Origin of the sequence: Photobacterium sp. Ph5 (assembly GCF_022129445.1) — a bacterium.
Lineage (GTDB): Bacteria > Pseudomonadota > Gammaproteobacteria > Enterobacterales > Vibrionaceae > Photobacterium.
Window position 1 is genome coordinate 1 of record NZ_JADQAQ010000035.1, and the last position, 48,948, is coordinate 48,948.

50 protein-coding genes are annotated in these 48,948 nt (G+C 43.2%); 11 read left to right on the forward strand and 39 right to left on the reverse strand.

All coding sequences use genetic code 11. The features are described from left to right. From rpoB to fkpA, 16 genes are all read right to left on the reverse strand, one after another. Window positions 1-3,829: DNA-directed RNA polymerase subunit beta (gene rpoB, locus I3259_RS13700; RefSeq protein WP_238030130.1), on the reverse strand; the 3,829-nt coding region annotated here is incomplete at its 3' end. Window positions 3,830-4,056: 227 nt separating this feature from the next. Further along, window positions 4,057-4,422 (reverse strand): 50S ribosomal protein L7/L12, encoded by a 366-nt coding sequence (rplL, locus tag I3259_RS13705; protein ID WP_105061414.1) that lies wholly within the window; start codon window positions 4,420-4,422, stop codon window positions 4,057-4,059. A gap of 59 nt (window positions 4,423-4,481) precedes the next feature. Next, entirely contained in the window at window positions 4,482-4,976 is a 495-nt protein-coding gene (gene rplJ, locus I3259_RS13710; RefSeq protein WP_006647706.1) for a 50S ribosomal protein L10, read from the reverse strand. Between the two features lie 232 nt (window positions 4,977-5,208). Next, complete coding sequence (gene rplA / locus I3259_RS13715; RefSeq protein ID WP_238030131.1) at window positions 5,209-5,913, reverse strand: 50S ribosomal protein L1; 705 nt, start codon at window positions 5,911-5,913, stop codon at window positions 5,209-5,211. A gap of 4 nt (window positions 5,914-5,917) precedes the next feature. After that, the gene (gene rplK / locus I3259_RS13720) at window positions 5,918-6,346 is read right to left on the reverse strand and encodes a 50S ribosomal protein L11 (RefSeq protein ID WP_005372708.1); all 429 of its coding nucleotides are present in this window, start codon (window positions 6,344-6,346) and stop codon (window positions 5,918-5,920) included. Between the two features lie 125 nt (window positions 6,347-6,471). Next, complete coding sequence (nusG, locus tag I3259_RS13725) at window positions 6,472-7,017, reverse strand: transcription termination/antitermination protein NusG (protein ID WP_045084741.1); 546 nt, start codon at window positions 7,015-7,017, stop codon at window positions 6,472-6,474. An 11-nt stretch (window positions 7,018-7,028) separates the two neighbouring features. Then, window positions 7,029-7,406: a preprotein translocase subunit SecE gene (gene secE / locus I3259_RS13730; RefSeq protein ID WP_238030132.1), complete on the reverse strand. Its 378-nt coding sequence runs from the start codon at window positions 7,404-7,406 to the stop codon at window positions 7,029-7,031. 241 nt (window positions 7,407-7,647) lie between these two features. Continuing rightward, on the reverse strand, window positions 7,648-8,832 hold the full coding sequence (gene tuf, locus I3259_RS13735; protein WP_238030133.1) for an elongation factor Tu: 1,185 nt from the start codon (window positions 8,830-8,832) through the stop codon (window positions 7,648-7,650). Window positions 8,833-8,932: 100 nt separating this feature from the next. Continuing rightward, window positions 8,933-11,038: an elongation factor G gene (gene fusA, locus I3259_RS13740; protein WP_238030134.1), complete on the reverse strand. Its 2,106-nt coding sequence runs from the start codon at window positions 11,036-11,038 to the stop codon at window positions 8,933-8,935. 89 nt (window positions 11,039-11,127) lie between these two features. After that, complete coding sequence (gene rpsG, locus I3259_RS13745; protein WP_005371760.1) at window positions 11,128-11,598, reverse strand: 30S ribosomal protein S7; 471 nt, start codon at window positions 11,596-11,598, stop codon at window positions 11,128-11,130. A gap of 95 nt (window positions 11,599-11,693) precedes the next feature. After that, entirely contained in the window at window positions 11,694-12,068 is a 375-nt protein-coding gene (gene rpsL / locus I3259_RS13750) for a 30S ribosomal protein S12 (protein WP_004399892.1), read from the reverse strand. A gap of 176 nt (window positions 12,069-12,244) precedes the next feature. After that, window positions 12,245-12,538, reverse strand: coding sequence for a sulfurtransferase complex subunit TusB (tusB, locus tag I3259_RS13755; protein WP_238030135.1), 294 nt, complete (start codon window positions 12,536-12,538; stop codon window positions 12,245-12,247). 7 nt (window positions 12,539-12,545) lie between these two features. Beyond that, on the reverse strand, window positions 12,546-12,902 hold the full coding sequence (tusC, locus tag I3259_RS13760; protein WP_238030136.1) for a sulfurtransferase complex subunit TusC: 357 nt from the start codon (window positions 12,900-12,902) through the stop codon (window positions 12,546-12,548). Between the two features lie 10 nt (window positions 12,903-12,912). Continuing rightward, a complete protein-coding gene (gene tusD / locus I3259_RS13765; RefSeq protein WP_238030137.1) occupies window positions 12,913-13,305 on the reverse strand; it encodes a sulfurtransferase complex subunit TusD in 393 nt (130 codons plus the stop codon). Continuing rightward, window positions 13,302-14,024: a transcriptional regulator gene (locus tag I3259_RS13770; RefSeq protein ID WP_005371773.1), complete on the reverse strand. Its 723-nt coding sequence runs from the start codon at window positions 14,022-14,024 to the stop codon at window positions 13,302-13,304. Before I3259_RS13770 ends, tusD begins: the two co-directional genes overlap by 4 nt. Before the next feature lie 184 nt (window positions 14,025-14,208). Beyond that, window positions 14,209-15,063, reverse strand: a complete 855-nt coding sequence (fkpA, locus tag I3259_RS13775) for an FKBP-type peptidyl-prolyl cis-trans isomerase (RefSeq protein WP_238030138.1) — start codon at window positions 15,061-15,063, stop codon at window positions 14,209-14,211. Window positions 15,064-15,254: 191 nt separating this feature from the next. Here fkpA and I3259_RS13780 point away from each other — a divergent pair, with 191 nt between their 5' ends. Both I3259_RS13780 and I3259_RS13785 read left to right on the forward strand, forming a co-directional pair. Continuing rightward, window positions 15,255-16,232: a hypothetical protein gene (locus tag I3259_RS13780; RefSeq protein ID WP_238030139.1), complete on the forward strand. Its 978-nt coding sequence runs from the start codon at window positions 15,255-15,257 to the stop codon at window positions 16,230-16,232. A gap of 8 nt (window positions 16,233-16,240) precedes the next feature. Continuing rightward, complete coding sequence (locus I3259_RS13785; RefSeq protein WP_005371779.1) at window positions 16,241-16,462, forward strand: SlyX family protein; 222 nt, start codon at window positions 16,241-16,243, stop codon at window positions 16,460-16,462. Window positions 16,463-16,535: 73 nt separating this feature from the next. On the opposite strand, the gene slyD is transcribed toward I3259_RS13785, so the two are convergent. From slyD to kefG, 4 genes are all read right to left on the reverse strand, one after another. After that, on the reverse strand, window positions 16,536-17,099 hold the full coding sequence (gene slyD / locus I3259_RS13790; RefSeq protein ID WP_238030140.1) for a peptidylprolyl isomerase: 564 nt from the start codon (window positions 17,097-17,099) through the stop codon (window positions 16,536-16,538). An 83-nt stretch (window positions 17,100-17,182) separates the two neighbouring features. Then, window positions 17,183-17,392 (reverse strand): YheV family putative zinc ribbon protein, encoded by a 210-nt coding sequence (locus I3259_RS13795; RefSeq protein ID WP_005371784.1) that lies wholly within the window; start codon window positions 17,390-17,392, stop codon window positions 17,183-17,185. 35 nt (window positions 17,393-17,427) lie between these two features. Then, the gene (gene kefB / locus I3259_RS13800; protein WP_238030141.1) at window positions 17,428-19,233 is read right to left on the reverse strand and encodes a glutathione-regulated potassium-efflux system protein KefB; all 1,806 of its coding nucleotides are present in this window, start codon (window positions 19,231-19,233) and stop codon (window positions 17,428-17,430) included. Then, the gene (kefG, locus tag I3259_RS13805; protein ID WP_238030142.1) at window positions 19,223-19,813 is read right to left on the reverse strand and encodes a glutathione-regulated potassium-efflux system ancillary protein KefG; all 591 of its coding nucleotides are present in this window, start codon (window positions 19,811-19,813) and stop codon (window positions 19,223-19,225) included. Before kefG ends, kefB begins: the two co-directional genes overlap by 11 nt. 228 nt (window positions 19,814-20,041) lie before the next feature. On the opposite strand from kefG, the gene I3259_RS13810 reads away from it, so the two are divergent. Next, the gene (locus tag I3259_RS13810) at window positions 20,042-21,964 is read left to right on the forward strand and encodes an ABC transporter ATP-binding protein (RefSeq protein ID WP_238030143.1); all 1,923 of its coding nucleotides are present in this window, start codon (window positions 20,042-20,044) and stop codon (window positions 21,962-21,964) included. Window positions 21,965-22,041: 77 nt separating this feature from the next. Here I3259_RS13810 and I3259_RS13815 read toward each other — a convergent pair whose 3' ends face one another. Then, window positions 22,042-22,641 (reverse strand): LysE family translocator, encoded by a 600-nt coding sequence (locus I3259_RS13815; protein ID WP_052955914.1) that lies wholly within the window; start codon window positions 22,639-22,641, stop codon window positions 22,042-22,044. 178 nt (window positions 22,642-22,819) lie between these two features. Here I3259_RS13815 and I3259_RS13820 point away from each other — a divergent pair, with 178 nt between their 5' ends. The 4 genes from I3259_RS13820 (at window position 22,820) to I3259_RS13835 (ending at window position 26,534) form a co-directional block, all read left to right on the forward strand. Beyond that, complete coding sequence (locus I3259_RS13820; RefSeq protein WP_238030144.1) at window positions 22,820-24,223, forward strand: PLP-dependent aminotransferase family protein; 1,404 nt, start codon at window positions 22,820-22,822, stop codon at window positions 24,221-24,223. A 12-nt stretch (window positions 24,224-24,235) separates the two neighbouring features. Then, complete coding sequence (locus tag I3259_RS13825; RefSeq protein WP_238030145.1) at window positions 24,236-25,207, forward strand: hydrolase; 972 nt, start codon at window positions 24,236-24,238, stop codon at window positions 25,205-25,207. A 60-nt stretch (window positions 25,208-25,267) separates the two neighbouring features. Beyond that, window positions 25,268-25,483 (forward strand): YheU family protein, encoded by a 216-nt coding sequence (locus I3259_RS13830; protein ID WP_005371799.1) that lies wholly within the window; start codon window positions 25,268-25,270, stop codon window positions 25,481-25,483. 181 nt (window positions 25,484-25,664) lie between these two features. Then, window positions 25,665-26,534, forward strand: coding sequence for a phosphoribulokinase (locus I3259_RS13835; RefSeq protein ID WP_238030146.1), 870 nt, complete (start codon window positions 25,665-25,667; stop codon window positions 26,532-26,534). 77 nt (window positions 26,535-26,611) lie between these two features. Here the strand turns inward: I3259_RS13835 and I3259_RS13840 are convergent, their stop codons facing one another. Next, window positions 26,612-27,016 (reverse strand): OsmC family protein, encoded by a 405-nt coding sequence (locus I3259_RS13840; RefSeq protein ID WP_238030147.1) that lies wholly within the window; start codon window positions 27,014-27,016, stop codon window positions 26,612-26,614. 391 nt (window positions 27,017-27,407) lie between these two features. Here I3259_RS13840 and crp point away from each other — a divergent pair, with 391 nt between their 5' ends. Continuing rightward, window positions 27,408-28,040: a cAMP-activated global transcriptional regulator CRP gene (gene crp / locus I3259_RS13845; protein ID WP_005371802.1), complete on the forward strand. Its 633-nt coding sequence runs from the start codon at window positions 27,408-27,410 to the stop codon at window positions 28,038-28,040. A 189-nt stretch (window positions 28,041-28,229) separates the two neighbouring features. After that, window positions 28,230-28,412 carry a hypothetical protein gene (locus I3259_RS13850; protein WP_238030148.1) on the forward strand — a complete coding sequence of 61 codons (183 nt, stop codon included), beginning with the start codon at window positions 28,230-28,232 and terminating at the stop codon, window positions 28,410-28,412. A gap of 56 nt (window positions 28,413-28,468) precedes the next feature. Here the strand turns inward: I3259_RS13850 and I3259_RS13855 are convergent, their stop codons facing one another. From I3259_RS13855 to rpe, 8 genes are all read right to left on the reverse strand, one after another. After that, on the reverse strand, window positions 28,469-29,257 hold the full coding sequence (locus I3259_RS13855; protein ID WP_238030149.1) for a DUF1338 domain-containing protein: 789 nt from the start codon (window positions 29,255-29,257) through the stop codon (window positions 28,469-28,471). A 44-nt stretch (window positions 29,258-29,301) separates the two neighbouring features. Next, the gene (gene astD / locus I3259_RS13860; protein WP_238030150.1) at window positions 29,302-30,759 is read right to left on the reverse strand and encodes a succinylglutamate-semialdehyde dehydrogenase; all 1,458 of its coding nucleotides are present in this window, start codon (window positions 30,757-30,759) and stop codon (window positions 29,302-29,304) included. Between the two features lie 28 nt (window positions 30,760-30,787). Then, window positions 30,788-31,804, reverse strand: coding sequence for an arginine N-succinyltransferase (gene astA, locus I3259_RS13865; protein ID WP_005371808.1), 1,017 nt, complete (start codon window positions 31,802-31,804; stop codon window positions 30,788-30,790). A gap of 121 nt (window positions 31,805-31,925) precedes the next feature. Beyond that, a complete protein-coding gene (locus tag I3259_RS13870; protein ID WP_238030151.1) occupies window positions 31,926-33,146 on the reverse strand; it encodes an aspartate aminotransferase family protein in 1,221 nt (406 codons plus the stop codon). 327 nt (window positions 33,147-33,473) lie between these two features. Beyond that, complete coding sequence (locus I3259_RS13875) at window positions 33,474-34,049, reverse strand: aminodeoxychorismate/anthranilate synthase component II (RefSeq protein WP_238030152.1); 576 nt, start codon at window positions 34,047-34,049, stop codon at window positions 33,474-33,476. Between the two features lie 114 nt (window positions 34,050-34,163). Continuing rightward, window positions 34,164-35,186, reverse strand: a complete 1,023-nt coding sequence (trpS, locus tag I3259_RS13880; RefSeq protein ID WP_107247110.1) for a tryptophan--tRNA ligase — start codon at window positions 35,184-35,186, stop codon at window positions 34,164-34,166. Between the two features lie 91 nt (window positions 35,187-35,277). Then, the gene (locus I3259_RS13885) at window positions 35,278-35,970 is read right to left on the reverse strand and encodes a phosphoglycolate phosphatase (RefSeq protein WP_238030153.1); all 693 of its coding nucleotides are present in this window, start codon (window positions 35,968-35,970) and stop codon (window positions 35,278-35,280) included. Continuing rightward, window positions 35,964-36,638: a ribulose-phosphate 3-epimerase gene (rpe, locus tag I3259_RS13890; RefSeq protein ID WP_238030154.1), complete on the reverse strand. Its 675-nt coding sequence runs from the start codon at window positions 36,636-36,638 to the stop codon at window positions 35,964-35,966. The genes I3259_RS13885 and rpe overlap by 7 nt, the downstream gene beginning before the upstream one ends. 223 nt (window positions 36,639-36,861) lie before the next feature. On the opposite strand from rpe, the gene I3259_RS13895 reads away from it, so the two are divergent. After that, the gene (locus I3259_RS13895; RefSeq protein WP_238030155.1) at window positions 36,862-37,023 is read left to right on the forward strand and encodes a DUF2970 domain-containing protein; all 162 of its coding nucleotides are present in this window, start codon (window positions 36,862-36,864) and stop codon (window positions 37,021-37,023) included. Here the strand turns inward: I3259_RS13895 and dam are convergent, their stop codons facing one another. From dam to pilM, 9 genes are all read right to left on the reverse strand, one after another. After that, window positions 37,024-37,881: an adenine-specific DNA-methyltransferase gene (dam, locus tag I3259_RS13900; protein WP_238030156.1), complete on the reverse strand. Its 858-nt coding sequence runs from the start codon at window positions 37,879-37,881 to the stop codon at window positions 37,024-37,026. A 114-nt stretch (window positions 37,882-37,995) separates the two neighbouring features. After that, window positions 37,996-39,621 carry an AAA family ATPase gene (locus I3259_RS13905; protein ID WP_238030157.1) on the reverse strand — a complete coding sequence of 542 codons (1,626 nt, stop codon included), beginning with the start codon at window positions 39,619-39,621 and terminating at the stop codon, window positions 37,996-37,998. A 13-nt stretch (window positions 39,622-39,634) separates the two neighbouring features. Continuing rightward, window positions 39,635-40,714: a 3-dehydroquinate synthase gene (gene aroB / locus I3259_RS13910; protein ID WP_238030158.1), complete on the reverse strand. Its 1,080-nt coding sequence runs from the start codon at window positions 40,712-40,714 to the stop codon at window positions 39,635-39,637. Between the two features lie 23 nt (window positions 40,715-40,737). Further along, entirely contained in the window at window positions 40,738-41,256 is a 519-nt protein-coding gene (gene aroK / locus I3259_RS13915; protein WP_105061105.1) for a shikimate kinase AroK, read from the reverse strand. Window positions 41,257-41,642: 386 nt separating this feature from the next. Then, on the reverse strand, window positions 41,643-43,370 hold the full coding sequence (locus I3259_RS13920; protein ID WP_238030159.1) for a type IV pilus secretin PilQ family protein: 1,728 nt from the start codon (window positions 43,368-43,370) through the stop codon (window positions 41,643-41,645). A 13-nt stretch (window positions 43,371-43,383) separates the two neighbouring features. Continuing rightward, entirely contained in the window at window positions 43,384-43,899 is a 516-nt protein-coding gene (locus tag I3259_RS13925; protein ID WP_238030160.1) for a pilus assembly protein PilP, read from the reverse strand. A 3-nt stretch (window positions 43,900-43,902) separates the two neighbouring features. After that, window positions 43,903-44,517, reverse strand: coding sequence for a type 4a pilus biogenesis protein PilO (gene pilO / locus I3259_RS13930; RefSeq protein ID WP_238030161.1), 615 nt, complete (start codon window positions 44,515-44,517; stop codon window positions 43,903-43,905). Between the two features lies 1 nt (window position 44,518). Continuing rightward, window positions 44,519-45,124, reverse strand: a complete 606-nt coding sequence (locus I3259_RS13935; RefSeq protein ID WP_238030162.1) for a PilN domain-containing protein — start codon at window positions 45,122-45,124, stop codon at window positions 44,519-44,521. Continuing rightward, on the reverse strand, window positions 45,121-46,104 hold the full coding sequence (gene pilM / locus I3259_RS13940) for a type IV pilus assembly protein PilM (RefSeq protein ID WP_238030163.1): 984 nt from the start codon (window positions 46,102-46,104) through the stop codon (window positions 45,121-45,123). Before pilM ends, I3259_RS13935 begins: the two co-directional genes overlap by 4 nt. A 148-nt stretch (window positions 46,105-46,252) precedes the next feature. Here pilM and I3259_RS13945 point away from each other — a divergent pair, with 148 nt between their 5' ends. Beyond that, window positions 46,253-48,853 (forward strand): PBP1A family penicillin-binding protein, encoded by a 2,601-nt coding sequence (locus I3259_RS13945; RefSeq protein WP_238030164.1) that lies wholly within the window; start codon window positions 46,253-46,255, stop codon window positions 48,851-48,853. Window positions 48,854-48,948 lie beyond the last annotated feature (95 nt).

A 48,948-nucleotide genomic window follows, 5' to 3' on the forward strand; every position in this document is an offset into this window, starting at 1 on the left:
GCGCCCACACTTCCATCTCACCGAAACGCTGACCACCGAACTGAGCTTTACCACCCAGCGGCTGCTGAGTAACAAGGCTGTAAGAACCGGTAGAACGGGCGTGCATCTTGTCATCAACCAAGTGGTTCAGTTTAAGCATGTACATGTAACCAACAGTTACAGGACGCTCAAATGCATCACCAGTACGGCCATCAAACAACTTCAGCTGACCTGATTCAGGTAGATCACCCAGTTTTAGCAACTCTTTAATTGAAGACTCAGGTGCGCCGTCAAATACAGGTGTTGCAATAGGTAGACCTTTACGAAGGTTTTGTACAAGAGTACGCACTTCCTGATCAGTAAGAGCTTCGATATCAACTTTCTGGCGAGTATCACCTAGATTGTAAACACGTTGTAGGAAGTTACGGAACTTATGTAACTCCTGCTGTTCTTTCAGCATATCGTTAAGTTTGTCACCGATACCTTTCGCCGCAAGACCTAAGTGAGTCTCAAGGATCTGACCGATGTTCATACGAGACGGTACACCCAGTGGGTTCAGAACGATATCAACCGTTTGACCTTTCTCATCGTAAGGCATGTCTTCAACAGGGTTAATCTTAGAGATAACACCCTTGTTACCGTGACGACCCGCCATCTTATCACCCGGTTGGATGCGACGACGTACAGCTAGGTATACTTTAACAATCTTAAGTACGCCAGGTGCTAGGTCATCACCTTGAGTGATCTTACGACGCTTAGTTTCAAACTTCTTATCGAACTCAGCTTTCAGTTCATCATACTGCTCTGCAAGCTGTTCCAACTGGTTTTGTAAAGCTTCGTCATCAAGCGTAACAGCGAATAGTGCATCGCGGTTCATTGAAGCAATCTTGTCTTCGCCGTAACCTGCTGATAGTAGAAGCGTACGAACACGAGCAAGAAGACCACCCTCAAGGATCTGGAATTCTTCTGTGATGTCTTTCTTCGCTTCTTTCAGCTGCATCTCTTCAATTTCAAGAGCACGCTTGTCTTTCTCAACGCCATCACGAGTAAATACTTGTACGTCAATGATCGTACCAGTAACACTACCAGGAACACGTAGAGATGAATCTTTAACATCAGATGCTTTCTCACCGAAGATAGCTCGTAGAAGCTTCTCTTCTGGTGTTAGTTGTGTTTCACCCTTAGGTGTCACTTTACCAACTAGGATGTCACCACCCTTCACTTCAGCACCGATGTAAACGATACCTGACTCGTCCAACTTAGAAAGCGCAGCTTCACCCACGTTAGGGATATCAGCAGTGATTTCTTCAGAACCCAGCTTCGTATCACGCGCCACACAAGAAAGCTCTTGAATGTGGATTGTTGTGAAACGATCTTCCTGAACTACACGCTCAGAAACTAAGATGGAATCCTCAAAGTTGTAACCGTTCCAAGGCATGAACGCGATACGCATGTTTTGACCAAGCGCTAGCTCACCAAGGTCTGTTGAAGGACCATCAGCAAGAACATCACCGCGTGATACTGGCTCACCAGGTAACACGGTTGGACGCTGGTTAATACATGTGTTCTGGTTAGAACGCGTGTACTTAGTTAGGTTGTAGATATCGATACCTGCTTCACCAGGGATCAACTCGTCGTCGTTAACTTTGATAACGATACGAGATGCATCTACAGACTGAACTGTACCACCACGTTTAGCTACAGCTGTAACACCAGAATCAACACCGATTTGACGCTCAATACCAGTACCTACTAGCGGCTTATCAGCACGGATAGTTGGAACTGCCTGACGTTGCATGTTCGCACCCATTAGGGCACGGTTAGCATCATCGTGTTCTAGGAATGGGATCAGAGATGCCGCCACAGATACAACCTGGTTGGTTGCAACGTCCATGTATTGAACATGGTCACGTGGGTGCAGACCTGAGTCACCTTTCTGACGAGCAGTGATCAATTCGTCAGCAAATGAACCGTCTTCGTTAAGCGCGGCGTTAGCCTGTGCAATAACGTATAGACCTTCTTCGATTGCTGATAGGTATTCGATATCGTCTGTAACTTTTCCGTCTACCACTTTACGGTAAGGTGTTTCCAAGAAACCGTAAGGGTTACAACGCGCAAAAACAGATAGCGAGTTGATTAGACCGATGTTTGGACCTTCAGGCGTTTCGATAGGACATAGACGACCGTAGTGCGTCGCGTGTACGTCTCGAACCTCAAAGCCAGCACGTTCACGAGTCAGACCACCTGGACCAAGCGCCGAGATACGACGTTTGTGAGTAACTTCTGACAGTGGGTTGTTTTGGTCCATAAACTGAGACAACTGAGAAGAGCCGAAGAACTCTTTCACTGCCGCAGAAATAGGTTTAGCGTTAATTAGGTCTTGAGGCATGATTGCATCAAGATCGCCTAAGCTTAGACGCTCTTTAACAGCACGCTCAACACGTACTAGACCAACGCGGAATTGGTTTTCAGCCATTTCGCCAACAGAACGAATACGACGGTTACCAAGGTGGTCGATATCATCAACCTCACCTTTACCGTTACGGATATCGATCAGTTTACGCATAACATCAATGATGTCTGCGTGGTCTAAGATACCAGGACCTGTAGTCTCTTCACGAAGTAGAGAACTGTTGAACTTCATACGACCAACAGCAGATAGATCGTAACGATCTTCTGAGAAGAACAAGCTTTCAAAAAGTTGCTCAGCTGCTTCACGTGTTGGTGGCTCGCCAGGGCGCATCATACGGTAGATTTCTACCAATGCACTTAGACGGTCAGTTGTATTGTCGATACGTAGGGTATCTGACATGTAAGGACCGTGGTCTAAATCGTTCGTAAATAGAACTTCAATAGACTTGTGACCCGCCTGAGATAGAAGTGCTAATGCTTCCAGGCTTAATTCCTGGTTAGCCGCTACAATCAGTTCACCGGTTTCTTCGTTGATGTAATCACGTGATGCGATCTTACCAACGATGTACTCAACTGGTACTTCGATGTGATCAATGCCGTCTTTGCCTAATTGGCGAATATGACGAGCAGTAATACGACGACCTTGCTCTACGTAAACAGTACCGTTTGCTTCGATATCAAAGCTCGCAGTTTCGCCACGTAGACGATCCGGTACCAACTCCATAACAAGAGACTTACCTTGAACTTCGAAATTAATCTTATCGAAGAACATGTCAAGGATCTGTTCTGTTGTGTAGTTAAGTGCACGAAGGATGATAGACGCAGGTAATTTACGACGACGGTCGATACGAACGAATACACTGTCCTTAGGATCGAACTCGAAATCCAACCATGAACCACGGTAAGGGATTACGCGAGCGTTATATAACACTTTACCTGAGGAGTGGGTCTTACCCTTATCGCTGTCGAAGAAGACACCCGGGCTACGGTGTAGCTGGGATACGATAACCCTCTCGGTACCGTTAATAACGAATGTACCGTTATCTGTCATGAGCGGAATTTCGCCCATGTAAACTTCTTGTTCTTTAATGTCTTTTACAGTGCCAGCCGGCGCGTCTTTATCGTACATGACAAGACGTAGCTTCACACGTAGTGGAGCAGAATAAGTTACGCCACGAATCTGACATTCTTTAACATCGAAGACCGGCTCACCGAGACGATAGCTAACGTATTGCAGCTCGGAATTGCCATTGTAGCTCTGGATTGGAAAAACAGAGCGAAAGGCAGCTTCTAGACCGTAATGCCCTTCTGGATCCTGCTCGATAAATTTTTGGAAAGAATCAAGCTGGATCGACAGCAAGTATGGTGCATCCAACACTTGCGGACGCTTACCAAAATCCTTACGGATACGCTTTTTCTCGGTATAAGAGTAAACCATAGGTTCCTCAGATCGCTGATAAGTGATCCAAACTACCCCAAAACACACGGGGGTAGTGACTAAACGTTGTTTATGTGTAGGAACAACCCAATGAAATCAGGGTTGTTTTTTTGCTAGACAGTGGATACAAAACAAGGTGAAAATTACCACTGCCCTACAGCGCAAAAAGGCCGGTGGCAATTTGCCACCAGCCAATAGCCATAAAAGGCTATGAAATCAAATAATTATTACTTGATTTCAACAGAAGCACCAGCTTCTTCTAGTTGAGCTTTAAGAGCTTCAGCTTCAGCTTTCTCAACGCCTTCTTTTAGAGGTGCTGGAGCGCCGTCAACTACTGCTTTAGCTTCTTTAAGGCCAAGACCAGTTGCGCCACGTACTGCTTTGATTACAGCAACTTTGTTAGCGCCACAAGCTGTTAGGATTACGTCGAATTCAGTTTGCTCTTCAGCTGCGTCTGCAGCTGCGCCGCCTGCTACAACTGCAGCTGCAGCAGTAACACCGAATTTCTCTTCCATAGCTTCGATAAGCTCAACAACTTGCATTACAGACATTTCTGCAACTGCGTCTAGGATTTGCTCGTTAGTGATAGACATAACAATTCTCTTTATAAGTCAACAATAAGTTTAAATAGTAATCAGATAAAGTGCAGCAATTAAGCAGCAGCTTCTTCTTTCTGATCACGTACTGCAGCGATAGTACGTACAAGTTTACCAGCAGACGCTTCTTTCATGCACATCATTAGGCGTGCGATAGCTTCGTCGTAAGTTGGTAGAGTTGCTAGTACTTCAACGTTTGCAACAGCGCCTTCAAATGCAGCTGCTTTGATCTCGAATTCTTTGTTCTCTTTAGCGAAGTCTTTGAAAAGACGCGCTGCAGCACCTGGGTGCTCATTAGAGAAACCGATTAGAGAAGGACCAACGAAAACGTCTTTTAGACATTCGAAGTCAGTACCTTCTACTGCACGGCGTGCTAGTGTGTTACGAACAACTTTTACGTATACGCCAGCTTCACGAGCTTGCTTACGTAAAGTAGTCATCGCACCCACAGTAACACCGCGAGAGTCAGCAACAACAGCAGAAAGTGCACCGTTGGCAGCTTCGTTGACTTCAGCAACAATTGCTTTTTTGTCTTGAAGATTTAATGCCATTGGATTTGCTCCTGGATTGTTTTACACCACTCACTGCTCAAATAGCAGGAGAGTCTTACGGCGCAGATCCAAGAAAGACATACATCAATCATGTTCTGGCACCGTCTACGTAGGTAAATTAAGTTTCGAAAAACACCTACGGTCTTTGACGGAGGCTAACTGTAAGCAGTCAGCCCCAGCCACGAATTCGGAAGCGACAAATTATACACTAACTTATCGCTTCTGCAAATTATTACGCTACGTTTGCGTTCAGAGAGTTCTGATCTAACGCTACGCCTGCACCCATAGTAGTAGAGATGCTTACTTTCTTAATGAAAGTACCTTTCGCTGAAGATGGCTTAGCACGCTTCAACGCAACTAGAAGAGCTTCTAAGTTCTCTTGTAGTTGAGCGGCATCAAAGTTCACTTTACCGATAGTAGTGTGAATGATACCGTTTTTGTCGTTACGGTAACGAACCTGACCCGCTTTAGCATTCTTAACTGCTTCAGCAACGTTAGGAGTTACAGTACCAACTTTAGGGTTTGGCATAAGACCACGTGGACCAAGAATAGTACCAAGTTGACCTACAACGCGCATTGCATCTGGAGATGCGATAACTACGTCGAAGTTCATCTCGCCTTTCTTAACTAGGTCAGCAAGATCTTCCATACCTACAAGCTCTGCGCCAGCTTCTTTAGCAGCTTCAGCGTTTGCGCCTTGAGTAAATACAGCAACACGGATATCACGACCAGTACCGTTTGGTAGTACAGTTGCACCACGAACGTTTTGATCTGATTTACGTGCATCAATGCCTAGGTTAACAGCAACGTCAACACTTTCATTGAATTTAGCAGTAGCTAGTTCTTTTAGAAGAGCAACAGCTTCGTTGATTTCGTACTCACGAGTAGAGTCAACTTTGTCACGGATAACGCGCATGCGCTTAGTCAGTTTAGCCATCTTATTAACCCTCTACCACTAGGCCCATTGAGCGAGCAGTACCAGCAATTGAACGCTTCATAGCTTCAATATCAGCACCAGTCATGTCTGCAGCTTTAGTCTCAGCGATCTCTTGGATCTGAGCGTCAGTTACAGTACCTACTTTCTCAGTGTTCGGACGACCAGAACCAGACTTAAGGCCAGCTGCTTTAAGCAGAAGAACTGCTGCAGGTGGAGTCTTAGTTACGAACGTGAATGAACGGTCACTGTAAACAGTGATAACAACTGGAGTTGGAAGACCTTTCTCTACAGAGTCAGTCTTAGCGTTAAACGCCTTACAGAATTCCATGATGTTAACACCATGTTGACCAAGAGCTGGACCAACTGGTGGACTAGGGTTCGCCATACCAGCTGCAACTTGCAGCTTGATGTAAGCTTCTACTTTTTTAGCCATTGCTATATACCTAAATTTGGGTTCAAACGTCTATTTTTAAACAAACAGACTCCCCGTCTAACGAAAGGGCGCGAAATTATAGCCTAATTCCACGCCCCTGACAATATATCTTGAACAGAATTTGATCAGTTCTTTTCGATTTGACCAAATTCAAGTTCTACTGGTGTTGCACGACCAAAGATCGATACAGAAACCTTAACACGGCTCTTATCGTAATCTACTGATTCAATTGTACCATTGAAGTCAGCAAATGGACCATCAGTCACACGAACAACTTCACCAGGTTCAAATACTGTTTTATGAACAGGAGACTCACTAGCTTGCTGTAGACGGTTTAGGATCGCATCCGCTTCTTTATCAGAAATAGGTGCTGGACGATCTGACGTACCGCCAATGAAGCCCATAACACGTGGAATACTGCGTACTAAGTGCCATGTTTCGTCGTTCATCACCATTTGTACAAGTACATAACCTGGGAAGAACTTACGCTCACTCTTACGGCGTTGACCTGCACGTACTTCAACTACTTCTTCAGTAGGAACAAGAACTTCATCAAAGTGTTCTTCCATACCGTGCATTTTGATATGTTCGCGTAGTGATTGTGCAACTCGGCCTTCAAAACCTGAAAAAGCCTGTACTACATACCATCGTTTTTTTGGAGCTTCGCTCATGAATTCTTACCTCACACGCCGGTAACTAGGCGCACTAAACGGACCATAATGCCGTCGATACCCCAAAGGGCTAACGCCATCACTACAGTGACTGCTAGAACGATAAAGGTTGTCTGCGTAGCTTCCTGACGAGTAGGCCATACCACCTTGCGGACTTCCATGCGCGACTCACTTGCAAAACGAATCGCGGCTTTACCTTTTGCTGTAAATGCAGCGGTGATCCCAGCAATAGCTACTAAAGCGATCACTGCAGATGTACGCAGCACAACAGAAACATCACTGTACAGGTAATTACCAACCACAGCAGCAGCTAGCAAAGCAAAAACTACGACCCATTTCAGGCCATCCATTTTGCTTTCGCTTTCTTGGTTTTCGGCATTCGCATTCATACAACCAACCTGTAACTAGTCTTAATTTAGACGAAAATAACCCCGCTATAGCGAGGCCATAGATGAAGAAAAAGGGGTAAGCCTTTAATAACATTCACAAAAAACTTCATCTCACGAAATTTTATCTCTACCACCTGAACAAAAAATATGCATTTTTATATTAAAGTGTAGAAAAAGGGCATCAAATGATGCCCTTTTTTGTGCGCTGTCGTCAAATTAAATTCAACGAAATCGTCGTAACTTAAGCAACGATAGTTGCAACAACACCAGCACCAACTGTACGGCCACCTTCACGGATAGCAAAACGTAGACCTTCATCCATCGCGATAGGTGCGATTAGAGTAACAGTCATAGAGATGTTATCACCAGGCATTACCATTTCTACGCCTTCTGGTAGCTCGATAGTACCAGTTACGTCAGTTGTACGGAAGTAGAACTGTGGACGGTAACCTTTGAAGAAAGGAGTGTGACGACCACCTTCATCTTTAGAAAGAACATAGATTTCTGAAGTGAAAGTTGTGTGTGGAGTGATTGAACCTGGCTTAGCAAGTACTTGACCACGTTGAACTTCGTCACGCTTAGTACCACGTAGAAGAACACCAACGTTCTCACCAGCACGGCCTTCGTCAAGAAGCTTACGGAACATCTCAACACCAGTACAAGTAGTTGTAATAGTGTCTACGATACCAACGATAGCAACTTCGTCACCAACTTTGATGATACCTTGCTCAACACGACCAGTTACAACAGTACCACGGCCTTGGATTGAGAATACATCTTCGATTGGAAGAATGAATGGTAGATCGATTGCACGCTCTGGCTCTGGGATGTAAGAATCTAGAGCTTCTGCTAGTTCAACAATCTTGTCTTCCCACTCTTTCTCGCCGTTTAGAGCGCCTAGAGCAGAACCCATGATTACTGGGCAATCATCACCTGGGAAGTCGTACTCAGAAAGAAGTTCACGAACTTCCATCTCAACTAGCTCAAGTAGTTCTTCATCATCAACCATGTCACACTTGTTCATGAATACGATGATGTAAGGGATACCAACCTGGCGACCAAGTAGGATGTGCTCACGTGTTTGTGGCATTGGGCCGTCAGTTGCAGCAACAACTAGGATACCGCCGTCCATTTGAGCAGCACCAGTGATCATGTTTTTAACGTAATCGGCGTGTCCAGGACAGTCAACGTGTGCGTAGTGACGAGTTGGAGTATCGTACTCTACGTGAGAAGTAGAGATTGTGATACCACGCTCGCGCTCTTCTGGAGCGTTATCGATAGATGCGAAGTCTTTAGCAACACCACCGTACACTTTTGCAAGTGTAGTACAGATAGCAGCAGTTAGAGTTGTTTTACCGTGGTCAACGTGACCGATTGTACCAACGTTTACGTGCGGTTTTACGCGTTCAAATTTTTCTTTAGACACAATTGTGTTCCTTCCTAGTTAAGATACGCCCCCTACTAGGTCGGGGACGGCTCTGAAGTTTGTATTTTATGCGTCAATAGCCATTGACGCAATAATGAAATTAATTTCGTTCTGCAATAATTTTGTCAGTAACATTCTTTGGCATTTCAGCGTACTCGCTAAATTCCATAGAATAAGACGCACGGCCTTGTGTTGCTGAGCGTAAATCAGTTGCATAGCCAAACATTGCAGATAATGGAACTTGTGCACGAATAATTTTAATACCCGCGTTGCCTTCGTCCATACCTTCGATCATGCCGCGACGGCGATTAAGATCGCCAACAACATCACCCATCCAATCTTCTGGCGTGGTAATTTCAACTTTCATCATCGGCTCAAGTAAAACAGGGGTTGCTTGTAGCGCACCTTGCCTTAATGCCATTGAACCTGCGATTTTAAATGCTATATCGTTAGAATCAGTTTCATGGAACGAACCGTCGAACAAGGTTGCTTTAACGTCAACCATTGGGTAACCCGCAAGCACACCACTTTTCATTTGTTCTTCGATACCAGTTGCAGCTGCCGTGATATACTCTTTCGGCACACTACCGTTCACGATTTCATCTACGAATACGAAACCTTCACCAGGCTCTGTTGGTTCTAATCGTAAGCAAACATGACCATATTGGTTACGCCCACCCGTTTCACCCGCTTGGCGAATGAACTTGCCTTCAACTTCAGTTGTACCACGAATACTTTCACGGTAAGCAACTTGTGGATTACCCACATTACAGTCAACGCTAAATTCACGTTTCATACGATCAACAATGATATCAAGGTGAAGTTCACCCATACCAGAGATTAAGGTCTGGCCTGATTCATTATCAATTTCTACTCGGAAAGATGGATCTTCCATCGCTAATTTTTCTAGCGCGATTGCCATCTTATCCTGATCGACTGTTGAACGAGGCTCAACAACGATCTGAATTACTGGTTCAGGGAAATCCATGCGCTCAAGAATCACTTTATGATTTTGATCACACAGGGTGTCACCTGTTGTCGCAAATTTAAGGCCAATAGCGGCAGCGATATCGCCAGCACGCACTTCTTTGACCTCTTCACGCTTATTCGCATGCATTTGAACAATGCGACCTAAACGTTCACGTTTCTCTTTAATGCTGTTAAAGACAGTATCACCTGAATTTACAACACCAGAATAAACACGCATGAAAGTTAACGTACCTACAAACGGGTCTGTTGCAATTTTGAACGCTAGCGCTGCAAAAGGTTCGTTGTCATCTGAATGACGTTCAACAGGATTACCGTTTTCATCTTCACCAGTAATTGCTTTTACTTCTGTTGGTGAAGGAAGGAAATCAACAACCGCATCAAGTACTGCCTGAACACCTTTGTTCTTGAATGCAGAACCACAAGTCGCGAGTACGATTTCGTTGTTGAGTGTACGTTGACGAAGACCAGCTTTAATTTCAGCTTCAGTCAGTTCGCCTTCTTCAAGGTATTTATCCATTAGCTCGTCATTCGCTTCAGCGGCAGACTCAATTAAATTCATGCGCCATTCTTCTGCTTCTTCTAATAAATCAGCAGGAATGTCTTCATAGGTAAAACTAGTCCCTTGATCAGCTTCTGACCAGTTAATGGCCTTCATTTTGATCAGGTCAATGACACCTTTAAATTCATCTTCAGCACCAATATTCAATTGAATAGGCACTGGGTTTGCGCCAAGACGGGTTTTGATTTGCTCGATAACGCGTAGGAAATCGGCACCAGTACGGTCCATCTTGTTAACGAAAACCATGCGTGGTACTTCGTATCTATCAGCTTGACGCCATACAGTCTCAGACTGAGGCTCTACACCTGAAGAACCACAGAACACAACAACAGCACCATCTAATACACGTAGTGAACGCTCAACTTCAATGGTGAAGTCAACGTGTCCAGGAGTATCAATGATGTTGATTCGGTGCTCGTCGAACTGCTTGTCCATACCGCGCCAAAAGGTGGTTGTTGCAGCAGAGGTGATCGTGATACCACGTTCTTGCTCCTGCTCCATCCAATCCATAGTAGCAGCGCCGTCGTGTACTTCACCAATCTTGTGAGATAGACCTGTATAAAACAGGATGCGCTCGGTCGTTGTTGTTTTACCGGCGTCAACGTGAGCACAGATACCGATATTACGGTAGCGCTCGATAGGCGTTTTGCGTGCCACAGTTGTATCCTCTTACTAAGGTGAACCTTAGAATATGGTTTAGGCACAGCAGGATAACCTGCTGTGCCCAAGCGGTATTACCAGCTATATTACCAGCGGTAATGTGCGAACGCTTTGTTCGCATCTGCCATACGGTGAACGTCTTCACGTTTCTTAACAGCAGAACCTTTGTTGTCAGCCGCATCAAGCATTTCGCCTGCTAGACGCTGAGCCATAGATTTTTCACCACGCTTACGCGCAGCTTCAACTAACCAACGCATAGCTAGTGCATTACGACGTACTGGACGTACTTCTACAGGCACCTGGTAAGTTGAACCACCCACACGGCGAGATTTAACTTCTACCGCTGGACGTACATTTTCAAGAGCTTTTTCAAATACAGCTAGGTGTTCTTCACCAGAACGCTCAGCCATAGTTTCTAGTGCAGAGTAAACGATCTTTTCTGCAGTAGATTTTTTACCGTCAACCATTAGGATGTTAACGAATTTTGCCAGCAATTCTGATTTGAATTTAGGATCTGGAAGGATCTTACGCTGACCGATTACGCGACGACGTGGCATGGATTATCTCCGTTGTCTTCTTCAGGTTATCCAAAACTTTTCAGTTTCTTCAAAATTAAATAATTTTAGTGTTTGGCCTTACTTAACGGAATCCATTAAGACTTAGGACGCTTCACACCGTACTTAGAACGACCTTGTTTACGGTCATTAACGCCTGCACAGTCAAGTGCACCACGAACAGTGTGGTAACGAACACCCGGTAAGTCTTTAACACGACCACCGCGGATAAGAACAACTGAGTGCTCCTGAAGGTTGTGACCTTCACCGCCGATGTATGATGTTACTTCGAAACCGTTTGTTAGACGAACACGACATACTTTACGTAATGCTGAGTTCGGTTTTTTAGGTGTAGTAGTGTAAACACGAGTACATACACCACGTTTCTGTGGGCACGCTTCTAGTGCTGGCACGTTGCTTTTTACAACTTGCTTAGCACGTGGCTTACGTACCAACTGGTTAATAGTTGCCATTAAATAGCTCCTGAATATTACTTTCGTAAGGTGAAAAATCTGCCTCCCAACAACAGGAGGACGCGAAATTTTAGGCATCGCACCCAAAGGTGTCAAGATCTAACCAACGATCAATCAAATGATCATTTCTTAAACAATCCGTTTTTTATCACTTTTAAGGCTTATATCATACCTATTTAAGCCCATTTCATATGCTGTTCATGCTTAACCGTTAACGAAACAAAACCTTTATAATCAATAACATTAAGACATTCATCACACTTACCTTGCAAGCCACGTGCAATGAGATCGGCTTCAAGTAAATAAATTTTTACGCCAACATTTTTTATTACATTTAAATAATTATTTTTTGCCAGTCCGGCAATCACTGCATCTTCTAACAGCAATATTTCGTCACCTTCGGTAACATAAGCTAAACATTGCGTTAAAGATTGGCTTTGATAAGGTGAGCGAGTAACGGTATGAAGCATTACGACCTCAAAATGTAAGAAGTTGTCGGCATTGATGCATTTTTTCTATCAACTGTGTTTGGTCACAGACAATGGCATCAATGATCAAATCATCAGTTGTTAGTCCGCGAGCATGTAATGATTCTGCATTCACGTAAATATTTTCAACATCATAAAGTTCAAGCATTTTAAATGTCGCAATATAATCTCGACTTAAAATAGCTTGTGGCTGTTGCTGTTTTAATAATTGAAATACGCCATCATCAATAAAATACAGTGCTAACGCTTCAGTATAAGCTGAACTTGCCAATACAGCATCTAGCCCTTCTCGCCCACTGTTATTGCCATGTGGTGAAGTTCTAAAGATAAAACCCAGTGAATTCATATCAATACCACTAAAATTGTATTACGCGATCTGCAATTAACATGACTTCTGCAAGACCACCGAGTCCTGCTTGTTCAAAGCTATCAGCAAGATTGGCAGCAGGTAGTTGGTTTTGCTCTGCTTCTTGTTCACTGACAATACCGCGACGCAATGCGGCTGCCACACAGGTTTGTAATTCAACATTATGCATTTTAGCTAATGCTTGCCATGCAGCCACAAGATCAAATTCATCGGATGCTGGTGCCGTTAATGCAGAGCCATTTAACACGCCATCTTGATAAAAGAACACGCGTTGTAATACATGCCCTTCTTCAATTAATGCACTTGCAAATTGATAAGCTGAACGCGATGTTTGGTTTCCGTATGCAGGCCCATTAACCACGAGAGCGTAAGTTAAACTCACTTCTCACCATCCTCGGTTTTTCGCTGGCGGATATACAGATACACAGTGTGTTTAGAGATATTCAAACGATCTGCGACACGATTAATCGCATCTTTAATATCGAAAATACCTTTATCGAACAGTTCCATCACGATTTGGCGATTTTTGGCGTTATTTGATACGTTCTTATCGGCATTAATTTCTTCGATAGTACGTTCCACCGTTTGATCAACGAGTTCATCAACATCGCTGGCAAAGTTAACCGTTGATGCCGCTTGTTTTGCTTCATCGGTAGGCATAAACGACTGCAGAATTTGAGAGAAAGGGGCATCTAAATTGACGTTTATACACAGCAAGCCAATGATATTATTTTCACCGTTACGAATTGCAATCGTGATTGACTTCATTAAGTCACCACCTTTTGCACGAGTGAAATAAGCACGAGAAAAATTACGCTCTGAACCTTCAATATCGCGTAGCATACGCAATGCAAGATCAGTAATTGGCGAGCCAACTTTACGCCCAGTATTTTCTCCGTTAGCGATCTTAATCGCTGATGTATTAAGATCGGCTAATGAATGGAGTACGATTTCACAAAAAGGACCAATCAATGCAGCTAAGCCATCAACAACAGCTTCGTAAGAACGAAGAATAATATAATCATGCTCAGAGAAGATTCGGCTATCGACGATATCACTGTCGACCATCACCTCTGAACCAAAGTTATCAGTTGAAACCACTATTCAATCTTCCATGTTGCAATCAATACTATTAATACGATTTATGCATTCAACTTAAGTATTAAATAGAATCAATAAAATTTAAAATATTGCTAGTAAGTTTATCAGATAATTAAAAAGAAAAGACCCGACATAAGTCGGGTCTTGATATTTCTCAATATATTTATTGGCAAATATTGCTCAATTATTGTGTTTTTGTCTCTGTAGCTGCTGGTTTTTCAGCTGGTGCCGCTGCAGGTTTTGCCGTTTTATCCCCTTTAATGCCTAGTAGCTCAACTTGGAATACCAATGTTGAGTTAGCAGGAATGCTTGGGTTAGCTTGTGCGCCATAAGCAAGTTGTGGCGGAATAACAAACTCAAACTTTGAGCCAACAGGCATTAGCTGAACGCCTTCAGTCCAACCAGGGATCACTTGGTTTAGTGGGAACGTAGCTGGTTGATTACGCTGGTAAGAACTGTCGAATACTGTACCGTCAGTTAGCATGCCTTTGTAATGAACTTCAACAGTATCTGTTGCTGTTGGTTTTGGACCAGTACCTTCTTTTTCAATTTTGTACATTAGGCCGGTTTTTGTTGTTACAACACCAGATTCTTTCGAGAAATTAGTACGGAATTCTTCACCCGCTTTTACGTTCTTCTCAGCTTCTGCTTTAGCTTTTTCTTCAACGATTTTCGCAACACGTTGGTCAAGCTCTTGAAGCGCTTGTTGTGTCTGCTCTTGCGTTAAACGACTCTTACCCGCAAATACATCTTCAACACCTTGAAGTACGTCTTGACGATTTAGATCTAGACCTAGCTCTTTTTGCTGATCAAGGTTAGCTGATAGATATTGCGCCAGTGATGCACCAATTGCATAAGCTGATTTTTGATCTTCAGTTTTAAATTCAACTTTGGCATCAGTTGCTGGAGTCTTAGCAGCAACCTGCTCTACTTTCGCAGGCTCTGCAGGCTTATTGGTGTCTGCTTTATTATCATCCTGACAACCAACAGCGAGGAAAATTGTTGCTGCCAATACAGACATCTTTAGAACAGGTTTCATGTATTTCTCCATCAGTCAGTGAGGCAATGCCTCATTTTTTAACTGTACTTTTTAGTATGAGTATGAAAATAAAGTTATAACAATATACTACTAGCATTTGATTAAGTAACTGTAAAAAACAAGTCAACTCAGTTATTTAATCAGACTAATTTACTCTACTAGTTACCCTATGCAAGCGGAACCAGAGCTTAATGTATAAAACTTTTTTTTCATTTAGTTTATTTTTATCCACTTTGACCTTGAGTGGTTGTTTCTTTTCTGGCTCAGAAGTCCAACGCTGGCAGTTAGCCCCACAAGGTGCAACCAGTTTTAGCCTTAGCCGAGATGGCCGTTTTGCAATAGTTAGTGCAATCGAACAAGGTATCGCGCTATGGGACTTACAGCAAAACAAAAAGTTAGCTGATTTTGGTTCTCAAGATCAACATCACAGTACGGTGATAAGTAGCTATATTTCTGACAATAAACGTTTTGCTATCACAGCAACAGCACAAAATTTTGCTATCTGGGATCTTGGCTGGTCTCAAGCCCAAGGTTTATGGTCTATAGATGACGCTACCATTAGAGATGTCGCTATTGCCAATAATGGCGACGACATCTTATTAGCACTAAGTAATGGTAAGGCCTTGTTTATCAATATTAGCACAGGAAGAAGACTTGAGTTTTTAGCTCATAAAGAGAAAGTTAATAGTGTCACCTTATCTCCTAATGGTCGTTACGCACTATCTGGCGGCAATGATCATAATGGCTATTTGTGGGATACCCGAACGGGACAAATCTTGTATCATTTCCCTCATAAAAGTCGTATTACTCGAGTCGCACTGCAGCGAGATGGTAAGTTTGCCCTGACTGCCGATGGTACAAATGAAGTCTTTGTTTGGGATTTAACCAACGGAAATAAAGTATCAGAGCTAGATATTAACCTTCGTCAACAAACCCTTTCCAGTGCGCGTTTTTCTGACAATGGTTCACTGATAGCAACCGGCACTCCCTCACGCAGAGTGGAGTTATGGCGCACATCGGATGGGGAAAATATGGGGAGTTGGAAGGCGGAACGTCAGCAAGAGACTCGACCCGCTACAGCAGTGGTGTATGATGTCGCTATTAGCCCAACAGGTAACGTCATCTCTGGATCATCATCTGGATTTGCCCAAGCCTGGTCAACAGATTGAAAACGACCATGACTGAGATTGAACAATTACAACACCGTATTGATGAACTTGAAATGAAACAAGCCTTTCAAGAGCAAACTATTGATGATCTTAATGATGCCCTTACTAAGCAACAGTTCATGATTGACCGCATGGAAGTTCAGATGAGATTTTTAGTGGGTAAGGTAAAAGGTATGCAAGCACCGAATATGGCCAGCGAGTCGGAAGAAACTCCGCCCCCACACTATTAATCGCGTTTGACTAAAAAAGAAAAACAAAAAAGGAAGCCGGAGCTTCCTTTTCTATTGATATCATCAAATGATATTAGTGAGAGCAGCAACCGCCTTTCTCTTCGCCACCGCAGCAACCTTCGTCACCGTGGTCGTGATCGCCACAGCCGCCTTCGCCGCCACAACAACCACCGCCTTGGTGTAAGTGACCGTGTGCGATTTCTTCTTCAGTCGCTGCACGTACTGCAACAACTTCAACATCAAAACCTAGAGTTTGACCAGCAAGCATGTGGTTACCATCAACAACTACGTGATCGCCATCTACTTCAGTTACTTCTACAGGGATTGGACCTTGATCAGTATCTGCTAGGAAACGCATACCAACAGTAATTTCATCAACACCTTGGAATACGTTTGCAGGAACACGTTGAACCATTTCGTCCATGTGCTCGCCGTAAGCATCAGCAGGAGCAACAGTTACTTCGAACTTGTCGCCAGCTACATGACCTTCAAGCGCTGCTTCAAGGCCAGGAATTAGATTGTTATGACCGTGAAGGTAATCAAGTGGAGCTTCAACTGTTGATTGATCTACAACTACACCATCTTCAGTTTTCACTTGGTAAGCTAGGCTTACTACTGTGTCTTTAGCGACTTTCATGTTTACTCCAAAATTTGAGCTTGGGGTGATAAGTTTTGCGCGACATCATACAGGATAATATAGCAATGATGCTAATACCGTATTTAGTCAGGTTTAAAAACACCTATTACTTGTTGTTTGGTCGTTGACGAAAGTTGTTCACTTTCTTGTACCGATTGCGGCACTCGTGTATCTGAATGATCACAAGCCACACACTCGACATATTCAACATCATCTTGCTGCCACCAGCGTAAAGTATCGATGGTTTGACAACTTGGGCATGCCGCCCCTGCGATAAATCGTTTTTTTATCATCCTGCTATTTCCTTGACCATTACACAAGCACTAGCTTAATCCCAACCATGGTGGCGTTCTTCCTCGCCTCGCATTTCACGATCGAAAATTTCTTCTAACTCTTTACGGGCTTCTTTTTGCCTTGACGCTAAATTGACTTCTTCACTATGCTGCGGCAATAGGTCCCGTAAGGCTTGTGTATCTATTTTACGAAAATGTGCCTCGGCACGTTTCGCTTTATACGGATGCATACCTAAAGATATGAGGGCTTGGCGACCTAAATCAAGAGCACCAGCAAAAGTTTCACGAGAGAAACATTCAACACCTTGGCTTAGTAATTGATGAGCTTCTACACGGCTTCTCGCACGCGCTAATATTTTTAAGTGTGGGAAATGCTGCTGACAAATAGCCACTACTTCCATGACCTCTGTCGGTGCATCGGTACAAATAATAATGGCTTCCGCATTATCCGCCCCTGCTGCACGTAGCAAATCTAACTGAGTAGCATCACCGTAAAAAACTTTATAACCGAACTTGCGTAAAAATTGGATTTGGCTCGGATCTCGTTCAAGGACGGTTACTTTAATCTTATTAGCAAACAGTAATCGTCCTATAACTTGTCCAAAGCGTCCAAACCCCGTAATGATGACACGAGGCGCACGATCAACGACATCAGACTCTGGCTCAGGTTGTTCATCAGCTTTGAAACTTCGCACAAACCAGCGATTTTGCAGGGTCAACACTAGCGGTGTTGTCATCATTGATAGGCTCACAACCACCAGCAAGAAAGCTAATAATTGCGCATCTAATAAACCTTCAGCACGAGCGGCAGTAAACAGGACAAACGCAAACTCACCACCCTGACTTAAAATTGCCGCCATCTGACTACGTGACTTTTCTCTTACGCCAAATATCCGAGCTAAAAGATATAACACGACGCCTTTTACTGCGATTAACGCTAATACCGCAGCTAAAATCTGTAATGGATATTGCCACAGCAACCCAATATTTACCGCCATACCCACTGAGATAAAAAACAGCCCCAGTAATAAACCTTTAAACGGCTCTATCGCAATTTCTAGTTCATGGCGATATTCGCTCTCAGCTAATAGCACCCCAGCTAAGAATGCCCCTAACGCCATGGATAATCCAAGCGCCTGCATAATCAATGCAATACCAAGAACTAACAGCAATGCCGCAACATTAAACAGTTCTCTAACGCCACTCATCACCACATAACGAAACAGTGGGCGAAGTAAAAAATGTCCGCCAACAAGTAATACGGCAATACCACCTAACATCCATAATGCATCATTCCAACTTCCCCCTTCACCTCCCGCAAGTGCGGGGAGTAAGGCAAGCATTGGGATCACCGCAATATCTTGAAATAGCAATACTGCAAAACCCGATTTGCCAGTATCACTTCCTGATAATTGCTGCTCTTCTATTACGCGTAGTGCAATTGCCGTAGAAGATAACGCCAATCCCATCCCTATGACTGCTGCATCACGCCATGTCAGTGATGGTAAAAAGCCATTGAGGGTCATCACTACTACGGCAATGACTCCACTGGTGATCACAACTTGCCCGCCACCTAACCCTAAAATAGGTTTTCGCATTTGCCACAGTTTTTTCGGATTAAGCTCTAAACCAATCAGAAACAATAACAACACAACGCCGAATTCAGAGAAATGGAGAATGGCATCAACATCAGAGATCAACCCTAACCCCCAAGGGCCAATTGCAATACCAGCAATCAAATAACCTAACACTGAACCTAAGCCAAGCTTTTGCGCCAAAGGCACAGCAATGATGGCAGCAGCTAAAAAGACCACACTAAGAACAAGAAAATCATTGGTCATTGTTGGCCTCCTTACTCGTTAAGCTAATTCGAGGCTCAATGATCAAAGGGTTCGCTAACCATGATTGGTATGCGCGTGCATGTTGGTTTAATTCATCCACCGTGACGCGTCTTGCCCAGTGCAAGATAAGTGGTGGTAACCAATGCATTTGGCAAAGATCTGCACAAATCTCAAATGGCTTTAAAATGGTATCAATACCATAACGATTATAACCATCAGGACTATAAGCTTCTGCCCCACCGCCAGTTGTGATCACCGAGCGCCAATATTTACCCACAGTTTCGTTGCCATCACCGTGAGCAAAGCCTTTACTTAACACTCTATCAAACCACTCTTTCAACAATGATGGACAGGAATACATATAAAGCGGATGCTGGAAAATAATGATGTCGTGACTCGCAATCAGTTCATGCTCTGCAACAACATCAATGAAGAAATCAGGGTACGTAGCATATAAATCATGCACCGTAACGTGACCTAATAGTTCAATACCTTGCAACATTGCGCGATTAGCAACGGACTCATCAGGGTCAGGATGAGCAAAAATAATGAGAATTGATGGTAAGTTTTGTCGTGTCATAACATCCTTTGACAGTCGTTCATATTCATTATGTGCAACAATAAGTACTTGCTCAGTATTATTCCATCATACCTAATTGTTAACAAACATGATCTTTTGTTTATCATTTATTCAGCAAAACACAACCTCACCGGTAGAGAGATGTTAGCCACTCTGCGCTGTTTGAGTTAGACTTCCGCTCATAAGTCCAGTTTATTTAGTGGAGCGGGCAAGACCCCGGCAATATTGATGATTATCTTTTCAGATATCCAACTTCTACGTGGTGGCAAAGTATTACTTGAAAACGCCACTTCAACGATCCACCCGGGCGACAAAGTCGGTCTTGTCGGTAAAAACGGTTGTGGTAAATCGACCCTGTTCGCTTTACTGAAAAATGAGCTCAGCTTGGATGCTGGCAACTGTCAATTTCCAAGCAACTGGGAAATGGCGTGGGTTGCTCAGGAGACACCAGCATTAGAGCGCGCTGCTATTGAATATGTGATTGATGGCGACCGTGAATACCGTGAACTTGAGCGCCAACTGCTGGCTGCAGAGCAAGCTGATGATGGCACTAAAGTCGCAGAGCTTCACGGTAAAATGGATACCATTGGAGGCTATAGCATCAATGCGCGCGCGGCAGAATTGCTTGATGGTCTAGGCTTTTCACAACATCAAATGCAATGGAACCTGACCCAATTTTCGGGTGGTTGGCGTATGCGTCTTAACCTTGCTCAAGCACTATTATGTCGCTCTGATCTGCTACTACTCGATGAGCCAACTAACCACTTAGATTTAGATGCCGTAATGTGGCTGGAAAAATGGCTTCAAAGCTACCGTGGTACCTTGGTGTTAATTTCCCATGACCGCGACTTCTTAGATCCCGTGGTTAACCGCATTATCCATATTGAAAATCAAACCATGCACAGTTACACCGGTAACTATTCATCGTTTGAAGTACAACGCGCCGAAAAACTGGTGTTACAACAAGCGATGTACCAGAAACAACAAAAGCAAATGACGCACATGCAGTCATACATTGAACGTTTCCGTTACAAGGCCAGTAAAGCACGCCAAGCGCAAAGTCGTATAAAAGCCCTCGAGCGGATGGAAAAAGTGTTACCGGCTCAGTTTGATAACCCATTCAGTTTTGAATTCCGCGAGCCAAGTGCTCTACCAAACCCAATCTTAATGATGGATCAAGTTGCCGCTGGATATGACGACCTACTGATTTTAGAAAAGATTCGCCTGAATCTTGTTCCTGGTAGTCGCATTGGCCTACTTGGTCGAAATGGTGCCGGTAAATCTACCCTGATCAAAATGCTTGCTGGTGAACTACCAGAAAAAGCCGGTGATATGGCGTATTCACAAGGGGTTAAAATTGGTTACTTTGCCCAGCACCAATTAGAAACCTTGTACCTTGATGATACCCCTGTTCAGCATATGGCACGTATTGCGCCACAAGCAACCGAGCAACAACTCCGTGATTATTTAGGTAGCTTTGGTTTTATTGGTGATAAAGCGCTTGAAAAAGTCGGTCCGTTTTCTGGCGGTGAGAAAGCCCGTTTAGTACTGGCTCTTATTGTCTGGCAACGCCCTAACCTATTGCTGCTCGATGAGCCAACCAACCACCTTGATTTAGATATGCGCCAAGCACTGACGTTGGCACTGCAATCTTATGAAGGTGCAATGGTTATTGTCAGTCACGACCGTTACTTACTGCGTGCAACAACCGATGACTTATATCTAGTGCATGATCGCCAAGTCGTACCGTTTGATGGTGATTTAAATGATTATCACAAATGGCTTACCGAGCAACAGCGTAATGAGCGCCGTGATCAACAAGCAACAAAACCTGAAACCAACAAAGATAACAGCGCGGCATCGCGTAAAGAGCAAAAACGTCTAGAGGCAGAGTTCCGTAAACAAACAGCCCCTATTCGTAAAGAAATCACCAAGCTTGAAAAGCAAATGGACAAGCTCAATACCATTATCACCGATGCGGAAACCGCATTAAGCGATAGCAGTATTTATGAGGCGGAGAACAAAGTCCGTATGAATGAGCAATTAAAACTGCAAGGTGATGCAAAATCTGATTTGGAAGATGTTGAAGTGGCTTGGATGGAGTTACAAGAGCAATTAGAAGAAATGGAATCTCAATTTAACGCTGAATAATATCGCCTAACACCTATAACGCCAACGAGCACTTCGTTGGCGTTATTATTTTTAGTTATATAGAAAAACCTCAATCACTACCAAATCATCACCACGCACGCAGCCGTTAGCGCTCCCATCGTCTGATTAAACCTCATCGTACGACGTTCTGATGTTAGCCAATGGCGTATCACCACCCCAGTTGCAGTCCATAGCGAAACGCAAGCAAACCCCACCACGAAAAACACCGTCACAATTATCGATATCGATAACCAATAGTGCTCCCCGCTAACGGCGAAGGTGCTTACTGCCGTTGCTGACATCATCCATGCTTTAGGATTAACGTATTGAAACAGAGCAGCAGAGAATACACTCATCGGTTTCGCCTTCACTTTTTGCTCCGTTTTACTCATGCTACCAGCGGTGGCTATTTTCCATGCTAAATACAATAAGTACGCACACCCAACAACTTTTAATCCCTCGTGAACCATAGGATAACGTTCAAAAATAATGCCGAGCCCTGCCGCCAGTAAACTGATCATGCTCGCCATACCCACACTGATCCCCGTAATATGCGGAACACTACGCCAATAACCAAAGTTCGCTCCAGAGGCGGTCACCATCATATTGTTAGGCCCCGGCGTACCTGTCATTAATATGGCAAATAAAATAACTGAGATGATTGTTGATCCTTCCACACACTTTCCTTAATAAACGATAGAAATAAAACTATCCAGATCATCTCCCACGAAATTGCATCGATACAATTTTAGTTATTTCGCGACAACATAAAAAATCTCTGGCAATACGGTTGTTTTGTGCGCACAATTTAACCTAACAAGGGAAGTTATTAAGATCAAAGGATTTATTGTCACCATGACAATCGAGAAAAAGTTATTAAATATCCAACTTATCGCTAAAGCTAAAGAACCACTTTATCGTCAAATTGCAGATGGAATTGCACGAGCTATCGAGCAAGGTGACATCGCAATTGGGGAGAAACTCCCCACACACCGCGCACTTGCCGATCAATTACAGGTTACCGTCGGTACAGTGACACGTGCTTATGCAGAAGTAGAACGACGTCATCTTGTCGAAGCGCGTATTGGGGCTGGGACGTATGTCTGTGATAACAATAAAAACCATAACTGGATCTATCAATTAGAAGAGTTACAGGCTGAAGAGTGTAATTTCGGCTATAACATTCCTCCGCGATTTGATCGCAGTGAGATGATAAGCCAAGCCATGGCAAAAATTAGTGCCAATCCCTCACAATTAAATAACATGATGCTATATCAGCCACCGCAAGGGATCGATAATCATCGCCATATCGTTTGCCAATGGTTAAATCAAAAAGGCATTGATGTTTCATCAGAGCAGATGTACTTCACCTCTGGCGCGCAACATGCTGCGGAATTATTACTGAATATTTTCTGTCGAGCTGGTGATACCGTGTTAGTTGAACAATTTTGCTACCCCGGCTTTCTAACCCTTGCTCGTCAACATGGTATTACCCTAAAAAGTGTTGAGATGGATGAAAATGGAGTGATCCCTGCAAGTCTCTCATCGGCCTGTGAGCTCTACCAACCACGGTTAATATATTTAACACCAACCCAGCAAAACCCAACCTCGGTAACAATGCCGCTCTCTCGTCGTGAAGAAGTGATTAACGTATGTCGTGAACATAATGTGTTAATTGCGGAAGATGACGTCAACGGATTACTGCCGCCCTCACCGCCACCACCTTTAATAAACCTTGCACCTGAACATGTAATCCACATCGGAGGGTTATCAAAATGCCTCGCACCAGGACTTCGCTTAGGTTACATCCAAGTACCGAAACAGTGGCAGCAACACCTAAGCGCGGCATTGTATAACCACAGCTTAATGATCAGCCCACTGCTCTCTGCTATCGCTTGTGAATTAATAGTTCATGGTGATGCCGATCGGGTGTTAACGACCGTTCGTACTGAAATACAACAACGGCAATTATTGGTACAGCAATACCTTGGTGAGTTTGCCATTACAACCCAGACTTATAGTTTTCATGTTTGGCTGCAATTACCAGAAGACTGGCGCTTAAGTGATTTTATGGCGGCAACAACAGCTCGTGGGGTCATAGTTAAATCAGCAGAATTATTTACTCCCAGAGGTAATCATATTCAACCAGCAGTACGACTCGCCATTAGCTCACCACTAAATCAACAGCAATTGATCTTTGGCTTAAAAACCATTGCCGAGTTATTACGCCACCCCCCTTTATCCCATTTTTCGCTGTAACAGAGGATATTCATGTCTCAATTTACGCCAGCATCAGGATTACAAAATCCACATATTCAAACCTTATTACCGCGATTTGTTCGTCGCCAGCCACTATTTACGCCAGTGACGCAGCGACTGACCACGCCTGATGATGACTTTCTTGATCTCGCTTGGACAGAATCTCCTACAGACGATAGAAAACCATTAATGATCCTATTTCATGGTTTAGAAGGTAGCTTCCATAGTCCGTATGCCAATGGACTATTGTATGCCGCAAAACAACAAGGTTGGCTTGGGGTAATGATGCATTTTAGAGGCTGCAGTGATGAGCTAAATCGTCAACCAAGAGGCTATCACTCAGGTGAAGTCAATGATGCACGCTTTTTCATTACATGGTTACGTGAGCAATTTCCCCAACGGCCGTTTATTGCAGTTGGGGTATCTCTAGGTGGTAATATGCTGATTAACTACCTTGCAAAATATGGTGATGACAGTGATCTTGTTGCCGCTCAAGCGGTGTCTCCCCCATTAAATTTAGCCTCATGTTCGGCACGTATTCAACAAGGTTTCTCTAAGATCTATCAGCAATATCTACTCAGTTCGATGAAACGCACAATGGCAAAACGAATAATACTTCATCAAGACAAAATGCCCATCACCCACCAGCAATTAGATGCAATAAATACGGTATGGCAATTTGATCAGCACATTACCGCCCCTCTCCATGGTTTTATTGATGCTGACGATTATTATCAACGTTGTAGTGGCCTTCAACAGCTCAACTTGATCAGCACACCACTGCGAATTATCCATGCCAAAGACGATCCGTTCATGACCGAATCGGTGATCCCTTCACAACCATTGCCGAGTAATATCGACTACAACTTATATGAAAAAGGCGGTCATGTTGGGTTCGTTAGTGGTTCTATTTTTAAACCGACGTTTTGGCTCGAACACAGCGTTCCAACATGGTTTAAAACCAAACTCACCACTCCTCAATAGGGCTAGTGATATTTTTATCATATACTGCGCGTATCAGTAACGCAGTCGACGAGACATAAAATGATCATTCCTTGGCAAGATATCGCCCCAGAAACACTGACTAACCTGATTGAACAATTTGTGCTACGTGAAGGCACTGATTACGGTGAAGTTGAAATGAGCTTAGAAAACAAAGTGAATTATGTGATGCAGCAACTGAAATCCGGTGATGCTGTGATTGTATTTTCTGAATTACATGAATCTGTCGACATAAAATTACGCAACCAATTGCAATAACCTTTATTAATGTGAGTCGTGATCCGAGAGTTACGACTCAAAACTTGCCTCCGCTAGCAGTTTCACTTTTCAATCCCGACATCCTTGTTAACTTGTAGTAGCATTATTGTCCGATCAGGTAATGTTGTTATTACCAACTTCCTCATTTATCTTTCGATAATCAACAACGACAAGGTTAGTCATGTCTGCAAAACATCCTATTATTGCAGTTACTGGTTCATCAGGAGCAGGAACCACTACGACTTCTGAAGCATTCCGAAAGATGTTCAATATGATGAACATTAACGCGGCGTGGCTAGAAGGCGATAGCTTCCATCGCTATACCCGTCCTGAAATGGACACAGAGATCCGCAAAGCTAAAGAACAAGGTCGACATATCAGCTATTTTGGCTCAGAAGCCAATGACTTTGCCCAATTAGAGCAATTTTTCAAACAATATGGTGAAGATGGCACAGGTCGCTTTCGCCGTTATCTACACACGTTTGACGAAGCTGTGCCCTACAACCAAATGCCCGGAACCTTTACCCCGTGGCAACAATTAGCAGAAAACACCGATTTACTCTTTTATGAAGGTTTACATGGTGGGGTTGTTGATGGCGAAATCCATGTCGCACAACATGTTGATCTTCTAATTGGCATGGTACCCATTGTTAACTTGGAGTGGATCCAAAAAATTGTTCGAGACACCCGAGATCGAGGACATTCTCGCGAAGCGGTGATGGAGTCTATCGTTCGATCCATGGACGATTATTTAAATTATTTAACGCCACAGTTTTCACGTACGCATATCAACTTTCAACGTGTACCTACCGTTGACACCTCAAACCCAGTGAGTGCTAAAGGGATCCCAAGCTTGGATGAAAGCTTTGTCGTGATCCGTTTTCGCGGCTTGAAAAACGTCGATTTTCCGTATTTGTTGTCTATGATCCAAGGCTCATTCATGTCTCGCCATAACACACTTGTTGTCCCTGGTGGAAAAATGAGTTTTGCGATGGAATTAATCATGCGTCCACTGATCGAACAACTGATTAATACAGGTAAAATTAGCTAATATCGTCACGGTACGCCCCACTACATAACAAAGAAGGTTGGCATTCTTACCAACCTTCTTTTTATCTTAATAAGTCATTATGCAGTGATCATTTCATAAGAATGAGTTAAATGAACCTTTTCACCTATCATCAAACATACAGAGCAATATTTATCTAAAGAATCAGCAATGGTACTCGCAACTAACTTTTCATCTAAGTCAAAACCCGAAACGATAAAATGCAAATTGGCTTCAGTAAATAAACGGGGAGCTTGCTCTCGACGCTCTGCCGATATTTGAACTTCACAACCGACAATATTTTGCGCTTGTGATTGTAAACCACTAACTACATCAACAGAGCTACATCCCCCCGCCGCCATTAACACTAATTCCATCGGGCTAGGCGCTTTATCGCCCCCATTGCCATCCATCACTACACTATGACCTGAGCTCGATTGACCTAAAAAAGTCATATCTTCTACCCATTTTACTCGGGACTGCATCGTTTAATCCTTATTCAAACGCCCAATAGTTATCTCTAGTTTTATTGATAACATCATTAATGTAAATCTTATTTAATCCATTTAGAGTCATACAAATAGCCGTCTGTTTATCCGCACTAAATGTGTAACTACAACCTTAATTTTTAGGGGAGATCCTAACTATCTCATCACGTTGTGATCCTGTGCACAGTTATCCATATGAAATGAACGAATCTACTAGATCAATATCAAGAAAAAGGCGTAGAAAAAGGATACACTCTAACTTATTCAAGTTAGCTTGCAGCCCAGCGGCTGAATGGATACCCTGTCAGTAGGCAGTTTTTTTTCTCATGATAAATCTTAGAAAAGAGACCAATGCTGTTGGGCAACAAATGCAGAGGAAGTTAGTAATATGGTTCCAGGTAAACCGCAAACAGATCCAACTTTAGAGTGGTTTCTTTCCCATTGTCATATTCACAAGTACCCATCGAAAAGTACGCTGATCCACGCAGGTGAAAAAGCAGAAACGTTGTACTACATTGTGAAGGGTTCTGTTGCTGTACTAATCAAGGATGAAGAAGGTAAGGAAATGATCCTTTCTTACCTAAACCAAGGTGACTTTATTGGTGAGCTTGGCTTATTCGAAGAAGATCAAGAGCGTACTGCTTGGGTTCGCGCGAAGAGTCCTTGTGAAGTAGCAGAAATTTCATTTAAAAAATTCCGTCAGCTTATTCAGGTAAACCCTGATATTCTGATGCGTCTATCTGCTCAAATGGCAAGTCGTCTACAAGTGACAAGCCAGAAAGTAGGTGACTTGGCATTCTTAGATGTTACAGGTCGTATCGCACAGACATTGCTAAATCTAGCTAAACAGCCAGATGCAATGACGCACCCTGATGGCATGCAGATTAAGATCACACGTCAAGAAATCGGTCAAATCGTTGGCTGTTCTCGTGAGACGGTAGGTCGTATTCTGAAGATGCTTGAAGAGCAGAACCTAATCTCTGCTCATGGTAAGACGATTGTTGTTTACGGTACGCGTTAATTTTTAATGCTGTCATCGTACAAAAAAAGCCGCACTGAGTTGCGGCTTTTTTGTCTCTACCCTATTCATAACTCTACCAATAATTACCTTTTAAAAAGTGTGTCATTAATGCAATTAATTAATTTGTATTGCTCAAATTAAATGCTACATTCAAGCAATGAATGGACTTCATCTTTTATTGGTTTTTATATGGATATTGAACGCTTTGCTCCGAATAGCTATACCACCGTCCCTGGTGTAATAAATCCTCAGCCAACCACGATTGAAATGACAGGTTTTAGCGATCACCGTTGTTATCTTGAGCAACAAACAGGACTACGTCGTTGTCCTGTTGAAGATAGTGGTATTTGGGGATCGCCCCTCGATAATTAACAGATTCAAAAAAAGCAGCCAATTTGGCTGCTTTTTTATTGCATCGCTTACACCATTTAAGAGTTATAGGTACTCTCAAAGATCTTATCTGCCGAAGCTTCAACAAACCCAGTATAAATCTCACCATCAGGCTGTAAATAACGTTTAGCAAACTCATAAAATCCGCCAGAGACCAACATCTCACCATCAGAAAACGTGACCATGACTTTATCAGCCATCGTCGCTGATTGCTCTAGCATCACAATCGGATCGCCTTTTACTGCACCACCCGCCTGATTAATATCAAAACCACTCGATTCGAGAAAATGGTTCACTTCAGAAATTTCATTAAATTGCTCAAGCTGATTAATATCGACAGTAAAATGATTGGCACCAAAACCATGTGCAGCCACCCACCCAGCATATTCACTTTCTGCGCTTAAAAACTGGTAACTATCACTGCTTAATTGCCATGGTTTACCTTGAGAGAGAAAAGCAGGATCAGCAAAATAGGCATCATCAACTTGATCGACAAGTTGACGTACCTCTGTTTGTAATTCTGTTGAACATAACCCTAATTGCAGTTCACTAATAAAGACTTTAGGCGCAGCAGGATCGGGATGTTCAAAATGCTCTGCATATAACTTTTTCGCTTTGAAATGATATCGACCTTTGGGTTTATAACCTACCGCAATAAAAGGGGCTGCTAACCTTGCTAAACCACATTTTGGTAAAGCAAAGGTACGCAACGCAATATGATCATTCGTCAGTGGTGCGTCTTCGGTAAGTAATTGCCGAATATTCAGCGCTGAAGGGCATAATCGCTGGGTATAATCTTGCCATAACGCGGTAAATAATTGTTCCATGCTGCACAATCCTTACTGTAAATAATACAGTGAACTTATTAGTCTCAGAGTGAAATGCCCGGAGATAACTGCTCAGGTAAGCATGTCGCCTCACCTTCCATTGATGCCATTGGGTAAGCACAATAATCAGCTGCGTAGTAAGCACTTGGACGTAAGTTACCAGACGCTCCGGGGCCACCAAACGGCGCATCCCCACTAGCCCCCGTTAACTGGCGATTACGATTTACAATCCCCGCCCGAATATGATCGATAAAGTATTGCCATTCACTATCATCGGTTGATACAAGCCCTGCTGATAAGCCATAACGGGTGTTATTCGCCAATCGAACCGCTTGAGCGAGATCTTGATAACGCACTACCTGCAATAATGGGCCAAAGTATTCTTCATCGGGTAAATTTTCGATATTCGTAACATCAATGATCCCAGGTGTAACCACCGCACCTTGTCCGCGCTTTGCCTCTACCAATACTTTGCCACCAAGCGATACTAATTGTTGCTGGGTTTGCACAATATTGTCTGCGGCTTGGCGGGAGATTTGAGGCCCCATAAACGGCGCAGGCTCGGCAAATGGTCCATCGACCACAATCGCTTTGGTTGCTTCTACTAAAGCTGCTAACAACACATCCCCTTCGCTACCCAAGGGTAAGTATAGTCGGCGAGCACAAGTACAACGTTGTCCTGCACTGATAAAAGCAGATTGTAAAATGGTATAAACGGTAGCATTGAGATCGCCATAAGCATTGGAGATCACCATGGGGTTATTCCCCCCCATTTCTAATGCCAGCATCTTACCCGGTTGACCTGCAAATTGGCGATGCAGAATATGCCCAGTATTGGCACTGCCCGTAAATAATAAACCATCAATATCTTTTGAAGCAGCGAGTGCCTCTCCAGTAGAGCGAGCCCCCTGCACAAGATTAATAACTCCATCAGGTAATCCTGCTTGTTGCCAGAGTTTCATTACAATTTCAGCCGTTTTAGGCGTTAACTCAGAAGGTTTGAATACCACCGTATTACCCGCAAGCAGTGCAGGTACGATATGACCATTAGGTAAATGACCGGGGAAATTATAGGGCCCAAATACCGCCATCACTCCTAACGGTCTATGACGAACAACCGCTGTAGTACCTGCGATATCTTTCTCGCGTTGGCCTGTCCGTTCATGGTAAGCACGTAACGAAATCGCCACTTTCCCCACCATTGCTCCTGCTTCTGTTCGCGTTTCCCATAACGGTTTACCCGTTTCTTCAGCTATCGTAATGGCAATATTTTCACTATTGGTTTTCACCAACTCGGCAAATTGTTCCACGATGGTTTGGCGCTCAACAAGGGAAGTATGACGCCATTGAAGTAACGCTTTACGCGCAGCATTCACAGCTTGCGAGACTTGCTTATCTGTCGCGGCTCGGCCTTGCCAAATCACTTCATCAGTAAAGGGGTTGAGCGATGCCATCTCATCACCTAAACCATCGCCCCATTGACCCGCAATCCATTGACTCATACTTCTCTCCCCTCTTTGTATTCGTAGTTTACAGCTCAATAAAGCGCACAGGCTCACCGGTATTAACCATGAGAGTATCAGCGACCTCTTGCGTCATAACCACGGTTTGCGCTTTATCATTGACTTCCAGTGGGCTTGCAACAGCACGAAAGTCAGTAAATGATGTATTCGCCACTAAGCATTGCTGTTCACTGTGATGATCGTTAATTTCAACGGTATAACGCTTTGAATGACGGACAGTTTCCACATTACGTACATCACATTCAACCGTAGGACCTGCATCAAAAATATCGACATAGCCACGGCATGAAAAACCTTCATTTTCTAATAGACGTAATGCAGGACGCGTATTGTCATGAACTTGACCGATGACCGCTTGGGCTTCTTTGCTCAGTAAATTGACGTATATCGGAAGTTTAGGCATTAAGTCCGCAATAAAGCCTTTTGCTCCGATCCCTGTTAGATAGTCAGCATGAATAAAATCAATCGAGAAAAAGTTATCTTTTAACCATTGCCAAAAAGGTGAGTTCCCTTCTTCATCGGAAACACCGCGCATTTCGGCAAATACCACATCAGCGAAACGATGACGATGCTCTGCCATCATTAAAAAGCGCGCTTTAGACAATAGACGACCATTTAAACCTTCACGCCATGGTGTACGTAAAAATAACGTGCAAAGCTCGGTATCTCCGGTGTAGTGATTACCTAATGTCAGTAACTGTACGGTATTGTGTACCCCTAATCGACGCGAGGCATGAACCACAGTACTTAGATGATAGTTATAAAAAGGGGCTTCTAAGCCAATCGCCGCTTCAATGGCTGTGGTGCCTGCTATCTCGCCGGTATCTGTATCTTCAGCGACCATCAGGTAGCCTTCATCCTCTGGGCGAACGACATGTTTGGCAAAGCTGCGCTCTGAATGAGCAATGCGGTTACGAAGCATTTCTTCGTTAACAGGTAATGAAGTAAAACCATGACCTGATTCTTCAGCGCACTGCATGAGTGCAGAATAATCATCAGCGATGATAGGACGAATAACCAGCATCGACTTCCCTCCTGATGCAGGTAGTGACCATTGCCACTAACTAGATGGATAACAATAAGCTCTCATAAGATTACTGGCAGTCGTTCCTCAACTGCCAGCAGCAATACAAAGCAAAGTAGAATTACTCAGCGTTATAGAGTGTTGCGATAGCGCGTTCTAGACGAGCCATGCCCTCATCCACATCGGCTTTTTCAATCACTAGCGATGGCGTAAAGCGCACAACATTCGTACCTGCAACTAACATCATCAAGCCTTCTTTACCGGCTTGAACAAGAATGTCACGTGCCCGACCTTGCCACTCTTCTGTGAGAGACGCTCCCAACAGTAAACCTTTGCCGCGGATCTCAGCAAAAATTGGGTATTTAGCATTAATCACTGTAAGCCCTTCACGGAACCATTGTTCACGCTCTTTCACGCCAGCTAACACATCTGGTTTACTCACTTCATTAATTACCGCCTCTGCGACAGCGCACGCTAACGGATTACCACCATACGTTGAACCATGAGTCCCGACTTTTAAATGCTCTGCTAATGCTGTTGTGGTAAGCATTGCGCCAATAGGGAAACCACCACCCAGCGACTTAGCCGTGGTTAAAATATCAGGTGTGACACCTAAACCTTGATAAGCATAAAAATCGCCAGTACGACCATTACCGGTTTGGACTTCATCAAATATCAATAAGGCTTGGTGCTTATCACATAATTCACGCACGCCCTGAACAAACTCAACGCTCGGGCTAACCAAACCACCTTCACCTTGTAATGGCTCCATCATGACCGCACAAGTTCGCTCAGACATAATCTCAGCTAAAGCTGATAAGTCATTGTAAGGTATATGCGTTACGGCTTGAGGTTTAGGGCCAAAACCATCTGAGTAAGCTTCTTGCCCACCAACCGTAACGGTGAAAAAAGTACGACCGTGAAAACCTTGATGAAAGGCAATAATTTGATCTTTTTCAGCACTAAACTTATCGACCGCATAACGGCGAGCCAATTTCAGTGCCGCTTCGTTAGCTTCAGCACCAGAGTTAGCAAAAAAGACTTTGTCAGCAAAACATAACTCAGTGAGTTTTTTCGCTAAACGCAATGCAGGTTCATTAGTTAACACATTACTTAAATGCCATAATTTATCGGCTTGATCTTTTAATGCGTTAACCATAATTGGATGGCAATGACCCAGACAACTCACCGCAATTCCACCGGCAAAATCGACATATTCACGATCATGTTGATCCCATACTCGCGCACCATTGCCACGTACTGGGATCTCAGCCATAGGTGAATAACAAGGTACCATTACCTCATCAAATAAATTACGTTCTACTCTTTGCTCTGTAGTCATCACATTATCCTTCTGTGTATAACGCTATAATCATAGTATTTACATTTTATTAACCTTTGCCAATAGCAGAATATTTTTTTGCTCTTTGGCAACGATGCTGTTTTTAATAAAACTGACATAGTTATGCGTTATCTCGGCAAGTTTATTAACTAACAAAGACAAAAAGGTGTGTTTCCTATCAGGAAATTAATAGTACAGAGAAATATGCTAGTGAATAGCTTTGCAATTACAACAAATGAGAGTTGGAAATATAAAAATAGAAGAGATGTGGTTGATATCGCGATTTTAAGACAGGAAAATAATAAAAATCGCGATTTAATTCGAAATCTAGCGCTTAAGAAAGTTGGCTAATAAGGTGTGTCCTTGCTCCGTTAGGATACTCTCGGGATGAAATTGCACTCCCTCTAATGGCAACGTTTTATGAGCGATCCCCATAATTTCATCAAACTCCCCCTCACGCTCAGTCCATGCTGTAATGCTAAAGCAATCTGGCAGCGTATCTTGTTTAACGACTAAGGAATGATAACGGGTCACTGTTAATGGATTATTTAACCCTTCAAACACACTGGTATTATTGTGCTTGATCGGAGAGGTTTTACCATGCATCACTTGCCTTGCTCGTACCACATCCCCACCAAAAGCTTGTGCTAACGATTGATGGCCTAAGCACACGCCTAAAATAGGCAGTTTACCTGCAAAGTATTCAATAGCTTGTAGTGAGATACCCGCTTCATTTGGGGTACAAGGCCCAGGAGAGATGACTAAATGGGTGGGTGCTAGCGCCTCAATACCTGCGAGATCAATCTCATCATTACGGACAACCTTAACTTCAACACCTAACTCACAAAAGTATTGATACAGGTTATAAGTAAATGAATCATAGTTATCAATAATTAACAGCATATACCTACAGCGACCTTTTCTATTCTGCGCCCTATTGTGCAATACATCACTAGAAACGCAAACCATAAAAAAAGCAGAGCGAATGCCCTGCTTAATCTATTAACTCATTACTGATCAGTATGGACGCGCCACAAAACCTACCGCTTGGTATGCTTTTTTCAGTACTTCAGCCGCACGTGCAGAGGCTTTTTCAGCACCTTGCTTCATGACGCTGTCAAGGTAAGCACGATCAGCACGAATACGATGGTATTCAGCTTGTACAGGCTCAAGCATTGCAACTAATGCTTCACCCACATCTTTCTTAAATGGGCCATACATTTCAACGCCTGCATATTGTGCTTCAATTTCAGCATACGTCTTACCTGTTGCGCCTGAGTATAGACCCATTAGGTTTGAGATCCCTGCTTTGTTTTCGGTATCAAACGCAATGCGTGGCGGTGTTTCTGCATCAGTTTGTGCTTTGTTAACCTTCTTAAGAATCGATTTTGGATCTTCTAACAAGGTGATCACGTTCTTACGGTTATCATCAGACTTCGACATTTTCTTAGTCGCGTCTTGTAGGCTCATTACACGCGCACCAACCGATGGAATGTAAGGCTCAGGAATTTGGAAAATTGGACTTTCTTCTGTGCCATACAGATTATTAAAACGCGTAGCAATATCACGAGCTAACTCTAAGTGCTGCTTCTGATCGCTACCTACAGGTACTTGATGTGCGCCATATAATAAAATATCAGCCGCCATCAATACTGGGTAACCGAATAAGCCCACGTTTACATCATTCGCATGACGCGCTGATTTGTCTTTAAACTGAGTCATACGACTTAGCTCACCCATTTGGGTATAGCAGTTCAATAACCAGCCTAGTTGTGCATGCTCAGGTACATGTGACTGAACAAATAACGTGCTCTTTTGTGGATCAACACCGACCGCTAAACAAATCGCTAGTGCATCTAACGTTGCTTCATGCAGCGCTTTAGGATCTTGACGTACTGTAATGGCATGCAAATCAACCACACAGTATTGGCAATCGTAATCGTCTTGCATCTGTTCCCACTGACGCAGCGCACCTAGGTAGTTACCAATACTTAATTCACCAGAAGGCTGTACGCCACTTAATACAATGGGTTTACTCATGTTCAGACAATCCTGTTAATTTCTTATTCATAGAAAAGCGAGAGGCATACTCCCGCTTTTTACTTTGTTAGCCAGTGTACACTGGAATGTACTAGCCGCCTAGTTTAACCACATTTGCTAATTGCTTGAAGTGATCGCACACGACATCAGGCTCACTCTCTGCAATAGGCTGACCGTAGTTATAGCCATAGGTTAAACCCAACGAATGACATGTTGCAGCTTTGGCAGCCAAGATGTCATTGCGAGAATCCCCCACCATTAACATCTCAGATGCGGCAATATTGTGTTTTTCCATCAACCAATGCAGCGCATAAGGATCGGGTTTTTTCAGTGGGAAAGTATCACCACCAATCACATCAACAAAATACTCGCTGATGCCATGCTCTTCAAGTAAATGCGGGACAAATTGCGAGGGTTTATTAGTCACAATCGCCATTGACATACCCGCTTGATGAAACGCAGCGAGTGTTGCTTTTACATCGGCATACAATGCACTTTTTACATGACCGCCAAGCTCGTAATAGTGATCAAATAATTGGCGAGCTTCTTTTTGCAGCTCTGGATCAATCGTTGGATCGACATCAACACTTCGGCTTAATGCGCGACCAATTAAAATATCAGCACCATTACCGATCCAAGTGGTTACTTGCTCTACAGTTACGCCTTCTCGGCCGAGGTGACGCATAGTTTTATCAGCAGCATCGGCTAAATCTGGCACGCTATCTAGCAAGGTGCCGTCTAAATCAAATGCAATAAACTTGATGTTTTCAAATACCATTAGCATTTAGCCTCAGCCAGTTCTGCGCGCATTTTGTCTATCGCGACTTTATAATCAGGTTCATTGAAAATCGCAGAGCCTGCAACGAACATATCGGCACCCGCTGCTGCAATTTCTCGAATATTATCAACTTTCACACCACCATCAATTTCAAGACGAATATCACGGCCTGATGCATCAATACGGTTACGAACTTCACGTAGTTTATCAAGTGTTGATGGAATAAAAGATTGACCGCCAAAGCCTGGGTTCACTGACATCAATAAAATCATATCGACTTTATCCATAATGTAATCTAGGTGGTGGAGTGGTGTTGCCGGATTAAAAACCACACCCGCTTTACAACCATGCTCTTTGATCAGTTGTAAAGTACGGTCAACATGATCTGACGCTTCAACATGAAACGTGATCATCGTTGCGCCAGCTTTAGCAAAATCAGGAATAATGCGATCCACCGGTTTTACCATTAAATGCACATCAATCGGTGCGGTAATACCATAGTCACGAAGAGCCTTACAGATAGGCGCACCGAACGTTAAATTAGGCACGTAATGATTATCCATTACATCAAAGTGAATAACGTCTGCACCCGCTGCTAACACCTTGTCAACGTCTTCACCCAAACGTGCAAAATCAGCCGATAAGATAGATGGAGCAATCAAGAAGTCCTTCATGTACTTGCCTCTCTTCGATACACAAAACCTGATACTTGGAAAACCAAGCCCAATAAATTGCCATAATTCTACCCGAACCGCGAAATATTGTCCCAATGGATTTATTTATTACTTCAGTTGATCAAAATGATGAGACAACCCACTACACTCAGTAAAAAGGGGAATAAAAAGAGGCGAGGTAAACATAGCTAAGTCAAAGAAAAGCACACCACTACAAGTTATTGTGAGTGTGTTAGCGGCGTTATTTGGCGTTCAATCGGATAATAATCGGCATCATGATTTTAAGCAATCAAGCCCATGTCCATTTATTGTTGTGGGGATGGTGGTTATTGTCGCCATGATTATGGCAATTATTGCCGTTGCACAATGGGCAACGGCGATATAATTATTCTTCTTCAGAAGAAAACGCGGGAGCCTGCTCTGTGCTTGATACAGAGAATAAAGCTAAAAGCTCATCGACCTTATTGCGCCCACTGCCATTGCGGCTAATGGTACGTTTTACTTTAACCACAGAAAGATCTGCACCTGTGTATAAACGACGCGTTAGTGCAGTATCATGGTTAGAAATCAACACCGCAATATCTCTATCTGTTGCTGCTTTTTCTGCAACATCAGCAAGGGTGGCCTGATCATCTAAACTAAAACCATTACCTGAATAAGAAGTAAAATTAGCCGTGCTAGATAATGGCGCATAAGGCGGATCACAGTACACCACACACCCTTTTCTCGCGCGTGAAAATGTTTGGAGATAACCTTCACAGACAAACGTGGCTCGTTTTGCTTTCTCCGAGAAATAATACATTTCAGCTTCAGGGAAATAAGGTTTTTTATACGAGCCGAACGGCACATTGAAGCCACCTTTTTTGTTATAACGACATAAGCCGTTAAAACCATGGCGATTCATGTATAAGAAATACAATGAGCGTAAATACGGATCATCACTCGCATTAAATTCTTCACGAATTTTCAAATACGCTTCTTTATTATTGTATTCAGCCGTGAAAAGTTTACGTGCATCTTCAATATAGCGCTCAGGCTCATGCTTGAGGATGTTATAAAGATTGATCAGATCAGGATTGATATCGGCCAATAAGTAATGGTCGTAATCGGTATTAAGAAAAACCGACCCCGCCCCAACAAAAGGCTCAACCAATTTACGCGCAGGCGGTAGATGTCGTTTAATATCCTCAACGAGAGAGTATTTACCCCCAGCCCATTTTAGGAATGCACGATGCTTTTTCATTAAGCTAAACCCACCAACACTAGCAATATTGTCACGAAAGGTCGCGGATTGTACCTCATTTCTACCCTCTACCGATACCAATTCACGTAAATAACTACCCTCATGGCTTTATTTTCAACGTTCTATTTCTTGTTGAATTTTTCGATACGGTTTTGGCCATGGGGTTAGCACTTTTAATTGCTTCGGTAAGGCTTTTATTGCCGAGCGTGCCCGAGTGGCTGTTGAGTAATCGCCAGAAATGACAATAAACCATATTTTGCCGTCTCGACGTGTTTTATAGATACGAGCAGAAGACTGGATCTTATTCTTTTCAACAAAGGTTTTGGTTTCATTCCAACTCATTGAGGCTGACAATTGAATTGCATAGTGCCTTTTATTTATCGCGAGTATCGAGGCCGTATTGGCAAGCTTAATCGGCGTTAGAACAACCCCCTCTTTTTTCGGCAACAGTGGCTTACTATCCGGCTTAACAATCATTGCCGTTGCAGACGGCTTTACTTTGGGCTCTATCACCTTAACAGCAGGTAAAGCGCTTGAATCATGTGACGTAATATCAGTCGCTGACGCGGTTTGGGCTGTTAAGTTAGTCTCATCTTCTGGCGTTTCTGCATTATCTGTAGCTGCTTGCTGGCGAGTCTGTGTCGCTACAGCATCAGATATAACAGGTTCATTTTGACTAGGTACGTCTAGCACCTCTTTGGTAAATTCTTTGGCTGCACTTTCGCCAGTACCGCCAACACGTTGTTCATCAATCATCGCATCAATTAGTGGTGATGGTACCACTACCCGTTGCGCTTCATTTTCAGCACGCCCCACCGTCAACCCTTCACTATGGATCTCTGTTGGTAATGGCGTTTCATCAATAACGATATCTGTACTCTCGATGGGATCGGCCGCAATAGATCCAGCCTTAGATGCAAGAGAGGTATCACCAAACGTAACTTCAGTTGTCTTTGTATCTTGTAATGCCTTAAATCCAAACCATCCCGCAATGATGATGCACACTATAACAATCAACCCTATTAACAGTTGCGTCGGGGGTAAACGTCGTGATCCTTTACTCATAGCAGTAACGTCCTGTTGTGGTAATTGTTGTAATGCACCAGGGCGAGGTTCAACTCTCGCTAATCGTGACTTAATGTCTCGTCGATGCTGACTACCGAGTTGCTCATCATTGAGTAACATCTCGCTAAACTGGCTAATTTCATTCGGGCTTAATTCACTAATTTCTAACTCAAGTAAAGCCGGTCCTATCGTACGAACAATATCACCGAATGGCTGAGTGATGGCATCAGGTTCAGCAAAGAGCAATACATTAATTTGCCAGCCAGAATGCATTTCTGTTTGACGAACCAGCGCCCATAATTCAGCAAGTAATTCAGGCGCTAAAAAGTGTGCATTATCAATAATAATAACGAAGTTGATCTTTTCAGGCAGTAAATGCTCAGCACTTTGGCTTAACGAATCTTGCTCGTTAAACATCGGCGTGGAATGAAATTGTTGCAGTAGAAGTGTTCGTTGTTGCAGTAGTGTTTGATCATCTGTGCACGTCAGCAATGCTTGTTCAGCATGTTGTGCATAGTTTTCGAGATATTGATGCGCGAGCCACGTTTTTCCTGAGCCTTGCGTACCGTTCAATAAAATAAGGTGAGAGCTAAATCGAGTAATAAATTGTACTCGAGAGAGCAACTGGATCTGGCTATCCAGATCCAAGTTTTTTGCCTCTAGTGTGCTACGCATGATTAACCACTACTTAGTGATTAATCACATCCCGCAATACTTCATGTGTCACGTTAGACACGACTTCAGCACTGCCAATGGATGTCGGTAGAACCAATCGTAGCTGGCCTGATAATACTTTTTTATCTCGCATCATGTGCTTAATAAAATCATCAAAGCCCATTGTTTCAGGTGCGATCACCGGTAGCTTTGCTCGCTCATGCAGTCGAATAATTCGCGCTACATCGTCATCACTAATAAGGCCTTGTATTGCTGCAGTTTTAGCCGCTAGTACTGTACCTGCCGACACCGCTTCGCCGTGCAGCCAATTACCATAGCCCATCTCTGCTTCAATCGCATGACCAAATGTATGACCGAGATTAAGTAAAGCTCGTACACCTGATTCTTTTTCATCAGCCGCAACAACATCCGCCTTAATTTGACAACAACGCGCAATGGCATAACACAATGCATCGTTATCTAGTGCTTGTAAGCGTTCAATGTTGTCTTCTAGCCAGACAAAAAAGTCGTGATCAGCAATAATGCCATATTTGATCACTTCAGCCATTCCCGCTGCAAACTCACGTTCAGGTAAGGTTTGTAAGCAGTGATTATCAATCACTACCGCTTTGGGCTGATAAAAAGCGCCTATCATATTCTTACCCAACGGGTGATTCACTGCGGTTTTTCCACCAACAGATGAGTCCACTTGAGAAAGTAATGTGGTAGGTACTTGAATAAAATCTACGCCACGCTGATAACTTGCAGCAGCAAAGCCCACGACATCACCAATGACGCCGCCACCAAGCGCTACAATCACAACATCACGACCATAATTACCATCGAGTAAGAAAGTCATGATTTGATTAAAAGTTTCTAACGTTTTGTATTGTTCACCATCAGGGAGAGAAAGTAATGCCACTTGGCACTCTAATGAACTGATGGTTTCCATTACCTGCTGTGCATACAGCGGGGCAACAGTTTCGTTACTGACCACTACCACCCGCTTTCCAGTAGGAATTGCAGATGCAAACAACGCCGAGTTGCAAAACAACTCGGCGCCAATTGAAATAGGGTAGCTTCTGTCATCTAAATTGACATTGATCCGTTCCATGGTCAGCTTCTCTCTTTTGTTAATTAACGCTCTTCTAGCATCTTGATGATTTGGTTAGCGACTACCTTCGCACTTTGATCATCAGTACGAACAACGTAGTCAGCTACTTCTTCATATAATGGATTGCGCTCTTCTGCAAGTGCTTCCAGCACTTCACGAGGCGTATCAGTTTGAAGTAGAGGACGCTTTTTATCGCGTTGAGTTCGAGCAAGTTGCTTCTCGATAGTCGTCTCTAGATAAACTACGATACCACGTGCAGAAAGGCGATTACGGTTCTCTTTAGTTTTAACAGAACCACCACCTGTTGCCAGAACAATGCCTTGCTCTTGTGTTAGATCGTCAATAACTGCTTCTTCGCGAACACGGAAACCGTCTTCACCTTCCACATCAAAGACCCAACTAATATCAGCACCTGTACGTTCTTCAATAACTGTATCTGAGTCAAAGAATTCCATATGCAGCTGCTGTGCAAGGTGTCTACCAATAGTGCTTTTGCCGGCACCCATTGGGCCGACCAAGAAAATATTTCGTTTTTCAGCCATTTTTAGCAATTTTACGCGCGGTTAATAAAACGACACCACCCGCAGGCTCTATTAATTAATAAGCCCGAGGCGCCAAGTTCCTCACATATAATTCGTGATAAGACAGAAAATTATCTCAGGACTGATGGCTATATTGCAAGCGCTAGTCACTCCTAATCCGTATTTTATTATGCCTGTCCTACCCAAAGAGGTCGCCATAATGGCTCAGCAACGGTCTAAGGTCAATCGTAATAACCTTGTAAATGCGCTATCGCTGAGCATGAATACGGCAAAATAATAATTATATAGCCCAATAAAAACAACGGATGGAACTATTTTAATAAGGATCCATCCGTTGCTATAACAGTGTAGCTAAATTTTTATGGTTTGTTGATTAGCAGTAAAGACTACTGAATAACAATTTTAGGCGTCACAAAGATAAGTAATTCACGCTTACCCATTTGTTCCATTTTATGACGGAATAATGCTCCTAATACTGGAATATCACCTAATAATGGTACTTTACGCGTCACGTTAGTCATACTGTGTTGGTAAATGCCACCTAAAACCACTGTTTCACCGTTATTTACCAGAACTTGAGTACCAATACGTTGAGTGTCAATAGAAATCGCAGTACCCGTACCTGTAGGGACATCTTCACCTTTGTTATCTTGAGTCACTTCTAGATCTAACACAAGTTTATCATCCGGTGTGATTTGTGGTGTAACCATTAAACTTAGAACCGCTTTTTTAAACGATACCGACGTTGCACCACTCGATGACGCTTCTAAATAAGGAATTTCGGTACCTTGCTCAATGTATGCTGTTTTCTTGTTGGTCGTCATCAATCGAGGGCTAGAGATGATCTCGGCCTTATTTTCAGTTTGCAATGCCGACAACTCTAAATCGAGTAAAATATTACCCAACTTTGCCACTTGGAACGCTATTGAAGCCGCCCCTGCACCCGCGCCTAAATTAACATTAAGAAAGTCATCAACAGTTGCATCTTCACCTAATAAGCCTGAGCTTGCTAAATTACCTTCAATTGAACCGCCAACAGTGGTATCGCCATTCACTTTTGATACCCCCCAACGCACACCTAACTCATCAATATCGCCTTCATTAATGGTAACGATACGCGCTTCGATTTGTACCTGTTTAACCGGAATATCAAGAGATGACACAATATCTTTGATACTACGAATGTTATCAGGGGTATCTTTAATGATCAGCGCATTAGTACGTTCATCAACATGTAATGAACCACGCTCAGAGAGCATCCCTACACCATCGGTACTGCCACTTAAAAGTTCAGCAATGTCCGTTGCTTTCGCATAATTTACTTGAATCAGATCAGAACGCAGACTCAACAACTCTTGTTGCTTACGCTTAGCTTCCATTACCTGATGTTCGCTTGCGGTGAGTTCCGCTTTAGGGGCAACCAATAACACAGAACCACGCACACGCTTATCTAAGTCTTTTGATTGCAGAATAATATCTAGCACTTGAGGCCATGGCACATCATCTAAACGCAACGTGACATTGCCGCTAACAGAATCAGAGACAACCAAGTTAAAATCGTTGTAGTCAGCAATTAACTGCAGAACGTTACGCACAGGGATATCTTGGAAGTTAATTGAAATCGGCTTGCCTTTATAATTAATTTTGGCATTTGATTTGCTGCCTGATGCGGCCTTCTTCACTGCACGCTTTTCAATGATCACTTCTAGACGCTTACCACGTAGGTTGTAATCATAATCATAGCTGCCTTTCATATTGAACATTAGGCGTGCACCTTTTGACACACGCATGGTTTCAACGCTATTAACAACCGTTGCAAAATCAACAACATCAAGCGTATAAATCATGTCATCTTTGAGTACGGTATCAAAAATATCTAACTGTAGCTTGTTACCATTACGACGTAAATCGACTAACGACTGCGGCTTATCTAAACGAACGGTCAATACCCCTCGTCCTTTTCCGTCGCGACGAAAATCAATCGCTTGAATCTGATTATCAATCATTCCAGCTGCAGGTACAGCAGCAACACTCGGAAAAGCTAATACTCCACAGCATAACAGCCAAAGTGTTGCTAGATACTGGCGGCTTAACATCCACACATTCCCTTTCATAACTTATCCTTGATTACTGCTGAACTAGCGCCAGTTTAGTCGGTCGTTTAAGCCAACATCCTTTGCCATCTGGTAATGTTTCTTCGATTTCAATTAGTTTGTCGCTAACCGTAAGTACCTTGCCGCGATTAAGGCCAATATATTGTCCTGGCTTAATTTTCATTAAGTCGCCTTCAGGCGTAAAAACTAATCCCCAAAGCTGCTTATTGTTTCCAATCGCCCCTTTCATTGAGAGTTTTTCTAACGCAAAGTTTTCAAGCTTACTTAATTGGCGGTCAAGTTGTGGTTGCCAACACTCGCCCGTCTCTTTCTTGGCCAGTAACTGCTCTGGAATTGGCTTTACAAACGGTACTCGTTTGCTCGTCATTACAAACCTTTCAGCTTCAAAGACAAAAGACTCAGGTAAAGGCTTAACTCGTGCTTTGGCTTCGCTATGGGTCGTTGCGATAAACTCTGCAACAGAATCATCATTGGCCTGGCACCCAACTAACCCAATAACAATAGGTAATAACCACACTACATTTTTCATAGCTTAGCCCTCATCACTATTGATATTTTCTTGGCTTGGCGTTTTAAAACGATAGGTCGTTGCAGAAACCTTCAAAGACAAAGTTTCATCAGGCTCACCTAACGGCTTAACGCGACTTAATTCCGCATTATTTAAGTTAACAATACGAGGCAGGCTCGCTACCGCTTCTGCAAATTTACCAATTTGTTCGTAATTCCCCGTTAACTGCATATTGATCGGAAGCTCGTAATACAGCTCATGCTCAACCCGTGGAGCCCATTTAATCGACTGGAACACCAATCCATTATTGACACCAATATCATTAATCCCCGCTAACAAACTCGCCAGCTCTTGTTCTTCTGGTAACTGTTCAATCATTTCATTGTAACGACGGTTTAATTCTGCAACTTGCTCCTTAACCCGCGGCAATGCCGCTACTTGCGAAGCTCGACTCACCAGTTGTGATTTGAGTGCCTGCTCTTTTTGTTTCATTTGCTCAAGTTGATCATTCTTTGGGCTAACCCAATACCAATAACCAAACGCGCTTAATGCCACAGCCAAAACAGTCGCGACAATACATTGAGGCAGTAGAGGCCATTCTGTGATTTCATCTAATTCAAGTTCTTGCCAATCAGCCATGTCACTTCCCCTTATTAATGTCTTTTTTTGCGACTTTATTTACTTTTGGTTGCGCAAAAGAAGGCACGGTTAAATCAAAAGAAGCATTGAACTGAGACAGTTGCTCAGACTGACTACCTTTAGTGGTAACCAAGGAATGCATATCAACATTAATGAACCATTTAGATTGCTCTGCACCGCCCAATAATGCGGCTAAGTGACCGTTAGAATCACCCACCCCTTTTATCCCTACTCGTTGTGAGTTCAAATTTAATGATTCGAGGTATACACCGCCTGGTACAACATTCGGCAATTGATTGAGTAACTGCGTTGCGCGATTTCGCGACTGTTGAATATCAGCAATCACGTTTAGTCTCAGCTGAATCGCTTTACGCTGCTCTTCTAGCTTAGGTAGAAAGGCCAATCGTTTTTCGAGTAAATCAATTTCTTGTTGAAATTGATCATTACGGGCTTGTTGTTGCTGCTGCTGCAAATCTAAATATTTAACTACCCCGTAATTACCTAAAAAAGCGATGAATACCGCAGATGCCATTAACCCCATAAAACGTTGTTTATGTTGCTTACGACGTTCTTCACGCCACGGCAGAAGGTTTAATTTATCTATCATGCCATCCCCCGTAACGCTAATCCGGTAGCGACAGCATATTGACTCGACATATCACTCGGTAATGTTACTTTCTTCGGCTGGCTGAAATGTTCAAACGGTTTGATCCAAACAACCTCTAATCCCACTAACTGCTTTAATAGCGCATCAGAAATCAAGGACTGACAACCACCAGCAAGCCATAACCCTTTAATGCTACAGCGAGGATGTGTTGAGTTATAAAGTTGAATTTGTCGCTTTAATTGCTCAGCAAATTGCTCGGTAAAACGCTCAACAGTATTCTCTTCATCAGTTTCTTGTTGAAATGGTGATGCTTCAAATTGACTAGTACCAAAGCGAATTTCACGATGATAAGCATTACTGCCTTCCGGCTTCATACAAAATTCAGTGTGGCATTTACCAACATCAACCAATCCCCACTGGGTATACTGGCTGCCAATCTCGGCTAAATATTCGGTTAGCCATAACAATGCATTAGTCTGTAATTCAACGACTGTTGGTTTAAAACCAACTTTCTTTAATACAGTAACGCGGCTATCTATAGTTTCTTTACGAGAGGCAAAGACTTGATATGGCGCAGTAGTGGCTGCTTCTGAGAAACGTTCACTCACCATTGGGTAATAATCAAACCATAACTCTTCAACGGGAAACGGTGACGCAGCTCCTAATGCTTGGACGATCGCAAACTCAGCCTCATCTTCATTGAGGCTGGTATCGAGTTGAACAACTTTGCTGATAACAGCACTATCTGGTAAGGCTAAAGTAACGTTCTTGGCTTGCCACGGCAGTTGTTTCTTTAATTGACGTATTGCTGACAACAACGCTGTCGCATTTACACTATGCTGATCATTGATTACCGATTTGGTTAATTCAACCTCAGCGTATGCAGCCAATTCAAACTGGTCTTTTTTCTGCTGTAGCGCCACAGCTTTTATGCTATGGCTGCCAATATCTACCCCAACACTTAATGGGTTCCGAAACATCCGTGTTATGCTCCCATGTGGCGAAAAAACAAACTATTTCGAATAAACACCATCAACGGCATTAATTTTCTTTTTGTTATCTTTATACTAGTAATTGAAAGATAATGGATAATGACAATTAGCACGATGGCGTAACGGGAAATCTCAAGTGAAGTTCATAAAGCGATTACTAATACTTGCATTAATTTGCATAATTCTTGGAGTTGGTACTATTTTTGGCTTTTATCTGTATGTAAAGCCTGACCTTCCAGATGTAGCAAAATTAAAAAATGTCGAGCTGCAAACACCGATGCAGGTGTATAGCGCTGATGGCAAACTGATCTCACAGTTTGGTGAAAAACGACGCATACCTCTTACATTGGATGAAATTCCTCTCCTTATGCGAGAAGCTTTTATTGCGACGGAAGATAGTCGTTTTTATGAGCACCCAGGGGTTGATCCAATCGGTATTGCCCGTGCAGCTTTTGTCGTATTGACATCAGGCTCCGCTCGTCAAGGAGCGAGTACGATTACCCAACAGCTCGCACGAAACTTCTTCTTATCCAATGAGAAGAAAATCATGCGAAAAATTAAAGAAGCTTTCATTGCCATCCATATTGAAAAGCTACTGACTAAAGATCAAATTCTTGACCTGTATTTAAACAAAATTTACCTCGGCTATCGTGCCTATGGTGTAGGTGCTGCGGCACAAGTATATTTTGGTAAAAGCGTTGATCAACTGACCTTATCAGAAATAGCCGTCATCGCAGGTTTACCCAAAGCGCCATCAACGATGAACCCTATCTATTCCATTGACCGCGCGACAACACGTCGTAATGTTGTGTTAGGTCGTATGCTTGAAGAAGGTTACATCACTAAAGCACAAATGGATGCTGCACGGGCAGAACCAATTGTTTCTCACTACCATGGAGCTGAAATTCAACTCTATGCACCTTACGTTGCCGAACGCGCACGCGCATGGATGGTAAACCGCTACGGTGAAGCCGCTTACGAAAAAGGGATGAAGGTCTACACCACCGTCAACAGCCAGCTTCAATTAGATGCACAACAAGCGGCAGTGAACAACCTATTAAGCTACGACCGACGCCATGGCTACCGTGGTCCAGTCGCAGTTATTTGGAAGCCAGGACAAACCCCATTAAATGCGAATCAAATTGTTAACAAGCTAAAAAATCAGCCAATTTACGGTCAATTAATCCCAGCAGTAGTTACAAAAGTAGCTGAAAAATCAGCCAATATCGTAACTAAAAATGGTGATATTGCAGTAATTAACTGGAATGGTATGAGCTGGGCACGTAAGTTCATCTCAGACTCTCGTCAAGGCGCAGCACCACGTAAAGCAAGTGATATTCTCACTGCAGGTCAACAAATTTGGGTTCAACACAAACAAGACGTTGTTAGTGATAAAGTTGATAATGCAGCAGTATCAACCAATGAATGGGTACTAAGCCAAACACCGGCTGTAAATACTGCATTTGTTGCCATGTCACCGAGTAATGGTGCCGTGTTAGCGATGGTGGGTGGCTTCAACTACACCCAAAGTAAGTTTAACCGTGCAACCCAATCTATTCGTCAGGTAGGCTCTGGCATTAAGCCATTCATCTATTCTGCGGCAATAGAAAAAGGCTTAACCCTTGCCACTCTCATTAATGATGCACCCATTACTAAATGGGATAAATGGCAAGGTACAGCATGGCGTCCTAAAAACTCTGATGGTAAATATGGCGGTCCTACCCGTGCTCGTATCGGTCTAGCTCGCTCTATTAACGTAATGGCTATTCGTGCACTACGTATTGCTGGATTAGATTTCACCATTGATTACCTTACTCGTTTTGGTTTTAAACGTGCAGATTTACCTCGTGCAGAGCCTATTGCGCTTGGTGCTGGTAGCTTAACACCACTAGAGCTTGTACAAGGTTATTCGGTGTTTGCTAATGGTGGTTATGCGGTTGAACCGTTCTTAATTAACAAGGTTGATAACAATGATAACCAGTTAATTTACTACGCCGATCCTGCCATTGTTTGTAACGATGCTTGCCAAGCAAAAAATCCACAAGCGAAAATGCAAGTGGCAATGGCAACCGCTGTTGAAAATCATAAATTAGATCAACCTTCAGATAACACAGCGCCGATAGAAACAGAAAAAACAACGCCAGAAGATCTTGAAAAAGTGATTTCAATGCCGCCAGTTCGCTACGCTCCTGAAGTAATTAGCGAGCAGAACGCATTCCTCGTACGTGAAATGCTCAACAGTAATATCTGGGGAGAGCCAGGTAAGAGCTACGGTACAGGTTGGCGAGCAAAAGTACTGAAACGCCACGACATTGGCGGTAAAACAGGTACAACCAACAATGCGAAAGATGCTTGGTATACCGGTTTTGGTCCAAACATTGTTGCGACAACGTGGGTTGGTTTTGATGATCATCGCCGTGAATTAGGTCGTACAAGTTGGAACAACAATCTTGGTAAGAACCAAACAATCGGTGGTGAATTCGGTGGTAATGCAGCGCAACCGGCATGGATTAACTTTATGCGTCAGGCGCTAAAAAACACCCCTGAACAAGAAAAGCAAATTCCAAGCGATATTGTCAAAGTGCGTATAGACCGAGCAACTGGTCAGTTGTCCAACCGCAATGATTCAAGCTCAATGTATGAGTATTTTATCAAAGGTACCGAGCCAACACGTTCTGTACAGCAAGCGGTATCAGAGCAAAAATTTGATACAGAAACAGCTGAAGAGTTGTTCTAATCACTTTTCATGTCTTGTACATAAAAAGAGCGCTCATTGAGTAATGCATGTGAATTAAGATAATTCACGTTTTCTTGAAGGCCTAGTCGCATAGC

Coding starts and splice junctions, on each gene's coding strand:
- rplL (WP_105061414.1), bottom strand. CDS start 4,422: ATGTCTATCACTAACGAGCAAATCCTAGACGCAGTTGCAGAAATGTCT.
- rplJ (WP_006647706.1), bottom strand. CDS start 4,976: ATGGCATTAAATCTTCAAGACAAAAAAGCAATTGTTGCTGAAGTCAAC.
- rplA (WP_238030131.1), bottom strand. CDS start 5,913: ATGGCTAAACTGACTAAGCGCATGCGCGTTATCCGTGACAAAGTTGAC.
- rplK (WP_005372708.1), bottom strand. CDS start 6,346: ATGGCTAAAAAAGTAGAAGCTTACATCAAGCTGCAAGTTGCAGCTGGT.
- nusG (WP_045084741.1), bottom strand. CDS start 7,017: ATGAGCGAAGCTCCAAAAAAACGATGGTATGTAGTACAGGCTTTTTCA.
- secE (WP_238030132.1), bottom strand. CDS start 7,406: ATGAATGCGAATGCCGAAAACCAAGAAAGCGAAAGCAAAATGGATGGC.
- rpsG (WP_005371760.1), bottom strand. CDS start 11,598: ATGCCACGTCGTCGCGTAATCGGTCAGCGTAAGATCCTTCCAGATCCT.
- rpsL (WP_004399892.1), bottom strand. CDS start 12,068: ATGGCAACTATTAACCAGTTGGTACGTAAGCCACGTGCTAAGCAAGTT.
- tusB (WP_238030135.1), bottom strand. CDS start 12,538: ATGCTTCATACCGTTACTCGCTCACCTTATCAAAGCCAATCTTTAACG.
- tusC (WP_238030136.1), bottom strand. CDS start 12,902: ATGAATTCACTGGGTTTTATCTTTAGAACTTCACCACATGGCAATAAC.
- fkpA (WP_238030138.1), bottom strand. CDS start 15,063: ATGAAACCTGTTCTAAAGATGTCTGTATTGGCAGCAACAATTTTCCTC.
- I3259_RS13780 (WP_238030139.1), top strand. CDS start 15,255: ATGTATAAAACTTTTTTTTCATTTAGTTTATTTTTATCCACTTTGACC.
- I3259_RS13785 (WP_005371779.1), top strand. CDS start 16,241: ATGACTGAGATTGAACAATTACAACACCGTATTGATGAACTTGAAATG.
- slyD (WP_238030140.1), bottom strand. CDS start 17,099: ATGAAAGTCGCTAAAGACACAGTAGTAAGCCTAGCTTACCAAGTGAAA.
- I3259_RS13795 (WP_005371784.1), bottom strand. CDS start 17,392: ATGATAAAAAAACGATTTATCGCAGGGGCGGCATGCCCAAGTTGTCAA.
- kefB (WP_238030141.1), bottom strand. CDS start 19,233: ATGACCAATGATTTTCTTGTTCTTAGTGTGGTCTTTTTAGCTGCTGCC.
- kefG (WP_238030142.1), bottom strand. CDS start 19,813: ATGACACGACAAAACTTACCATCAATTCTCATTATTTTTGCTCATCCT.
- I3259_RS13810 (WP_238030143.1), top strand. CDS start 20,042: ATGATTATCTTTTCAGATATCCAACTTCTACGTGGTGGCAAAGTATTA.
- I3259_RS13820 (WP_238030144.1), top strand. CDS start 22,820: ATGACAATCGAGAAAAAGTTATTAAATATCCAACTTATCGCTAAAGCT.
- I3259_RS13825 (WP_238030145.1), top strand. CDS start 24,236: ATGTCTCAATTTACGCCAGCATCAGGATTACAAAATCCACATATTCAA.
- I3259_RS13830 (WP_005371799.1), top strand. CDS start 25,268: ATGATCATTCCTTGGCAAGATATCGCCCCAGAAACACTGACTAACCTG.
- I3259_RS13835 (WP_238030146.1), top strand. CDS start 25,665: ATGTCTGCAAAACATCCTATTATTGCAGTTACTGGTTCATCAGGAGCA.
- I3259_RS13840 (WP_238030147.1), bottom strand. CDS start 27,016: ATGCAGTCCCGAGTAAAATGGGTAGAAGATATGACTTTTTTAGGTCAA.
- crp (WP_005371802.1), top strand. CDS start 27,408: ATGGTTCCAGGTAAACCGCAAACAGATCCAACTTTAGAGTGGTTTCTT.
- I3259_RS13850 (WP_238030148.1), top strand. CDS start 28,230: ATGGATATTGAACGCTTTGCTCCGAATAGCTATACCACCGTCCCTGGT.
- I3259_RS13855 (WP_238030149.1), bottom strand. CDS start 29,257: ATGGAACAATTATTTACCGCGTTATGGCAAGATTATACCCAGCGATTA.
- astD (WP_238030150.1), bottom strand. CDS start 30,759: ATGAGTCAATGGATTGCGGGTCAATGGGGCGATGGTTTAGGTGATGAG.
- astA (WP_005371808.1), bottom strand. CDS start 31,804: ATGCTGGTTATTCGTCCTATCATCGCTGATGATTATTCTGCACTCATG.
- I3259_RS13870 (WP_238030151.1), bottom strand. CDS start 33,146: ATGACTACAGAGCAAAGAGTAGAACGTAATTTATTTGATGAGGTAATG.
- I3259_RS13875 (WP_238030152.1), bottom strand. CDS start 34,049: ATGCTGTTAATTATTGATAACTATGATTCATTTACTTATAACCTGTAT.
- trpS (WP_107247110.1), bottom strand. CDS start 35,186: ATGAGTAAACCCATTGTATTAAGTGGCGTACAGCCTTCTGGTGAATTA.
- I3259_RS13885 (WP_238030153.1), bottom strand. CDS start 35,970: ATGCTAATGGTATTTGAAAACATCAAGTTTATTGCATTTGATTTAGAC.
- rpe (WP_238030154.1), bottom strand. CDS start 36,638: ATGAAGGACTTCTTGATTGCTCCATCTATCTTATCGGCTGATTTTGCA.
- dam (WP_238030156.1), bottom strand. CDS start 37,881: ATGAAAAAGCATCGTGCATTCCTAAAATGGGCTGGGGGTAAATACTCT.
- I3259_RS13905 (WP_238030157.1), bottom strand. CDS start 39,621: ATGCGTAGCACACTAGAGGCAAAAAACTTGGATCTGGATAGCCAGATC.
- aroB (WP_238030158.1), bottom strand. CDS start 40,714: ATGGAACGGATCAATGTCAATTTAGATGACAGAAGCTACCCTATTTCA.
- aroK (WP_105061105.1), bottom strand. CDS start 41,256: ATGGCTGAAAAACGAAATATTTTCTTGGTCGGCCCAATGGGTGCCGGC.
- I3259_RS13920 (WP_238030159.1), bottom strand. CDS start 43,370: ATGAAAGGGAATGTGTGGATGTTAAGCCGCCAGTATCTAGCAACACTT.
- I3259_RS13925 (WP_238030160.1), bottom strand. CDS start 43,899: ATGAAAAATGTAGTGTGGTTATTACCTATTGTTATTGGGTTAGTTGGG.
- pilO (WP_238030161.1), bottom strand. CDS start 44,517: ATGGCTGATTGGCAAGAACTTGAATTAGATGAAATCACAGAATGGCCT.
- I3259_RS13935 (WP_238030162.1), bottom strand. CDS start 45,124: ATGATAGATAAATTAAACCTTCTGCCGTGGCGTGAAGAACGTCGTAAG.
- pilM (WP_238030163.1), bottom strand. CDS start 46,104: ATGTTTCGGAACCCATTAAGTGTTGGGGTAGATATTGGCAGCCATAGC.